The organism is Streptomyces cadmiisoli, assembly GCF_003261055.1.
GTDB lineage: Bacteria > Actinomycetota > Actinomycetes > Streptomycetales > Streptomycetaceae > Streptomyces > Streptomyces cadmiisoli.
Genome location: NZ_CP030073.1, coordinates 8,596,223 through 8,653,893 on the forward strand (window position 1 = coordinate 8,596,223; position 57,671 = coordinate 8,653,893).

Genomic DNA, 57,671 nt, shown 5'->3' on the forward strand with positions numbered 1-57,671 from the left:
CCCGAGCGGGCCTGCTGACCGCGCGGCTCAGCTCCGACTCCGGGGGACATGGATTCCCGCGCTCATGTGCCGGCGAGGATCGCCTCCTCGTCCGTCGAAGTCGAGCGCGAGCTGGGCCGTCCTCGCAGTGCCCAAGCCGCCCGGGTGGCACACGCGCGACATCGCACAGCACCTCCGCCACGTCACTGCTCGGCGCCGCTTCAGCAGCCTCACCGTTCAACTGGGCGGATGCTTCATGGGAGCAGCGTCACCCAGGAACCGTGGGGGGCGGTGCGGAGAACGGACGAGAGTCCGGCCTCATGGAAAGCCGACTCGACATCCGTGAGTCCCTCGGAGAAGTGGGTCCAGCCGTCGTAGTGCGCAGGGATCACGATCTCCGCGCCCAGGACAGCGGCCGCCGCCGCGGTCCTGCTGCCGTCCATGGACAGCGGCCGCCCGTCGAACTTGGCAGGCACGCGAGCCGCTCCGGCGTGGAGCACCGCGGCGCTGATACCCGGGACCCGGCGGGACACTTCCGCCACTGTGCGGATGGAGGCGTTGTCCCCGCTGATGTAGACGGTCGGCAGACCGCTCCCGGACAGGACGAACCCGGTGACCTCGCAGTTGACGTTGCCCTGGGCGTCCCGCGCGCCGTCCTCGGGGCCGTGCACGGCAGGCACCGCGAGGACTGTGAGATCACCGCCGCCGTCCCGGCGCGGGAGGCGATGGCTGGTCCAGGGAGGCAGGCCGACGGCCCGTCCTGCGAGTCGCGCCGCGGACAGCGGCCCGGTCAGGACCACGGGGGCGTCCTGCGCGAATGCCCGTCCGCGGTCATCGAGGTTGTCCGGGTGCTGGTCATGGCTGATCAGCGCGGCGTCGACCGATCCCAGGGCACTCTCGGGCACAGCCGGGCCCGACGTCTTCGTCAGATACCCGTGAGGGCCGGGCTCATCGAAGGTCGGATCAGTCACGAGGCGCAGACCACCAATGTCGATCACAGCCGTCGGGCCGCCCAGTACGGTGACCGCGCATTGCTGTCGCGCCGGCTCCGTGCTCGTCATTGTCATCCTCCCTGATCGTTGATCGGTCGGTACGCGTTCACGCTAATCGTGAGAGTTCGGCCGCAGCACGACGATCACCTGCGCCGCGAGCGCGACGGCCACCGGGACGAGCGCGAGCCCGGCGGGTGCGACCGCCCCGGAAGTATTCGACCGGCCAATCATTGCAATTGATTGCTTGACCAAGCAACAACTAGCATACTTGCTTGGTCAAGCAACGCGAGAGGACCCCCGGTGCCCGGCAGCAGACACACCCCCTACGGCTTCTGGTACCGGCTGGCGGCGGCCATCGCGAAACCGGTGCTCTTCGTCCTCGTCCGACACCGGTGGCGAGGGCAGGAGCACATCCCAGCGGAGGGCGGGTTCATCACAGCCGTGAATCACATCTCCTACTTCGACCCGCTCACCTATGGGCACTTCCAGTACGACAGCGGCCGACCGCCCCGGCTGCTCGCCAAGGCCTCGCTCTTCGGCATCCCCTTCGTCGGCAGGGTGCTGCGGAGGACCGCCCAGATCCCCGTCCACCGAGGGACCGCGGACGCCGCGCTCGCACTCCGCGAGGCGGTGGAAGCGGTTCGCAAGGGGGAGTGCGTCGCGATCTACCCGGAAGGCACCGTCACCCGGGATCCCGGGCTCTGGCCGATGACCGCCAAGACCGGCGCGGCCCGGATCGCCCTCATGACGGGCGCACCCGTCATCCCGGTGGCCCAGTGGGGCGCCCACCGGATCATGCCGCCCTACGCCCGCGGCGGCCGGGGCGACCGCCGCGTGCGGCTGGTGCCGCGCCAACGCGTGCAGGTGGTCGCCGGGCCGCCGGTCGACCTCAGCCGACACCAGGGCGTACCCCTCACACCGGAGGTGCTCAAGGAGGCCACGGAGGACATCATGTCCGCGATCACCGCGCTCCTCGCCGAGATACGTGACGAACCGCCACCCGTCGCACGTGCTGCCGTTCGCCGCGCAGTGCGTGACGTCACGCAGTGAGTGGTGTGCTCAGGTGCGCGAGCATCTGGGCGCTTGCCACGTGGCGTGAGGTTCGCGGCAGCGCGCGTCCGCAGCTGCCTGGCGCAGTGACATCGGGTGCAACCCGTATCTCATGACGGGCGGGCGGACACACGCACAACGCCCGCCCTCGCTCCGCACTTCGGATACGTCCGCGACGCCGTCACCAAGGCGCACCCTGCCGGCAGGTCTGGACGGCGACCCCCAGGCGCGATCCTCATACCGGTGTGGCCCATTGGGCCGAGCCCGTACGCCCCGCCACCGCGCCCTATCGCAACCCCCCGACGGGCCGCACCACGCCGCCCCGACTGACCCGCCCGCCGACCTCCGACGAAAAGGACACCCCGACATGACCGACAACCGAACAGCCACTGTGCGCAGAGCCGATCCGAACGGCCTCGACCGGGCGGGCGAGCCGCAGCTCGACGACGCCCGGGTCTCGGCCTACCTCGAGCGCATCGGCGCCGCGCGCCCCGACCGGCCGGACGCCGGTCACCTGCGTGACCTGCAGTTGCGGCACGTGCGTTCCGTGCCGTTCGAGAATCTGGACATCCACTCCGGGAAGCAGATCGACCTCGATGCGCACTCGCTCGTCGACAAGATCGCGCGGGATCGGCGCGGCGGCATCCGCTACGAGGCGAACGGCGCCTTCGCCGCCCTGCTGACCTCCCTGGGCTACCGCGTCAGCCTCCTGTCCGCACGCGTCTTCCTCGGCGACGGGTTCGGCCCGCCCTTCGACCACCTTGCCCTGCGCGTCGACGCGGACGAGGCATGGCTCGTGGACGTGGGGTTCGGACGTCAGATCGAGTTCCCGCTCCGCCTCGACGAGCGGGCTGACCAGCACGGCCCCGGCGGCGTCTACCGCATCGCGGACGCAGCCGACGGCGACCTCGATATCTACCGGACGGTGAACTGCAGTACCGCGTCGAGCTTCGCCCACGTGCGCTGGCGGACTTCGCGACGGCCTGCTGGTGGCACAGCAACGCCCCACAGGCACACTTCACGCAGAACCTCGTGTGCTCGCTGCCCACCGAGACGGGCCGCATCACACTCAGCGGGCGGAGGCTGGTCGTCACGGAGGCCGGGGCCAGCCGGAATACGGAACTGCCCGAGGGCGCCGTACTGAAGGCGTATCAGGAGCACTTCGGTATCGTCCTGGACCGCGTTCCGAACGTGCTGCCGGTGCCACGCCGCGAGGCGCCCGCCGCAACGGGCCGCGGCGAACGCTGAACACGCATCACCGTCCTGGCGCGGCCGCGGTAGCCCGGAGCGTAGTCCCGCGTGTCCGGCTGCCGGACCAGATCGAGGTGCACTCGACCGGGCATCCGCGGCCGTGTGACCCCCGTGCCGAAGAGGATCGAGCACTGTGAGCCGGGAGGCGTCAGGTGGACCACTCGCGCCGACCGGAGCCGTAGCCGCTCGACGTCGCTTTCCTGCTCCGTAGTGCCGAGTTGTTCGACGGGGCCCTGGGGTCGGCGACTTCAGGGCAATGCGCGCGGACGAGTTGGAAGTCCGCGGTTCGCTTCCCCTGGGTGAGCGGCGGCCTGATGCGCTGTCGGACGGCGTAAGGGCGCCGGCGCACATTCATTCTTGACTGGTCAAGTATTGTGCTTCGTGTCTATGGCAGCCGTGCCCCGGGCGCATGTGCTCGCACGCCCGGAGCCGGACCGGCGATGCGCGGATTCGACCAGGAACAAGAGGGTGCTGTGGGAGGTGTCATTGTCATCGGAGGCGGCCCGACCGGGCTGTGGACGGCTGCGGAACTCCGCCTGCGGGGGGTGGACGTCACCGTTGTCGAGCAGCTTCCCGAGCCCAGTCCGTACACCAAGGGTTTCACCATCCAGCCACGCACCATGGAAGTGTGGGCGTCGCGCGGCATCGCCGAGCGGTTCGTCGAGCAGGGCAGGCGCATCCCCAGCGGTCACTTCGGGCTGCTCGAACAGCGGATGGACTTCAGCGGGCTGGACACCCCATACCCCTACACCCTGATGCTGCCGCAGCCCAGGGTCGAGCAGTTGCTGGAGGAGTACGCGCTCCAACTGGGCGCGGACATCCGCCGTGGACACACGTTCACCGGCTTGGAGGAGAAGCCCCACTCGGTGGTTGCCCACGTCCGGGGACCGCAGGGCGCATACGCGTTGGAAGCCGACTTTCTCGTCGGCTGTGACGGAACGCGGAGCGCGGTGCGCGAGGGTGCGGGCATAGGCTTGTCCGGGACCGAGTCCACCTGGTACGGGTGGCTGGCCGACGTCGCGCTCGACGACCCGCCGGAGCAAGTGCCGTACTCGCACGTCAATGCCCGGGGCACCCTGATGGTCGTGCCGATGTCACCGGGTGTGTACCGCGTCGGTGGGCTCGACCTCGAAGATCGCAGCGCCGGGTGGGACGGGTACACGGTCGAGGAGCTCAGCGCCAGGACCGCCGCTGTCGCGGGGACCGACTTCGGGCTGCGCGACCCCTTGTGGGTGTCCCGCTCCGGCAACGCGGCGAAGCTCGCGGACCACTACCGCAAGGGCCGCGTCCTTCTCGCGGGGGACGCCGCGCACCGGCATCTCCCGGCGGGCGGTGTGGGACTGAACGTCGGGATCCAGGACGCGTGGAACCTGGGCTGGAAACTCGCCGCCACACTGCAGGGCCGGGCCCCCGCCGGACTTCTGGACACCTACGAGCGGGAGCGCCGCCCGGTGGGTGTGGAGCTGCTCGAAGTCACGAACGCCCAGAGCGTGCTGATGACCGCCTGGACTCCGGAGGGCAGGGACCTCCGTTCGGTCCTGGGCAACGCCGTCGCGAGGCAGCCCGCGTTCTCGCGGTACCTCGCTGAGACCGTGTCGGCGCTGTCGGTGGCCTACCCGCCGGACACCCCCGACGCCCATCCGCTCGTCGGGCACAGGGCGCCGGACCTGCGCTTCTCACAAGGCGCGAGCCTTTTCGCCCTGCTGCGGCCCGGGCAGCACGTCCTTCTCGACCTCACGGGCGGGAAAGTGGCGCAATCCATGGAACGGGCAACGCCCGGCAGGCACTTCGGCGTGTGGTACGCCGATTCCCTCGCCGAAGAGAGGGCGGACTGGAAGGATGTCCGCGCCGTCCTCGTGCGTCCGGACGGGCATGTGGCCTGGGCTTCCGGGGAGACGGGCGACGAGAGGCTTGCGGACGCGGCGGCCACGGCGCTCGCTGCGGCCGGACGGTAGCGGCTGGCCGGACCGGCCACCGGAAATGCCGAAGGCCGGTCCCGTGGCTCCGCCGTGAATCGCCACCTTCTCGCCGGAGACCCGGCAGAGGAAGGACGCCGCACAGCAGCAGGGCCGCGGCCGGGCGGCCGACTTCGAACTGCGCACCGGCCGGCACGCTCGCCGGCCCTCGGCCGTCCGTCCGGGGCGTCAGGGCGGCGACGGCCGCCTCTGACGACCCCTGCCCGACTTAGGAACGTCGGGGTGCCGTCTCGGGACGGCAAGCGCAGACTGGAAGAACCTGGCCCAGGGATGCGTCGCAGGGTGTGCGGAATTGGCTGCCGTCGCGCTCTCAGCGGCCTCGCCGGCGCGGGCGACACCTGATCGTGGCGGGGGCCGGTGGGCGACTCGACGTGCGGGGAGCGCATATGTCCAAGCAGACGAACATGGCGGCTCAGACCGCTTTCGCACGGGCCGTGGTCACCGGCGACCTCGACGCCTTGGAGCAAGTCGTGGCACCCGGTTCGATCGATCACGATCCCGCCACCGGCCAGGGGCCCGGACCGGAGGGCTACAAGGTCATGTTCGCCGAGCTCCGCTCCGCCTTCCCGGACCTGAACGTCGAAGTTGAACATCTCCTCGCCACGGATGACGAGTTGGCCTTCGCCTACACCATCAGCGGAACGCATCTCGGAGAGCTGATGGGACACCCTCCGACCGGCCGGACGGTGATGTATCGGGGCATGCAGATCAGCCGCTTCGACAGTGACGGCAAACTGGTCGAACGCTGGGGCAGCAGCGACGAACTGGGCATGCTCCGCCAGCTCGGCCTCGCCGAGACGCATTGACGGCGCCGCCGTTCCTCGCCTCCGAGCGGGCCTCGTACATCACCGGTGCCAACCTCGCCGTCGCTGGCGGCACCACTGACCGGTAGCACTGAGTTGCGGCGTTTTGCCTCCTCTCCCCCGGGCAGGAGCGCCATCCGTGGCGGCGCCGCGCACGACGCCGTGGCCCTCGCTGCGGCGCCGGCCTCAGGCCACCGCCCGTTCCTGCCAAGCCTGCTCCAGTGCGCGGGTGAACACGGCCGCCGGCTGGACGCCGTTCACGCCGTAACGGCGGTCGAGGACGAAGAAGGGGACTCCGCCGACGCCCAGGTCGGCTGCCATCTGCTCGTCGGCGCGGACCTCGGCGGCGAACGCGTCCGGATCGTCGAGCACGCCTCGGGTTTCCTCCGCGTCCAGTCCGGCCTCGATCGCGAGGGCGGACTGAGTCTCCCTGTCGTAGATCGAGCGCTCGTCCGCGAAGTTGACCTTGAAAGCGAGGTCCGTCAGCTCGGCCCGCCGGCCCTTCGTCGCGGCGAAATGGAGGAGGCGGTGGATGTCGAAGGTGTTCCCGAAGACCCGACCGCCGATGCGGTATCCCAGCCCCAGCTCCCGCGCCATGGCTGCCGCTCGCTCCTCCCGGGCGACCTGTTCGTCGCGCGTCCGCCCGTACTGCGCCGCGACGGCGTCGATGATCGGCACTGTGCCGTTCTGGGCCCGGGGGTTGAGTTCGAACGATCGGTGCACCACCTCCACCTCGTCCCGGTGGGCGAAGGCGGCGAGCCCTTGGTCGAACCGCGCCCGACCCACGTAGCACCAAGGGCAAGCGATATCGGTCCATATCTCGACACGCATGTGCAGCGCCTTTCTCATCTGTTCGCTCGCACTCCGCGACTCGTCGTCGTGGGGGAGCGAGCCCTCTGTCCGGCAATAGTAGACGACCGAACGTCTACTAGGTCCGGCCGTCTACGCGGGCTTCGCCAGGAGCGGCGCCGACGGTCAGCCGGAAGTCGTGAAGGGGGTGCGGCACCACGTCCGTCCTCTGCCTCATGCCGTCTGCCAGATCCGGGCGAGGGCCGTTGTGGTGAGGACCTGGTCGGGGCTGCCTTGCCCGACCAGTCTTCCGTTGCTGAGCAGCAGGCAGGAGTCCGCGGCGCGGGCGGCGTCCAGATCGTGGGTGGCCTGGATCACGGTCGTGCCGTCGGTGACCAGTTCCGTCAGCAGGGCCGCGATCCGTTCGCGGGACTCGGGGTCGAGCCCGGTGGTCGGCTCGTCCAGCAGCAGCAGGTCGGACTGCTGGGCCACGCCCTGGGCGATCAGGACGCGCTGGCGCTGACCGCCCGACAATTCCCCGAGCTGGCGGGCGGCGAGGTCGGCGACGGCCAGTCGTTCCATGGCGGTATCGACCACCGTTCGGTCCTGGCGGGTCAGTCGGCGCCAGGGTCCGCGCTCGCCCCAGCGTCCCATCTCCACTGTTTGCCGCACGGTGAGCGGCAGGGTGTCGCCGACGGCACCGCGTTGCGGTACGAACGCCGGTGGGTGGCCCTCGGCGTACCGCAGCTGTCCCGATGTGGCCTCGATCACGCCGGCGAGGACGCCGAGCAGGGTGGACTTACCGCTTCCGTTCGGTCCGACAAGAGCGGTCATGGTCAACGCCGTTATTCGCGCGGTCAGTTGGTGGAGGACGGGTCTGCCTGAGTAGCCGGCGTTCAGGCCGGTGAATCGGACGCGCAGGTTTCCTTCGGTGGGGCCGGGCTGTACGGGGCGGTCTTTGTTGAACATGATTGTCATTGTAAGGTCAACGCATGGAGTGGTTGACGGTCCCCTTCGAGGTGACCTTTGTGCAACGGGCCCTGTGGGCCGGGATTCTGGTGTCGGCGATCTGCGCCCTCGCGGGTACGTGGGTGGTGCTCAGGGGGATGGCTTTCCTGGGTGACGCCATGTCCCACGGCCTGTTGCCGGGCGTCGCGGTCGCCGCGCTGCTGGGAGGCAATCTGCTGGTGGGGGCAGTGGTGAGCGCCGTCGTCATGACGGCCGGTGTCACCGCTCTCGGGCGCACTCCGGGGCTGTCCCAGGACACCGCCATCGGCCTGCTCTTCGTCGGCATGCTGTCGCTCGGTGTCATCATCGTCTCGCGGTCGCAGTCGTTCGCGGTGGATCTCACCGGGTTCCTCTTCGGCGACGTCCTCGCCGTACGCGAGAGCGACCTGGCGCTCCTGGGGGCGGCGCTGCTGCTGGCGCTGGTCGTCTCGGTACTCGGTCACCGGGCCTTCCTGGCCCTGGCGTTCGACGCGCGCAAAGCGCGAACGCTCGGTCTGCGCCCCCGCCTTGCCCACGCCGTACTGCTCGGACTGCTGGCCCTGGCCATCGTCGCCTCCTTCCACATCGTGGGCACGCTGCTGGTGCTCGGATTGCTCATCGCCCCGCCGGCGGCGGTCCTCCCGTGGGTGCGCAGCGTGCGAGGCGTCATGTTCCTCGCGGCGGTCGTCGGCGCGACCGCCACGTTCGGTGGCCTGCTGCTCTCCTGGCATCTGAGCACCGCGGCCGGTGCGACCGTGTCGGCCCTCGCGGTCAGCCTCTTCTTCCTGTCCCGTCTGGCGTCCGGGCTCCGCCACCGACGCCGTGCGCACCTCGCGGACGCCTTCGCCCTCGGGCCCGCGATCACCGCGCATGCCTCCACGACCCGACCGAACGAATCCTGAGGCAATCTCCTTGTTCGTCCGAAGAATCGTCCTTGCTCCGGCGTCGACACTCCTGGCCGCGGTCCTGCTGGCCACGGGCTGCGCGGGCCAGGACGACACCGAGTCCCCTCCCTCCAACACCCCTCACGGCTACGTCGAAGGAGCCACGGAGTCAGCCGAGCAGCAGTCCCGGCTCCTGCTCGGCGACGCCGGCACCGGCGACACCCGGGTGCTCGACCTGATCACCGGCAAAGTGCACGGCACCGCACGCCGAACGGGGGTCACCGAACTCACCACGGACGGCCGCTTCGGCTACTTCCACGGCCCCGACAGCACCCACGTCGTCGACGGCGGCGCCTGGACGGTCGACCACGGAGACCACGTCCACTACTACCGCGCGAAGGTCCAGGACGTCGGCGACCTGCCGGGCGGCACCGGCACCCGGATCCGCAGCGACGCGGGCGTGACCGTGGTGACCGGAGCGGACGGCGCTGCGGACGTCTACACCCGCGCCGATCTGGAGACGAGCGCGATCGGTACCCCTGTCCGCCTTCCCGGCACCTACACCGGCGCCGTGGTGCCGTATGCGGAGCACCTGATCGCGCTGACTGACGTCGGGGACGGCCGCGCGAAGGCCGTCGTGCTCGATCGTGCGGGCAAGCGCGTCGCCACACCGGAGGCCGGTTGTCAGGATCCGCGCGGCGACGCCGTCACCCGGCGGGGGATCGTCCTCGGGTGCGCCGACGGAGCGTTGCTGATCCATGGGAACGACGGCACGTTCAACGCCGAGAAGATCCGTTACAGCGCGGACGTACCCACGGTGGAGCGGGCCACGGAGTTCCGGCACCGCGCGGGCAGCACCACGCTCACCGCACGCGCCGGGAAGAACGCCGTCTGGGTCCTGGACGTCATCGAGCGTGCCTGGACACGAGTGGAGACCGGCCCTGTCGTCGCCGCCAACGCAGCGGGTGAAGGCTCCCCACTGATCGTCCTGGAGACCGACGGAGCCCTCCACGGCTACGACATCGTCGACGGCAAGGAGACCGCGGTCACCCAACCACTGATCGAGCACATCCCCGAGGCCGCGACCGGCGAGACCGCGGCCCCGGTCATCGAGGTCGACCGGAGCCGGGCCTACCTCAACGATCCGGCGGGCAAGCGTGTGTACGAGATCGACTACAACGACAACCTGCGTATCTCCCGCACCTTCGACCTGGACGTCAGGCCGTCCCTGATGGTGGAGGCGGGACGATGAACGCGCGCGTGCGAACGGCGCGGGCACGCGCCCTGCTGCTCGCCCTGGTCAGTTTTGTCTGCGCAGGTACGGCAGCCGGCTGCGCGAGCGCTGAGGACCGCTTCTCGGTCGTGGTGACGACGAACATCCTCGGTGACATCACCCGCGAGATCGTCGGAGACGAGGCGGATGTCACTGTCCTGATGAAGCCCGACGCCGACCCGCACTCCTTCGGCCTGTCGGCCGTACAGGCCGCCGAGTTGGAGAACGCCGACCTGGTCGTCTGCAACGGGCTGGGCCTGGAGGAGAACGTACTGCGGCACGTGGCGGCCGCCCGCGAGTCCGGTGTGGCGACCTTCGCCGCGGGCGAGGCGGTGGACCCGCTCACCTTTCACGCAGGCGAGGACGGCGGTCCGGTCGAGGAGGCCGGCGAGCCCGACCCGCACTTCTGGACAGACCCGGACCGGGTGCGCAAGGCCGCCGGGCTGATCGCCGACCAAGTGGTCGAGCATGTCGACGGCGTGAGCGAGAAGGCCGTCCGGGACAACGCCGAACGCTATGACGGACAACTCGCCGAGCTCACCGCCTGGATGGAGAAGTCCTTCGCGGCCCTACCCGAGGACCGCCGCGCCCTGGTGACCGACCATCACGTCTTCGGGTACCTGGCCGACCGCTTCGACTTCCGCGTGATCGGCGCGGTCATCCCCAGTGGCACGACACTCGCCTCGCCCAGCTCCTCCGACCTGCGCTCCCTCACGCAGGCCATGGAGGAGGCCGGGGTGCGCACCGTGTTCGCCGACTCCTCCCAGCCCACCCGGCTGGCCGAGGTCCTGAGTCAGGAGATGGGCGGCGACGTGGACGTCGTCGAGCTGTATTCCGAGTCGCTCACCGAGAAGGGCAGGGGCGCCGGCACCTACCTGGAGCTGATGCGCGCCAATACCTCGGCCATGACCAAGAGCCTCACCCGCGACTGAACGAGTTTTCCATGCGGTCCGGCGGGCCGACCGCCGACCGCCCCACCCCCGAACACCACCCCATGAGGGCCTGAGAGGAAACTTACGATGGACAAGTCGAAACGCGTCAGAACATTCACGAGCACGGCGCTCGCCCTGACGGCGTCCGTGGCGCTGACCGCTTGCGGCGGCAACGACGACGCCTCCTCCGAGGCCAAGCCGAAGCAGTCGTCGCGCGGCGAGACGGCCGCGGTCAGGAACCCGCTGGTCGCCTCCTACGACGGGGGACTGTACGTCCTCGACGGCGAGACCCTGAAGCTGGCGAAGACGATCGAGCTGCCCGGTTTCAACCGCGTCAACCCCGCGGGCGACGAGGACCACGTCGTCATCTCCAGCGACAGCGGCTTCCGTGTACTGAACGCCGCCCGGCAGACCTTCACCGACGCCGAGTTCAAGGGTTCCAAGCCCGGTCACGTGGTGCAGCACGCCGGCAAGACGGTCCTGTTCACCGACGGAACCGGCGAGGTGAACGTCTTCGACCCCGCCGACCTCGCCGACGGCGGTAAGCCGCAGACCCGTAACTACACCTCCGCCGAGCCCCACCACGGCGTAGCCATCGAGCTGACCGACGGCGAACTCCTCAGCACCCTGGGCACCGAGGAGAAGCGCACCGGCGCCCTGGTCCTGGACAAGAACAACAAGGAGATCAAGCGCGCCGAGAACTGCCCCGGCGTGCACGGCGAGGCCGCCGCGAAGGGCGAGGCGATCGCCGTCGGCTGCGAGGACGGCGTACTCCTCTACAAGGACGGCAAGTTCACCAAGGTCGATGCGCCCGACGGCTATGGCCGCATCGGCAACCAGCGGGGCAGCGACCTTTCCCCCATCCTCCTGGGCGACTACAAGACCGACCCGGAAGCGGAGCTGGAGCGGCCCTCCCGCGTCTCGCTGATCGACACCGAGACGGCGACGCTGCGCCTGGTCGACCTCGGCACCAGCTACTCCTTCCGCTCACTTGCCCGCGGTCCGCACGGCGAGGCGCTCGTGCTCGGCACCAACGGCATCCTCCACGTCATCGACCCCGAGACGGGCACGGTGGAGAAGAAGATCGACGCGGTCGGCGACTGGACGGAGCCTTTGGACTGGCAGCAGCCCAGGCCCACGCTGTTCGTCCGCGACCACACCGCCTACGTCTCCGAACCTGCCAAGCGCCAACTGCACGCCTTCGACCTGGACACGGGCGAGAAGCTCACGTCCGTGACTCTTCCGAAGGGCACCAACGAACTGTCCGGCACCGTGGCCGGCCACTGACCGCTGTACCGGCGGCGGAACTCCGCCGCGCCTGCCCCTCGGCTCCGTGCCGGTGGGCAGGCGCGGCCACGGCGAACCGGCGAGGAGCGTGTTCCGAGTTGAGATCACGCAATCCGTCACTTTCGCCCTGCGAGTCAGCAACGGACCGGAAAGGCCCGGCGACCGCACGCCGTACGTCGACGCGGGCACGCGCGGCGCTGCCCGTCCCGCTTTGCCGTTCACCGTCAGCGGCAGCGCATCCAGCGGCACGAACACGGACGGGCACCATGAACTCCGGCAGCCATCGCGACCGCCTCGGCGGCGCGCTCCACAAACGCGAACGTGCTGCGTGCCCTGCGCGGACGAGGGTTCGGGACGGGCAGCGCCCGGACGGGGATCAGGGGTTGAGGATGCCGGCGGTGTCGAAGCGCCGCATCAAGGCGGGCTTGCCCCGGTGGCCGGCGCGCAGGTCTGCGACCCGTTGGTCGTAGTCGGCAAGGGTGCCGCTTCGGCTGTAGATCTCGCGGAGATCCTTGAGGAGGGTGGTTGCCGCGTCGTAGGTGGTGGGCTTCTTCTGAGCGATCAGATTCTCGACGTCCTGCCAGGCCTTGTCGAGGTTGCGGGCGAGGCGGTCGAGGTGCCGCTGGTAGGCCTGTGCTGCGGCGCGGGCGCGTTTCTCGGTGGCTTTGCGGTGGGCCTCGCGTTCGCGCCGGGCGCGTTCGGTGCGGCGGAGCTGGGCGGCATCGAGGAGTTCGGCGGCGCTGCGGCACGGGGTTGGCGGGGTGGCCGGGGCGGGGCGAGCGGCCTGGTAGCGGTTCAGGTCCCGGCTGTGGACCGGTGCCCAAGGCGGCAGCGAGGAGGAGATCGTCCTTGTCCTGGACCGGCAGCGCCGCGATGAACGCTGTGAGTTCGTGCCGCTGGGGGCCGTCGGGCGAGGGGCGGGGCTCGCTGACCTGGGCGGCGGCGGTGAGCAGGTCGGTATCGACCTCGAGGAAGTCGACCAGGGCGCGCTGGGGGCCGGTGAGTTGGGACAGTCCGTAGGGGATGGGCGGTTCCATCTCGCGGGCGTACTCCGCTCCCTCGTCGTCGTCCAGCTCCCGAACGCTGAGGGCGGCGAGCCAGGCGAGATAGAGGGGGCGCAGGTCGCCGGCGGCGAGTTCGGCGCGCAGGCCGATGAGGGAGGACAGTTCGGCGGAGGTCTCGAACTCCCACTCCTCGTCGTGCTCGCCGTCCCGGGAGAAGTCGAGCAGGGTGTGGCCGGAGCGGCTCCAGACCGTGAGCGCCTCGTTCCGGGCGTAGGCGGTGGCCTTCTTGGCGGGGAGGACGGTGGCGGGCAGGCGCAGGAGCAGGCGGCGGCTCCCCCAATTCGCGTAGTACAGATGGGCGTCGTAGAGCTGCTCGACGAGTTTGGTGCTGTCGCCTCGGAAGTCGCCCCAGTGGTACTCGTTGACGAAGCGCGTGGAGGAGATGCGGGCCCGGGTGGACAGCGCCCGGACCTGCTGCAATTGTTCGGCGTCGAGGGAGCGGTCGACGGCCAGGAACTCGTAGTACTGGTACTCGCTCACGGCCAGGAACTCGTAGTACTGGTACTCGCTCACGGCCAGGAACCTTACTCCCGGACAGGTGTGTGCGGGATGGGGTCGTGAACGGAGACGGATCTGGGCACGAAGCCGGCCGGCATGCGGCTGCCTCCCGCCCTCAGCTTGACTCCCGCCGCAAACAGCAGCGTCACGGCCGCCGCCCCGCTCGCCGGGACGCGAGCCGCCCGGTGGTTCAGCCTCGCCTGATCCCGACGACCGATGCGGACGCCTGATCCGTACGACTGATCCGGACGCCGTCAGACGCGGCGGGCCGCCCGGCGCGCGCGGACTGCCAGCCACAGGTCGAAACGGTCGTCCCCGTCGTCAAGGCGGCGACCGGTGATCTGCATGATCTTGTCGAGGCGGTTGCGCACGGTATGGCGGTGCAGGCCCATCTGGCGGGCCGTCTCGTCCCACGAGCTGCCGCTGTCAAGCCAGGTCGCCAGGGTCCTGGTGAGCGAGCCGGAGGGATCGGCCGTGTCGAGCGGCCCGAGCAGTGCGTCCGCATAGCCGGTCAGGGCGGACCGGTCACCCAGGTCGAGCAGCAGCCCGCTGGTGCGGTCCCTGCGGGCCCGCGCCGGTCGTCCGGTGCCCCGGCTGATCTCCACGAGACCCGCGGCTTCGCGCAGGGAGGAGCGCGCGGCACGGGGCGGGACGGGTGAGCCGATGCCGGCCGGGCAGCCCGGCGCGAAATGGGTGATGACGACGTCGACGTCGAGTCCCGCGCCGACGACCGCCTCGACGAAGGAGCCCCGGTTGCGGATGAGTCCGCCGGGTACCGCCAGTGCGAGGTCGGCGGCGATCTCGCGTGCGGCCTGCGGACCGTCGTCGGCGGGTACCTCGACGACGACTCCGCACACCGTGTCGGCGGCCAGTCCCGCGCCGGCGAGCACGTCGGCGGCCTGTTCGGCGGTGGTCGACTCGTCGAGCAGCTTGCCGAGCATGGCTGCCCTGTGGCGCCGCTCCGGCTCGTCGGCGAGGTGTCGCCGCTCCAGCTCCAGGGAGAGAAGCGAGACGAGCCCTGGGATGAGCATGCGGGCGTCGGCACCCATGTCTCCGGACAGGACGAGCATGCCGCGCAGTCGGCGGGCGCCGAGCGGCTGTACCTCGAGTCCCGGCGCCACCGCGCTGGAGCGGATGCCCGCCGCGGCGACCCGCCCGATCAGGTCGGCGCTGCTGCCGCCGGGTTCCTGCTCCCCGCTCCCGTCGGCCGCGATGACCCGGCCGAGCGGGTCCGTGACGTGGGCGCGGACACCGGTGGCCCTGGTCCAGGCGTCGAGCGTCGGGGTCAGGCCCCCGCCCGCGGCGGCGGCCGCCGTGAGGCGGCGCTGGGTCTCGAAAGCGCACTCGACCGCGGCGCGCTGCTCGGACGCCTGCGCGGCGAACACTGTCTTCGTCACCGCGATGAAAGGTACCTCCCGTCCGACTGTGAGCAGCGGCATCCCTGCTTCGGCAGCCGCCGCCACCAGGGGCCCAGGCGCCTGCTGGTACGGCAGCTCCGGTCCGAGCCCGAGCGCCAGGGCGTGCGCCCCGCCGGCGGCGGCGTCGTCGACGTAGGCGCGGCACGCGGCCACGTCCATGGGGAGAAGCAGGCCCATCGTCATCAGCAGCTCGCCGCCCTGCAGCCACGGGCCGGGACGGACCAGCTCCGAAGCGTGCGCGGCTAGCACCGGGCGGTCGAGGTGCTCGCCGCCCGCCACGACGGTCAGCTGCAGTTCAGGGTGGGCGACGAGGTCGGAGACGAGCAGAGCCATGTCTCCATTCTGTCTCCACGCCGCCCGGCCGGACTGTACATGGTGTCCATGCCCGCGGGCCGGTTTCGCCCTGTGGGCCATCGGCGAGGAGCGGGCGGAAGGCTAGGTTCCATCTGTCGCGGCTGCGCAATCCCGCGGCCCGCGTCCACCTGCCCCCGCGGTGACGGACCCGGCACACTGGCAGGAGGGGAGGAGCTGCGATGAGTGCTCCCACAGACGCACAGGCTGAGGGCCAGCGCGGCGGCGGTTCGCCGGGCGGCCTGATCGAGGTCCGGTCCATCGACTACGTGCCGGTGCGTGAACGCCACGGCAAGGTCTGGCACCAGGGCCCGTTCTGGTTCACCGGCAACTTCGTGCTCACCACGATGGTGACCGGGTTCATCGGTCCCTCTCTCGGGCTGAGTCTCGCGTGGTCGGTCGCGGCGGTCACGCTCGGTGCGTGTTTCGGCACCTTCTTCATGGCCTTCCACGCCAACCAGGGTCCCCGGATGGGCCTGCCGCAGATGATCCAGTCGCGGGCCCAGTTCGGCATCCGCGGCGCCGTCGTGCCCTTCGCGGCCGTGGTCTTCGTCTACGTCGGCTTCAACGTCTTCAATGTGGTCCTCGCCGCGCAAGGGCTGACCACCGTGCTGCCCGGCGGGCCGCGTACCTGGTACGCGATTCTCATCGGCATCGCGGTCGTCCTCGCCGTCGTCGGACACGACCTGCTGCACCTGGTGCAGCGCTGGCTCACCTACGTCCTCATCGTCGTCTTCGGCATCCTCACCGTCGGCGCGCTGGTCCAGCTCGAGCCCACGCAGGCGACCGGCTCCGGCAGCCACTCCCTGTCCGCATTCCTGATCGTCTTCTGCGCCGCCGCCGGCTACCAGATCTCCTACGCGGTCTACGTCTCGGACTACTCCCGCTACCTGCCGCGCGACGTCTCCGCCCGCAAGGTCATCTGGTGGACGTACGCCGGAGCCGCACTCTCCGCGGTGTGGCTCATGTCCCTGGGCGCGCTGCTCGCATCGTCGCTGCCCACGCCGGACGCCATCGGCAGCCTGCGCCAGGTCGGCAACGTCATCCTGCCCGGGTTCGGCACCTTCGCCGTCATCGTCTCCGCGCTCGCGCTGATCACCATCATGGCGGTCAACGCCTACGGCGCGATGCTCACCACCACCAGCGCCGTCGACGCCTTCCGGCCCGTGCGCCCCACGATCCGCTCGCGTGTCACCGGCATCGTGGTGATCGAGCTCCTCGTCCTGATCGTGGCGCTGCTGCTGCCCGAGGACTACCTCGGCAGCTTCAACAACTTCGTCCTGCTGATGCTGTACTTCCTCATCCCGTGGACGGCGGTCAACCTCGTCGACTTCTACTTCGTACGACGCGGCACCTACGCCATCCCCGCGATCTTCGACCAGAACGGCATCTACGGCCGCTGGTCCTGGCAGGGCCTGACCGCCTACGTAGTCGGTTTCGCGGCGATGGTCCCGTTCTTCACCACGTCCTTCTACACCGGCCCGATCGCCGAGGCCATCGGTGGCTTCGACGTCTCCTTCGCGGTCGGACTGATCGTGGGCGGCGCCCTCTACTACGTGCTCACCCGCGGCCTCGACCTAGAGGCGGAGCGCGTTGCCGCCGCGGCGGGCGAGGCCGAACTGGAGGGCAGCGACGCATGACGACGACCGTGGCCTGCGCGCAGGTCGCCCTCCGAGTGGGCGACGCGGCCGCCAACCTCGCCACCACCGAGCGGGCCGTGGATGCTGCGGCCGAGGCCGGCGCCCGCGTCGTCGTCCTGCCCGAGCTCGCCAACAGCGGCTATGTGTTCGCGGACGCCGGGGAGGCCGCCGCCCTCGCCGAACCCCTCGACGGGCCCGCCGTGACCGCCTGGTCCGCCGCGGCCCGCCGGCACGGGCTGACCCTTGTCGCCGGCCTCGCCGAACGCGGCGATGACGGGCGCCTGCACAACTCGGCGGTCCTGATCGACCCGGCCGGCGAGCTGCGCGCCGTCTACCGCAAGGCCCACCTCTTCGGCACTGAGAAGGACGTCTTCACCCCCGGCGACGCACCGCCCGCCGTCGTCGACATCCCTTCCGTCGGCCGGATCGGCGTCATGGTCTGCTACGACCTCGAATTCACCGAGTGGGTGCGCATGGCCGCCCTGGCCGGCACCGAACTGCTCTGCGCACCCGTCAACTGGCCCCTCTTTCCGCGACCCGAGGGCGAACGCCCCTCCGAGGTGGTACGCGTCCAGGCGAACGCCGCCGTGAACCGCATGTACGTCGCCGCCTGCGACCGGGTGGGCGACGAGCGGGGGGTCACCTGGACCGGCGGCTCCGTCATCACCGACCCGGACGGCTTCCCGCTGGCCGGCCACCGGCCCAGCGACGACCCGGAACTGCTGATCGCCACATGCGACCTCGCCGAGGCGCGCAACAAGCGCCTCGGCGCGCACAACGACGTCTTCACCGACCGGCGCACGGACCTGTACGGGGCCTGACCGGCCCGGCATCCGTGCGGCAGCGCCGCGGGTGCCGGTTCCAGATCCGGCCATCGCCCGCCCGGGTGGTGCGGCACGAGCAGCCGGAAGCGGTCCCAGCGGACGCTCTGTCGGCCCGTATCCGTGAGTGAGCGGTCAGACGTCGAAGAGGGTTTCCTCTTGTGGCGGGACTGGAGGGTCAAGGACGTCGCGAAGGCGGGCGATGTCCTGGCGCCACTTCGGGCCTCTTGCGGCCTCGGCCCAGAGCTCCGCGAGTTCAGACAGCTCGGAGACCACTTGGTCCAGAGCGTCGACGGCGAGCATTCGCAGTTCTGAGGGCAACTCCGGGAGCGGCTCTGACGGGCCGTAGCTCGAACACGCCGGCTCGCCGTGAGGGTGCTGGGCGACGACGAGGGCGGCCGAGGCCACTGCTCGCTCACCGTCGGACGTGTTCAGGTAGTCCGTCGGGTCGGCGGCGCGTTCGAGTGCCCTGCGGATCATGGACGCACGGTCGTCAAATGCTGCCTCGTCCAGGTCACCCCCGAAGTCGGCGGCGGTGTCGTTGTCGAAGGGGCCGATGTCCCAGGTGCCCATGTCTCTCCTTGCGTGACCGTCCGGAGATCGTCGCACTGGCCGCTGACAGCGACGTCAGGAAGCGAGCAGCACCCGCGCGCACAGGAGCGCCGGTCAGGCCGGCGAACAGGCGCCCGGCCGGCCAGGCCGAGGCGCCCGCGTCGGGGGCGCATGACCAGCGACTGTCTCCGGGCCGTCGCCGACCCGGCTAGACGTCGGGCTCCGGGTGGCGGGGGAGCGGCTTCAAGCTCCTACGGAGTCCGTGCGGAGCGGGCCTGGGGTCTTGACCCTGGACCGGGCTGGATCAGGGCAGGCTCCGGAGGTTGTGGGAAGCCCGTCCCGCCGCTTACTGTCGCCTTGACGATAAATGGGGGAAGGGGCTTTCAACATGACCACGACGACGGCGACCAAGCGCGCCGCGACCGGAGCGCTGATCGGGCTCGCACTCGGGGATGCCCTTGGATTTCCGACCGAGTTCAATGACGTGCCCTCGATCCTCGACAAGTGCGGTCCCTGGCGGGAGATGGAGCTGCCCAAGCGCGCCTTCGTCTCGGACGACACGCAGATGACCCTTGCCGTCGGTCGCGCACTCAGGACTGCTCAGGGTCGGGGCATGCTCGTCCCGAAGCGGCTGGAGCGGCCGCTGCGCGAGGAGTTCGTCGACTGGTACCAGTCACCGGAGAACAACCGGGCCCCGGGCAACACCTGCATGACCGCCTGCAATCTGCTGAAGGCGGATGGCCGGGTCTGGCAGGACGCCAGTCAGATCGGTTCCAAGGGCTGCGGCGCCAACATGCGTGTGGCGCCCGTCGGGCTCGCCCCGGGGCTCAATGATGAACAGCGCGCAGGGGCTGCCCAGTTGCAGGCCGCGCTCACCCACGGCCACCCGACGGCCCTGGCAGCCTCGGACCTCACCGCCCGCGCCGTGCACCTGCTGGCCCAGGGCGCTGACCCCGCCGAACTCGTCGACCGACTGCGGTCGTACGCCTACGACGACCGCACCCGCTACGACCACACCTGGCTCGGCGACCTCTGGACCCGTGCTCAGGACCCCACCCCAGAGCATTTCATCGCGCGCGGCTGGGACGAGTGCCTGGAGATCCTCGACAGGCTCGAGGAGGCCGTGCGCACCGCCTCACCGGAGACCGACCCGTGCCTGGCCACCGGTGCGGGCTGGATCGCCGAAGAGGCCTTCGCCACGGGCCTGCTGTGCTTCCTGCAGTTCCCCGACAAGCCCGTCACCGCCCTGCGCCGAGCCGCCTGCTCCTCCGGCGACTCGGACTCGATCGCCTGCCTCACCGGCGCCTTCGCGGGCGCCTGGCTGGGCGCGGAAGCCTGGCCGACTCCGTGGACGGACCGGATCGAGTACCGGGACGAACTGCTTGCCCTGGGAGCGCTCTGGGACGCGGAGCCGTAGCAGAGGTTCGATCCGGTGACCCGATCCGGTGACCGTGCCGGTCGACCAGTCCAATCGATCGGGTGCGTGCCGGAGGACGTCGAGCCGGCGGTGGGTGCGTTTCTCCGCCTTCTGAACCAGGGCCGCCTGCGCGATGTCCGGTTCTTACGACGGCGGAGGACCGGCGAGCGCGCCGTCGGCGATGCGGGCCGGCCCGGTGAAGTGGACGACGTACCTCCATCCGTCCGGGGTCCGGTACAGGGCAAGGCTGGTCGGCGTCCCGAGGGTGCGCCAGTACGGCCGCCGTCTGCTCGACATATGGCACGGTACTGCGGACTCACCGCCCATGCGGCGCGTCCGGCGTCACCGAGGACGTACGCGCCTCGACCGTCCGGATAAACGGATGGTCGGGGGCGAGCGTGGCGCGGCAGGATGCTCCGCATGACATTGCCCACCCCCGAACTGCACACCGCCCGCCTGCGGCTGCGGCCGTTCACCGACGCCGACGCGGCGCCGCTCTACGCGCTGCACAGCAGCGCCCACGTGCTGCGTTACTGGGACTCCCCGCCGTGGACCGAACCGGCCCGCGCCCGCCGCTTCATCGCGACCTGCCGGACGATCGAGGAGGAAGGCACGGGAGCACGGGTGGCCGTCGACCGCGTGCGCGACGGCGCGTTCATCGGCTGGTGCGGCCTGACCAATTGGAACCCGGACTTTCGCAGTGCGTCCCTGGGCTACGTCTTCGACGCCGCCGCGTGGGGCTGTGGCTATGCCACGGAGACCGCGCACGCCGTCCTGCGGTGGGCGTTCGACACCCTGAGCCTGAACCGCGTCCAGGCCGAGACCGACACCCGCAACGTGGCGTCCGCCCGAGTCCTTGAGAAGCTCGGCTTTGCCCGCGAAGGTACCCTCCGCGAGGACTGCGTCGTCAACGGCGACGTCTCCGACTCCTGGGTCTTCGGCCTCCTCCGCCGCGAGTGGCACCCGACAGCCACGCCGACCATCGGCCGCTAGGACCGAGACCTGCCTGCCTTTCGGTCCGCAACCCCACCGAGGTCACCGTGGTCCACCCCGGCGAGCTCAACGTAATCGCTTGCCCCACCGATCCCGACCATCCGCGCTACTGGAGGATCCAGTAGCTTGCAGGGTCCGCGTGGAGCGGCAACATGCTCGTCGGCGCGCGGGTGCTGTCGCTTCTCATGAACATCGAACATGCCGCGACCTGGCTGCCTCCCGAAGCGCTGAACAACTGCTGTCGAAACGGGTGGACAGAGCCACCCAGGCGATCTGCTCAGGTGTCCACGCCGTTCGTGGCCGGCAGGAGTGCCGCCAGTTCGGCGTCGTCCGGGCGGTGGGCCGCCTCGGCTGCCTTGCGCAGAACGGTGCGGTCTACTTCATCCGTGTCGGCGCTCAGCCGAATCACCACGCCGTTGTCGGGCACCGCGTATTCGTGGTGGTCATCTGTCTTGCGGTACCACGCGTCGCCATCTTGCTCACAGGTGACCCGCTCGACGGATCCCTCGACCATCGGCTGCTTGGGGCAGTTCTCCGCCGTCAGCGTTTTGCGATCTACGAAGAGGCCGAACTCGGCGGCACCCTTCTCGGACCGATACGCGACGACGAACTCGTCGTCCCCGTACACGCCGACCGACTCCTGGAACACGGTGAAGCCGGAGACCTTGGTGACATAGACGAGTTCCGGCGCGACGCCCCAGGAGCGCGCGGCGGCGTCGAGGTCGGCGCTGTCGGCGGCCGTTCCTTCCGCCCGGTTCTTGTTGTCCGCGGCGCATCCTGTGAGGAGCACTGGTATCAGGAGGAGGGGGGGTAGCGCACGCGCGGTTCGCATCATGCGCACATCCTGTCGCAGAGATATGCCACAGGCGCACCCGGTTTCTGGATGCCCCGCGTTCGGCAGGCCGCTCCTGGTCGATTCCATCGTTCTGCGGGCCACAGGCGCCGGGAGAGCAAGAGACCGTACAGGGCGAGCAGCGCCGTGAAGGCAAAGTGTCCGGCTAGCGCTGCGCGGGTGGTGCAGTCGGACTGGTTGGCGATGGCCAGTGCAGCGCCGCCGAGGCCGGCGACCACGGCGGTGGAGAGGGTCAGGGCGAGCTGGAGCGCACCGCTCGTCTGCCCCTGTCGCTCTGCCGGTGTCTGTTCCAGTGTGGTCGAGGTAATCCTCGCCGGTGTGGCCACGCCGCAGTGGCGTACTCGGCATGGGCAGGTGTGCAGGGAGTGAGGTGGGTACCTAGCCGGTGAGCAATAGGAGCTCGCGTTGATCGGCGTGATTGGGCCACCGTTTGTGCCGAATGAGGTAGTCGCGGATTGTGGCGGCGGGCTGTCAGGTAGGCGGCAGCAGGACGAGTGCCTGGATCCGGGAGGTTGCGAAGTCGCTGCCGCACCCGGGGCACCCGTTGATCAGTCGGTGTGATGCGAGATGGCGGCCGAAGAATGGGATGCCAGGGTCTGGGTACAGGCCCTGGAAACGCACGGTGCAGACATGGCAGGTCAGGGCATGGATCTGTGCGAGGACAACGTCTCGCAGGTCCTCCAGCGCCCGTTCCGTGTTCCCAGGGTGCTGGGGGAGTGGTCGGTCCGCAGGCCAGACTGCTGCGTAGGCGCCCTCCGGCCCGAGACGGGTCCGGAGCAAGGCCGGACGGAAGCGGTCCTCGAGATGAGCGAGGACCGTGGCAGTGGGTTGCAGTGTCGCAGGGACGGGGCCGCGTGTGAACACGTCGAGTTCGGCCCAGGGCAGGGCGAATTGCCACGTCGGCTGTGGGGTCCTGTTGTCCATGGTGCCCGCCATTGTGACCGACGCCGCTTGTGGCTTCGGCCCTGCGGTCGCGGACATTGCGAGGGCCGAGCATGCCATCGGTGCGATCACCGGGCAGTGCGGATGAGGCTGCGGACAGTGATGATCGTGTCCGCCCGGTCGAAGAGGGCGAAGATTACGGCGGCTCAGTGTTCGTAGCAGCCGGCGAGGCGGTAGAAGGTGCTCTGCCAGGCATGCGTGCGTTCGTACGACGCTCCAGCGTCGGCTGACCTGGATGGCTGCCTTCTCGCCCTTGTACGCCATCTGGCCTCGGCGTTTGAGCTTCCCGTGATGACCGTTCCCGATGTCCGGCTCAAAGCGGGTGCCGGAAATCGCTCGCGAGAACCGACAGCGCAGCGTTGCGAGCGGCGCGCACATCAACGCGGTGACGCAGGGCCCTTGACTGCGTTTCACGCGGCGGCGTCAACGGTCGCCGAGATCGTCGGTGCCGGCGGTCCCACCGGCACACCACGGAACTCGCTCTCACCTCGTGCCCGGATCCGGGTACGCCCGCCCGGTTTCGTCGGTCTGTGCCGGGGTCCCGTCGCCGAAGCGGTTGTGGGCCGCACCCGGACCTGCAACGCGGTTGCGGCTTCCGCGTACGTATGTGCCGCCGTTGGGTTCGGGATCTGCGGGGTCGCCTGCGGGCCCCGTCGACGGAGGGGCCGCCGGAGGTGCAGTGCTCCCGGGCCGAACATGGTCGCCGAAGTCGTTGGCTTGAGCTGCGGCCCCAGCGACACGGTTGTCGTCGCCCAGAACAGTTGTGGCTCCGACTGCCTCTGTCCGGTCTCTGCGATGGACTACGGTCGCCATGGTCGTCGCCACGACACTGGAGAAGGCCGCGCACAGTGTCCAGCGGTTACCGCCCGGCTTCGGGTACCCGAGCCATGCGCACACGGCCCAGGCAATGGCGGTGGTGATCAGGAAAGTCACCGCCGTGATGCCGATGGTGCGCCAATTGCTCCACGGTCGATCGGCCATGCAGTCCTCTTTGCTCTGGGGCGATTGCCTTACCGCTCACCAGTGTGCTCGATCTCGGCGCCCATATGCAGAGAAGTCGGTAAAGAGCCCATATTCAGTCAATAGTTGTCGTTGCCTCTAAGTTTTGGACAAGTCGCTTTAGGCTGCCGGAAATCGACTCGGATCAGGGTCGCGCAGTCTGGGCCCTATGGAAGGCGAGCCAGTTGACCAACACGCTGGAGCCGGACGGCGACGGCGTGCGCGTGAACGGCGACGACAACAAAGTGGCGGGAGCCGGAGCGCACCACAACGCGCTGGGTGAGGGCTCGTCGGTAAATCACTACGAGATCAATGTCGTGACGCCCGCAGCCGGCCGTGCTGGGGACCCGATCTCGAGGCTCCTCATCCTGATTGTCGTGCTGCTGTCGCTCTGCCTCCTCGTCATGGCACGCTGGGGTTCCGCCCGAATGAGCGTGCTGATCGTGGGCGGCGGGGTACTCGTGGGGGCGACCACGGTTGCTCTGCGGCGTAGGAAGGCCGAAGCGGGCGAGGAGCTGACCGTGCTCCATGCGGACAAGCAAGCGAGGGCACGCCGCTACTTGCTGGATGTCACCGACCGGCTGTGGGTGCGGGATGCGCTGGAGGACTCACTGGAATCGGCTGTGCAACTGGAGGTCGGCCTCGGTGAACAGCGCGGCGCCGTCGTGGACCCCTACGGTTCGCCGACTCCCTTGGCCCTGGCCGATGGCCCACGACTGCCGACGGGCACTCGACTGCGTGACCTCGTGCGAGACCGCCCGGGCCACCGGATGCTGGTACTCGGCGACCCCGGGGCCGGCAAGACCACGCATCTGCTCGGCCTCGCGGCCGACCAGATTGACGCCGCCCGCGCGGACGAGCACGCCCCCGTACCGATCGTTCTTCTCCTGTCCACTTGGGCAGACGGCCCCGACGGGCTGGCCGGCTGGGTCGCCGCCGAGGCGCGTCAGCGCTACATGATGGACACGTCTCAGACCACGACCTGGCTCGCCGCGGGTTCGGTCATGCTTCTCCTGGACGGGCTCGACGAAGTCGACGAAACCCTGCGAGATCGCTGCCTCGCAGCCATCGAGGAGTTCTGCACCGATCCGCGCTACCGCGAGTGCTCCCTGGTCCTGACCAGCCGCACACAGGAATTCCGGGAACTCCAACGCAAACTGCCGGTGTCCAGAGCCGTACGCGTACTGCCGTTGAGCGAGGAACAGATAGCCCGCACTCTCGCGGAGGGCGGTCCTCGCCTGACTTCGTTGCGCCAGGCAGTGCACACGGAACCAGCACTGGCCGGCATGCTGACGACACCGCTCATGCTTGGCGTAGCCGTTCTGGCCTTTGCCCGCCTGGAACCAGGGACGGCTCTGCCCGACGGAGACCACCGCCGAGCGCTGTTCGGGCTGTACGTCTACCAGATGCTTCACCGCGTACGGGCACTTCGGGCTTCCGCCGACGGGTCCGGCACGACAGCCGCCCTTGAGCCTGCCACGACCTACCGCCACCTTGTCTGGCTCGCGCGCCTGATGTCACGTCAAGGGCAGACCATCTTCTACCCAGACCTGATGACCCCTGCCTGGCTGCCCGACCGAAACCCTCCCTGGCCCCTTGCTCCACGGCGCGGCCTGCGTGGTCGGCTCGCCCGTCGGCTCGGCTGGGACCACACCAGCACGGGGCTTGTCGGCGGTCAACTGGCCACACTGGCCGGTGCCTGGTCGGCGGCGCCGCTCGGTGCCCTGGTGCAGGGCGTGAGCGGTGCACTACTCGCGGCTTGCGGCGGCGCCCTGATCCTGGGCGGTGCGGTGGGCCTGGCATTCGGAGTCGTCTTCCAGTCACGCCGCGCCGAGCGGGTGTCCTCACCTGTGGTCGGCAAGGACGCCTACAACATCTACGCCGCGACGGGCTGGACCTGGTCCGCGGTATCGGCACTGCGTGGGCTGGTCACCTGGGTGATCTTCGGCGCCTTGGTCTGCGGAGCCCTGGTGCTGGCCGGTGGGACGATCGTCGAATCGTCCGCTGTGGGAGTTGTTCTCGGCTGCGGTGGCATCCTTGCCGCAGGCAACGCTCCCGATCACGAGAGGCCGCCTGCGGTTCGAGGAGGTGCGCTGGCCGCCTCGCTGCGGCGGCTGGCCAGGCTCCTGCTCATCCTGACCGTCACAGTGCTCGCCGCAGCGGTGCTCGTGATGGCGATGGGCGGTCCCTGGACGGCGCTCCTCGCTGCGATGCCCGCCACGCTGGCCTTCATGATGACCGCCGGGCCAGGGCGCGCCTGGCTGCGGCACCGAGCCGCCCACTACGGCGCAAAGGCTTCCGGGCTGCTGCCCGCCGACCTGGAACGACTGCTGCGCTCCGGCGAAGATCGCGTGCTGCTCCGGCGGGTGGGCGGCGGATACATGTTTCTCCACCGCGACCTCCAGGAGTACCTGGGAGGCTGCCCGCCGGACGACCCCATCGCATCCCTGCTGTCAGAACGCCAGTAGTGCACGGCCCGGGTGGATGCCTGGAGGGGTCCACCTCGGCCAAGTGGGTGAAAGCTGCTTCGGAGCGTATCCGGGTGAGGTTGTGGCCTGCTCAAGCGAGGGAGCTGACCTGCGGCTTCCGGGTCGATACCCAGACAGTTCCAGCAGCGTGGGTGCTGTCGGCTTCACCGGATTCCCCACCGGAAACCGCGCCGCCCAGCGGCCCAGCAACCGGGGGAGAAGGCCAGAATCCACGTCCTTCAGGGCGAGGAGCATGTCAGTCGACGTCCTTGACCGAGGTCGGTCCCAACTGCTTGGCGCTGGCGTACTCCGGCATCGTCATGGGCTTGTCGAACAGGAAGAACGACTGGTTCGTACCGACCGTGAACTCCATGTACGCGCCAGTCGTGGCGTCGAAACCGTAGTAGGCGTTGCAGGTGGAGCCCGACGAGTATGTACCGTCCATGCCGGGTTGCGCGAGGACCGCGATGCCGTTGGAGGAGGACTCCACCTTCTCCGTCGGAGTGAGCATCTTGCAGCGCGGCACCGGCAGGCCCTTCATGATGAAGTACCCGTACTCGCCTTTGGCGTTCTGGATGTAGACGTACGAGAGTTTGCCCCGCTGCCCCCACGTCTTGATCCACTGGTTGATCGATTCGCGGGTCGGCGAGTACTCCATGCGGCCCGCCGGTTGCTGGGCTACGAGGTGGTCGTAGTTTGCCTGCTTGGCCTTGTTCTCTTTGTCCTGGCTGGAGTCGTCGGTGCAGGACGTCACGGCGAGGCCCACAACGAGCGCGACGGCGGTGGCCAGGGCCATGCGTGCGAACTTCTTCATGCGGTGCTGCCCTCTTCCCGGGGTGCGATGGGGTTCAGTTGGTGCACGTCGTGCGCTCCGCGCCGGCATCCAGCCGGTACGGCAGATCCTTGTCTCGGAAGGGCGCGCGATGCTCTTGGGCGGCCTTCGAGTTGTAGGCGTTGACCGACTCGATCCGCGTGGCCTTCAGCGCGGTGATCGACTGATCGATCTGCGTCGTGCGAGTCTCCGAAGCGGTCTTCCGCTCCTCCTGCAGCGCCTGGATCGTCCCTTCGGCGTTCTGTACGGCCTCGCACAGATCGAAAAACTCCTCGTACGTGTTCTGCCGGAACTCGCCCGAGCCGACGGTGTTCTCACGCTTGTCCACTTCAGCGCGGAACGGCGCGGTGATCCATGCCGCGCTGCCGAAGGCGAACGCTCCGATCACGTACAACACCGCCAGGCCGATGACCCCGGCGACGGCCCAAGCCCCTAGTCGTGCCCCCTCGCGAATTTGCCCCATGGCCATCCCCCTTCACAGGTGGTACCGCGGCGTGGAACCACCTCCTGCGAGGGAGGACACGGTGCCGGGTGAAACGGTTCCGCCGACACGAGTGTCAGGAAGGGGCTGCAGGGGCGGTCGAGCCACTGCCGGCACCCGGCCCTGTGGGTGCGCGTACTGCCTGGCATTGACCCAGAGCCGCGCCGCTCAGATCCGACGACAGACCCGCGCGCGCTGCGAGTTGTGGTGGCCGGCGGTCAGGAAGGGTCAGCCGTCACGGGCCTCGGCCGGTACGCGGCGGTCTGCAAGACCCGGTCCACCAGCCGCAGGCTCCAGCGCCGCCGCTCGCGGACCGGATCCGCTCTTTCGCGCCGGAGCGCTGTGACGGGTGTGCCGAACTGACGCCGGCTCAGCCCGGCGACCAAAACTGTCCGGGAAAGCTCGGAACGTCGTGATCGCACTCAGCAGCAGCGTTCGATACCTCCTCGGGGGTGTCTCTGACCGCAGCGGTCTAGACAGCGGCCATGCGCGAGTCCGCGTTGGAGGCGGCGCAGCGGTGCGTGCGGTTGGATGAGCGGCGCTGGCCACGCTGAGTCCGACCCCTGGGGGATGGGCGCGCGCGGTGTGTCTCGCTTCGCCTCACCCCCCGATGGGCGGTGCAGAAGGCTATCGAAGTATCCCGGCACGGTGCCGGTCGGCGTGCCGATGAGCATGGCTCGGTCGAGGAAGCTGTTGTTGGTTTCGCAACTGGTCTCGGGCAGCAGGACGCAGGCGTGGCAGGCGGCGAGGTTGACGTTGTCGACGACGGCAGCCTCGGACTCCATGCACAGTGGGTCGTGGGTCGTTGGAGCACCAAGCGGTGCGGGCGAGGGCCGATTGAAGGGTGTGGGCCAGCCGGTCGGGCTCGCCTTGGGCGACGATGCCGCCGAGGCTGCCTGCCGAGTCGCTGGTGGCGGTGTAGAGCAGCAGGCCTGCTATGTCGTCGTCGCAGTAGAGGCGGGGATCCACCCGTGACTCACGAGCGTCCCCCTGTTCAACGGCTGCGAGGAGGCACGCATGCAAGGTGGTTCAGACCGGCGCACGAGTATACGGCCGGCACGGCGGCGAACTCCTGTACCCCCGGCGTCAGCTCAGCGGCCGATCAAGCAATGGTGGCAACGCGACGACTGGGCACAGATCGGGACTGTCGCAGCAGTTCTGGTCGGTGCCGGCACGCTGCTGCTCACGGCCATCGCCACGTTCTACCAGGCGCGGGTGTCACAGGATCAGCTCGATCAATCCCGCCGGATCTCTGAGAAGGATGCGAGAGGGCAGGCAGTGCTCGTCTCCCACTGGAACAGCGACCGCGAGTCGAGCTTGCACGTCATGAACCGAAGCCTGGACCCGATCAACGAGGTGTCGGTGGCATTCCAGGCACGGACAGCGCAGCTCAACGGCCAGCAGCCGCCACGTGGTCTGGTGCTCTTCGTGATCAAGCTGGGCAGCCTCCCCCCGTGCTCGGAGGTCGTTTTCTCCGAGAAGACCGTCGGTCTCCGCTGGAAAGTCGCAGACGTCAACAAGATCGACGTTCAGCACGGTGTCCGCCCAGGCATCCCGCGCGGGAACGGCACATGGCGGCCACTGAACGCGTTGCAGCGACTCGAGATATTGGGACTGTTCTTTACTGACAAGGACGGTGCCCAGTGGGTCAGGGACGAGAAGAGCCACCTGGAAGCCCAGTCGGACATCATCAGCTACCCAGGCGAAGGACCGGCGAACTCGCCGGGGCGAATCGTCCGGGCTCCCCAAGTCAAGCCACTGGACTCCTGCGGGGAGGGTTGAGCCGCTCGGGCATGGGTGGCGCTGTCACGGGGTTTGAGTGGAATCCGTGCACCGTCTCCCAGCCGACCGGATCTTGGCGCGACAGCAGGAGCCGTCAACAGCCCTTGCAGGTCAACTTGTTGGGGTTCAGGAACCTACCGAGAAGGGCGGCCGCCACCGGCTGTGCCACGGCTCCCTCGTATCAGAGCGGCACCTCACCGACTGACGGCCCGTCGACCGCTGTACGGCGTCTGTCGGTCCGCTCGTCCGGTGGGGGCGGGACCCGTGCAGGCAATCGGCCGGCCAAGGCGACCCTAGGAGAGCGCCGGCGCATAGGGTGATCGCATGTCTGCCTCTTTGAGCCCTGCGAGAACTCGTGCCGCACTCCGTTCCTCGGCGCGCATATCGGCGGAGCTGCTGCTGGTCCTCGTCGGGACTGCGGTGGTGCTCTGGCTTCTCGGCCGGATGTGGCCGATCGTCTGGCCCCTTGTCATCGGCCTGCTCCTGACTACGCTGACCTGGCCCGTCGCCAGGTTCCTGCGCCGTCACGGCTGGCCGCCGGCCCTGGCCGCGTCGGTGGTGACCGTGCTCTTCCTCGCGGTCGCCGCCGGAGCAGTGGCGCTCATCGCCGTCCCGGTCGCCTCGCAGTCCGGTGAGCTGACCGACGGAGTTGTCGCGGGCATCGAACGCGTACGGGAGTGGGCGGCGGGCCCGCCTCTGAACATCGGCGACGATCAGATCACCACCGCCCTGGACTCCGCGACCGACCGTCTCCAGAGCAGCGTCGGCAGCCTGGTCACCACCCTCGCCACCGGCGTGGGCACTGTCGTGAACGGGGTGGTGACAGCTGTCCTGTCCCTCTTCCTGATGTTCTTCTTCCTCAAGGACGGGCCGCGGTTCCTGCCCTGGCTCGCACGCCAGCTCCCCGGGCGCCTCGCTGTCGACGTCCCGGCCGTCGCGGAGCGCGGCTGGGACACCCTCGGGGCCTTCGTCCGCTCCCAGGCGGCGGTCGGTCTGCTGGATGCCGTCCTCATCGGCATCGGCCTCTGGGTCCTGGACGTCCCGCTGGTTCTCCCGCTGGCCGTGCTCACCTTCGTGTGCGCGTTCGTGCCGATCATCGGCGCCCTGTTCGCGGGGTTTGTCGCCGTGCTCATCGCTCTGGTGTCGAACGGGCTGACGGACGCCCTGATAGTGCTGGCCATCATCGTCGTCGTCCAGCAGTTGGAGGGCAACGTCTTCCAGCCCATGATCCAGAGCCGAGGGCTCGGCCTGCACGCGGCGGTCGTCCTGCTCGCGGTGACTCTGGGCGGTAGCCTGGCAGGCATCGTGGGCAGCCTGCTCGCCGTCCCGGCCGCTGCGCTGATCGCCGTGGTCTGGAACTACGTACGCGAACAGCTTTCCGAGCCGCCGCACGACCCGGTGGGCGTCCCGGGCCCCGGACACGGCACCGACCCGGAACCCGCTGCCGCGCCGCTCGCCACCTGACCGGCCTCGTCCGCCCGCCCGGTGAGCGGGCGGACGACGACTGGTAATGCCTGTGCCCGTCGAAGATCAGCAGAGGCAGCGTGGTCGACTACATCGTCATCCACACGCGGTCGGCATATCACGGCCGGGGGTCAGCGGCGGGGTCCGCTCCTGGCGTGGTAGCCGAGTTCGAAGTAGCGGGTGCACGTGCTCCAGGAACCGAGGTCGGGTGTGTTGACCAGCACGTCGTGCCAGGGCTGGTCGCCGGGAGGGGTGGCTTCATCGGAAGCCGCTGCAACGGCAGGCTCCGCCTCGTCGTGCGCGGGCAGCGGGTAGTCGGGGCGCCTGGCCCAGAGCCGCACCCCCGACCGCGCCTCGGACTCGGGGACCGGCTCCCAGAAGCCCACCGAGAACATGCCGGCGAGCTGGTGCATGGCGATGAAGCTGGCCACGCCGTCCTCGGGGTCCGTGCGGTCGGGGCGCTCGGTGAGGGCGTGCCACAGGATGTACATGTTCGGTAGCCGCACGTCGGGCTGGAAGCGGTACACGAGCCGCTCCAGCCGTATCGAGCCGATGCGTGGCAGCTGTATCCGGGTGAGGGGGACGATCTCGCGCGCGCCGCCGGTCCAGGCCAGCGTCTCGTTGCGGCCGAGGTAACCGGGCTCGCTGAAGACGGTGATGTGGAGACGTTCCCTGCGGTCGGGTCGGCGGTTGTGCAGCAGGCCCGCGCCGGCGACGGCGCTGCCCACGGAGGCCAAGCCCGCCAGCAGGATTCTGGTCTTGCGCTTCATCGGAACGCGGCACCTCGCTTCTGACGGGACGGGCGCCTCCATCATGCGCCAGCGGCGTCCTGTTGAACTACCGTCAGGCCCGGTGCCGAGGGTCACCGGCGATCTACCGCCACCACAGAGCGCCGAATTCGCGATCGTTCCCGGGCAGGCACGACGGTGGGGCACACTGACGCATGCACGGCGAACCGGTCACCCAGAATAGGGGGGCGTTCGACTTCCGAGGGAAGACGGTGGGCCTTTCGGCACATCGTTGTTGCCCCTGGGAGCCACCCGCCCATGCGAACCGGTCGCACAAACTGAACACCGTCCAGGAGGCAGACGGATGGCACGCCCCGCACGAAAACAACTCGCGCAACTGCTCGACGACACGGAGCCCGCCGGGTCCTACAGTGCCGAACTCCTCGCTCCGGCACACTCCCTGCGAATCGAAGTGGCCGACCTCGGCCCCGTACCCCTTCCCTTGCGAGCGCCGCAGGCGCGGAAGCTGATTTCGGTGGCGCGGCCCGCCATGTTCGGGCGGGGAGAGGAAACACTGAGCGACAGCACCGTGCGTGACACGTGGGAGATCACCCCCGACCAGCTCACGCTCGGCGGAACCGACTGGTCGTCGATACTGGGGGAGGCGCTGGACGAGCTACGGCAGAAGCTCGGTCTTCCCCCGGCCATGTCCCTGCGCGCCGAGCCGCACTCCCTGCTGGTGTACGGGAAGGGCCAGTTCTTCCTGCCCCACCAGGACTCGGAGAAGGACGACGCGATGCTGGGCACCCTGGTGGTGTCGCTGCCGTCGGCTCACACCGGCGGAGAACTCGTGATCCACCACGGAGGTGACCGCCGCACCCACCACGCTTCGAGGACAGAGCTGAGTCTCGTGGCGTTCTACGCCGACTGCCGCCACGAGGTCACCCCCGTCCGGTCCGGCTACCGGGTGACGCTCACCTTCAACCTGCTCGCCCACGGCCCGCCTTCGACGAACGGATCCGGCCCCGTTGCGGACCTGACGCGTTGTCTGACCGAACACTTCACCACCCCAGCCACCTCTCAGTACGAATCCCGGCCCCTCGATCCGCCGAACCGGCTTGTCTACCTGCTCGACCACGACTACACCCAGCGCGGGCTGTGTTGGGACCGGCTCAAGGGGCCCGACCGCAACCGGGCGGCGCTGCTGCGCGCCGCCGCCGAACAGGCCGGATGCGAGGCTGTCCTGGCACTCGCCGATGTGCAGGAGACGTGGGGCGCGTACCCGGTCGGCGACGCCGCTTGGGACGACGACCACTGGTACGACGAGGAGGATGAAGAGGGCGAGCCCGATGAAGACGGCGGCGGGACCGATGCCGACGGCGACTACGAACTCAGCGAACTGATCGACGACGACATCACCCTGACCTGGTTGACCCGCCCGGATGGCACGCAGGGCGATGTGATCTCGCTGCACGTGCCGGAATACGAAGTGTCCGCCACAACGCCGAACGCCCACCTCGAACCCTACGAGGCCTCATACGAGGGCTACATGGGCAACTACGGCAACACCCTCGACCGCTGGTACCACCGCGGCGCGGTCGTCCTGTGGCCACAACAGCGGGACCGGGCCTTCGCGGCACGCGCCGAAGCCCGGCCGCGCCACGCCCTCGACGAACTCCGCGCCCTGATAGAGGCCGACGACACGACCCGGGCCGGCGCCGCCGCGAAATCACTCGCACCGTTCTGGCGCACAGCCGTGGCAGGGGACACCGAGACCCAGGCCGACCTGCTGGAATCCGCGCTCGCAGTGGCGGCCGGCCTGGACAGCGCCGCCACCGCCGCGATGCTGCTCGCCCCGTTCCGGCTGGAGACGCTCGCACCGTGCCACGCTGACGGGCTCGCAGCCGCGGCCCACCGGCACGGCGACACCTGGGCACAGAGCCTCATCGCCGCGTGGTTCGGGCCCGAGCGCCCCGGCAAGACCGACTGGACGTGCACGCTGCCGGAACTGTGCCGTGCGCTGCGTGCCGCCGGTGCCGCTTCGGCCGCCCGAGCCCTGCTCGACGGGGCCTGGAGCCTCGTGCGTGCCGATCTGCATGACGGGGTCGAGCTGCCACGGGCCGAGATCCGCCGTCCACGGCTGCGCAAGTTGGGCTCGCCGCTGACGTGGCTCTTCCAGGCGGTCGACGACGCCCTGCGCCAGATCATCCAACGCACCCTGCGCGAATGCGGGGACAACGTTCTCGAATGCCTGATGCCGGCCCTGCGTTCACCCGACGCCCAGCGGACAGCGGGTTTCGGCGTGATTGCGCGAGACTGCGCGGAGCGACTTGCCGCCATCGTCGCACGGACCCCTCGTGACCCGGACGACTGGTCGATTACCTGGTCCGGATGCGGGTGCGACCTGTGCGACGTCCTGGGCGCGTTCCTCACTTCCCGGTCACGGCGGATCCATGAATGGCCGCTGGCAAAGGCGGGACGCCGACACGTACACACCCGGATCGACACCGCCGCACTGCCGGTACGGCACGAGACCCGTCGCCAGGGACGCCCGTACACCCTCGTCCTGACAAAGACCAGTGAACTGTTCACACGCGAACAGGACATCCAAAGCACCGCGCAGTCCGACCTCACCTGGCTGAAGAGCGCATGGCGCACTTCCTGAGCAGGCGCGGTCGCACCGGGGGCGCGGTGACGATATTGCGGCCCTTCGGTGACTCCACACACCGGCCACGGTCGCCGCACGCAAAGTCGTGGCACCCGGTCAGCGAACGGACCCTACGGGCCATGGGCCTCGGGGAAAGTGTCCGGTGGCCCTCCCTGTTCGGGAGGGCCACCGGATTGTTGTGAACGCGTTCGCTCTTCAGACCAGGACGAATCTGGTCAGGATCAGAGGTCGGCGAGCACCGCGAACGGATCGTCCGCGCCCCCGTTGTGGACCGCGGCGATCCTGCGGCGCAGGGTGAATGCGGCCCCGGGGTCGAGTGTGACCTGGCGCTGGCTCATCACCCAGATCCCGCACGCGTACGCGGTGAAGCCGGGCTCGTCATAGAGCAGACCGTACGTCTGCCCGTCAGACCCGGTCATGCCGATCCACGGCGCGGTCGGAGTGAAGTCGACTGGTGCCGAGGCGGTCACGGTACCGTGGCCGGCGACGCCGCTGCGCTGGCCTGCGCCGTCGTGGTCCAGCACATCGCCCACCCAGAAGGTGCGGGCAGCGGTGCCGCGGTTGGTGAACGTGCTCGCAGCGGTGACCCAAGGCTCGTCCCGGGTCACCGAGTAGGTGGTGACCACCTCGAGGTCCGCAACTTGGGTGCTCACCCCAGTTGCCCGGGCCGAGGCGACCGGGCCTGCGCCGGAGAGCACCTCCAAAGAGGCGGAGCGTACGGTCTGCTGCTGCCAGGCGTTGGAGCCCCGGGGCTGCGCCACCGACGCGTACGGCAGGTTCATCCAGTCCAACTGGTCCAGATGGCCGATGGCCGCGAGATCCAGCGGCTTGCCCAAGGTCGCTGCGCCCAACTGGGGGTCCTGGGAGCCGGCCGAGACAGCCAGCGACAGCAGGTTGTTGGAGAGCACCACGTCCGAGGCCGTCGCCTGGGACTGCGGGCCGGGCACCGAGTGGCCGGTGCCCGCGCGGACCGCAGCGCGTGCCAGAGCCACGTCACCCCGGGTCTGGACACCCTCCCGCACCGTTGCAACGGCTGTGACCGGCTCGTAGCCGACACCGTTGACGGCAACCGTGTACTCGCCGGGCGGGGCGAACGCGAGGTACTCGCCGGTCGTGTCGGTGGTACTGGTGGCGAACCGGGTGCCGTCCGCCGCCGTGACCGTGACCTGGACATTGGCCAGGGAGGCGCCAGTGACCCGGTCGGTGATCCGGCCGACCAGTCCGTCGCCGGCATCGATCCGCTTGGCGCCGGGGATACCGTCACGCACCTCGAAGGCGGCGAGTGTGAAGGCCGGAGAGGCCGCCTCCCCGCCCTTGAGGACGATCCGCAGGTCGGCGCGCCACCGGTCGGGAGTCACTTCGCACATCACATAGCCGCGGTAGCTGCCGTTGTAGAACTTCACATGCGGATTGGCGACCAGGCCCGCCCGGACATCCGCGTCCCAGCCCGCGCCGGAGGATATCGAGGTACCCACGAACTCGGTCGCGACGACTGGGGAGTTCGGATCGTCGAAGTCGGTCTTGAGGTCGTTGACCCAGTGGGTGTGCCAGTCGCCGCTGAGCACCACGGGGTTGGAGACCTCGCGGTCGGCGACGAAGTCGAGGATGCGGGCCCGCGCCCCCGCGTATCCGTCCCATTGGTCCAGGTTGACGATCTTCCCGGGGCCGAGGTCGTAGTCGAAGGCAGCCATGATGGTCTGCTGGGCGATGACGTTCCAGCGAGCCTTTGAGTGGTCCAGCCCGTCCAGGAGCCACTTCTCCTGCTCGAACCCGGTCATGGTGCGGGTGGGGTTCCAGACCTCGGGCCCAGGTTCCTTGCGCCCGTCGCCGTATGCCTGGTCGGTGCGGTACTGGCGGGTGTCGAGCACGCTGAACTCGGCGAGCTTGCCGAAGCGGAGGCGGCGGTAGATCGGCATGTCCGGGCCTTCGGGGCGGTGCTCGGGGCGGAGCGGCAGATGCTCGTAGTAGGCCTGGTAGCCGTTGCCGCGACGCTCCAGGAACGGACGTCCGTCTCCGGCGCCGCCGGGTACGTCGGCCGCGTAGTTGTTCTGGACCTCGTGGTCGTCCCAGGTGACGATGAACGGGAAACGGGCGTGAGCGGCGCGCAGGTCGGGGGAGGTTTTGTACAAGGCGTGCAAGCGGCGAAACTCGGTGAGGCCGCCGTTCGACGTCTCGTAGATGTAGTCGCCGAGGTGGAGCACGAAGTCGAGGTCCTGGCCGGCCAGATCGCGGTAGGCGGGGTAGGCGCCTCCCGTCCAGGACTGGCAAGAGACGAACGCGAACCGCATGCTGTCGGCCTTCGTCCCGGGCGACGGCATGGTCCGGGTCCGGCCGGTGCGGCTGTGGACCCCGTCGTAGCGGAAGCGGTACCAGTACCAGCGGTTGGGTGCCAGATCGTCGACGACCACGTGGACGGTGTGGGCGGACTCGGGCAGCGCGGTCACAGAGCCGCGGCCGACCACCTTTTGAAACGTTTCGTCGCGCGCCACTTCCCACTGGACCTCGACGGGCGTCGCGGGCATGCCCCCGGTCTCGGCGTTCAGGGGGTCCGGCACGAGGCGGGTCCACAGGACGACGCTGTGATGGTCGGGGTCACCGGAGGCGACGCCGAGCGTGAAGGGGGCCGGGTCGAGTTCCGCGGCTCGCGCCGAGAGCGCCTCGGAAAGCTGGCCTGCGGCGAGGACGCCCAGGGTGCCGCCCGCCAGGGCAAGAAACCTGCGGCGGTCAAGGGTGCGCAAAGGGTTGCTGGTTGTCACGTCCGTCGACCCTGCAACACCCGCATTGCCGGGTGGGTGATGCTTCCGCGAACAACGGGTGTCAAAGGTATGTCGGACAGGTCTGTGAAGGGTGGGTGCGCTTCGGCTGCGGGACAGATTCGTCCCGGGAACCGCTGGTGCGTCAATTCGAGCCCCTTCAGGCGGGTGCAGGTGAGCAGCGGCGGCCTTGGGGACGGGTGGCTGGTTGTGCTCTGCCGGACGGTGGCACTGGCACAGAACGGGCCACTGTTCCAACCGACCCCGCGTGATGCCCCCCTGAGGGAAGCTCGCAAAACCATCCGTCGGGCCTCTGACCAGCCAGAATCACTGTCAGCTCACGATGCCTCAGCTCATCCGGCGACGGGAGCAGATGAGTACCGTCGCCATAACTCCGAGGGCCAGGTAGTGCTCGGTCCGGTGCTTCGGGTGAGCCCGGTTCTGATCTTGGTCAGCATCTGGTCGACGAGGTGGAGGGCTCGTGCCCGCGTCGGCACTCCGCGTGCTGTGCCCGTCCAGTAGGCGTCGGTGAGTTCCTCGGTTGCTCTGAGGGTGCGGTCGTCGGCCTGGGCGGCGAGCACCAGCACGAATCGTACGTAGTCGCCTACGTCGGTGCCTTGCGGGTGCTGGTCGGCGAAGCCCGCCAGGCGCGGGGTCAGGGCGGGCAGGGTGCGGTCTGTCGGGAAGACGATGGCGAGGCTGGCGAGAACCAGCCGGACCGCCGCGCATTCGGCTGACCATCGGGCCAGCAGGTCCGGGGTACAGGATTGGACGGCAACCCGAGTCCGGACCTCGCTGGTGGGATCGGCATGCTGCGGGGCGGCCGGCCAGGTTGCGGCGAGGTGGCGTTCGGAAACGGTGGCGGCGCTGAACAGGAGCTGCACTGCCTCGAACCGTTGACGGGGCGGCACCCGGTCGTCGACAGCCAGCGCCGCGAGCAGAGCGATGCCGTCGGCGGTGGCCGACTGGCACGTGTCCTGGTGGAGGATCTCGTTGTAGAAGTCCGAGAGGAAGCTCCGGTCATTCCAGGAGGGATCGACCTCGAGGTCAAACAGCATTGCTGCCTGAGGCGGCCTCTGACCCGGCAGGCGGTCGGTAATGACGTCCCGGAAGAGTTGCCGGATCGGCGGACCGGAGACGATCGCTTCACGTGAAGGAACGTGCCAGGTCGGCTCGGGTTCGGCGTGCGTGTCCATGACGAGCGCAGCCTACGTCAGCACCTCGGGCCGACAGCCCGCCGCCTGGGCGAAGAGACCGGTCGAGGATCGCTGCCCACCATCAGGGACCCACCAAGCTGGTCACCTTCCCCATCACCAGACGCGGTCTCGCCACTCCTCAGTGGGAATGCAACCTTCGGTGACATCACAGCAGCGCTCGGCCCAGATGGGAGCGACCAACACGGGCCTGCTCAGGACGACGTCGCCGGCGCGTTGAGCGCGCAGGACGACTCCGAGAGTCTCAGAACCTGGATCCGCGTGCTGCGAGTACCGTAGATCGTGGCCGTTCGTGGACGTGTACTCGGTGAAGGCGTCTTCGAGTATGGACGGGACACGGCCGACGAGCCGTAGCCCGTCCAAAGTGATCTGTGGACCGCGAAGTGCGTTCACTGCCACGCAAGCCAGGCTGCCGGCTTCGTAGTAAGTCGTCACAGCCGGCGCGACCGATGTACCGACAAGAGAGAATTCCGAACTCGCCGCAGGGCTGCCATAGCCGCCACGAGTGGAGACAGGGCTCAATACGTCTGCGACTGACGCGGCCGCTTCGTCGTGCGACATCCCGAAACGCAGCGGTCCAACGCCCTCACCAGCGAGCATCTCCCATTGAACTCGGTCCGCTTCATCGACAACCGTCCAGACGCCCAACTTGCGCACCGCCTCAGTCTTGATCACAAAGCCGCATACCAGGCTGCACAGGTTATCGATCTTTCCGCGCTCAGATGCCTTCGGCTTTTCACCAGGCTCCGCCGGGGCGCGCGGACCGCTTGAAGGCCGCTTCACTCGGGACGGGTGAGCGTTTCCTGGGAACCGGATCAGTCCCACCAGAAGTCCCAGTGGTGGGCGCCGGTGATCCGTTCGGCGTACGCGGTCAGTGCGCAGGGTCTGCTGCCCTGCCAGGTGTTGTCCGGGCAGATGGCGAAGTGCTCGGCCGCGATCAGTAGAGCCTCGTGCTCGTTGCCGATGGCACGGCGACGCTGAGGCGCAGCGTGGCAAAGCCGACCGCGACGACACGGGATCCGAACCGGTGCTCCTCGTCGCGAACGACTGCGGCGAGCTGCGCGGTGTCGTTGCCGTAGTTGCAGGGCCCGGCCCAGCCCACGGCAGTCAACGCCTCGGCGCCGGACGCTGTGGCGACCGGCCCCAGGTGTGTCTGTGGGCGGTCGGCGAGGAAAGCCTGCGCGAACTCGGAGGCCAGTTGCTCGGGGTTCGTTGCCGTTCGCCGCCGGGGCGCGAGGCCGGGCCAGATCTGTCCGAAGGGAGCCGTGACGGTGAGGCGCCTTTCGGTATCGAGCATGTCGTCGTCTTCGTCGACGGCGGTGTAGGTAGCCCACCACCGTGCGAGGAGGCCGGCAGGATCGTGGCTTGCCGGGGAGGGCTCTCCCATCACCACAAGACGTCGGCTTCTGTCCGGCGATCACCGCGTGCCTTACGACTACTCTCAACTGCGTGAGGCCACTTGAGGAGCGGGCGATGGACAACGAGATTCAGCTGATCAGTGACGGTGATGGACTGGCGGTCATCGGGAATGCAACGGATGTCGAACGCTTCCTCGTCTCGGAGGGACTGTCGTCGAGAGACCTTGGACTGCAACGGCTCAAGACCGTCTTCGATACCGGGGCTGCACTTGCTCAGGCCGGTTCGGAGATTTCCGCCAACTCCGGTCGCTGGGTCAAGCTGACTCCGAAGTCTGCCCTGCTCGTCAAGAAGTACGGGCTGAGGGAAAGCTCGAAGACGGGACTCAGCACAGGTATCGTGAAGGGGCACAAGGGCCAGATCAGGGGATTCGTCGAATTCGCGAAAGCGCCTCGATCGCTTCTGACCAACCCGGCGATTCTCGCCAATGCCGGGAGGATCATGGCGCAGGTTGCGATGCAACAGACCATGGACGAGATCACCGACTATCTCGCCGTGATCGACAAGAAGGTCGACGACGTGCTGCGCGCCCAGAAGGACGCTGTGTTGGCCCGCATGATCGGAGTCGGCTTCGTCATCGAGGAGGCCATGACCATCCGGGAGAAGAGGAGCAGGGTCGACGAGGTCACGTGGTCGAAGGTTCAGACCGCACCGGCTACGATCGCCGAAACCCAGGCGTACGCATTGCGTCAACTCGACGCAGTAGCCGATGAGATGGAGAGCAAGACCAAGATTGGTGATCTCGCCGCAACGGCCAAGGAAGCTGAAGACCGCGTTCGGGAGTGGCTCGCTGTACTGGCTCGCTGTTTCCAACTGCAGGACGCGATCGCCGTGCTCGAACTCGACCGGGTGCTGGATGTGTCTCCGGAGCAGCTGAACGGGCATCGCCTCGGCCTGAAGGCTGCCCGGGCGGACCGGTTGGAACACATCTTGCGGAGCACCGAGCGTCTGGTGGCAAGGATGAATGTGGCTGCTGGGACGGCCAACGCGAGGGTGCTGCTGCACCCGACCAAGTCCCCGGCGGTGGTCCAGGCCAGTAACCATGTCGCGACCGGCGTCCATGACTTCCATGGGCGGCTCGGGCTTGAGTCCGGTAGCCGGTCGCCGGAGGCGAGACGATGGGTGGACGCGGCAGCGGAGGCGAGGGACAAGGCGCTTGAGACAGGAGCAAAGGGCGTCGATGTGGCCAAGAGCCTTGGCATTGAGACCCTCGACCGGGCCAGCTTGGTAAAGGGCAAGCTCTCCGGCGGGATCGCCGAGCGAGCGCGCCGTCGCCGCGGGGACGAGAGGGAACGCGACGAGGAAGGCTGAGCGAGCGCCGGCCGTCAGCCATGTACGCAGTCCGACTACACCCTCAACTGCAAAGGGCCTGGCAAAGCCTCTCTGGTGTGATCGTGGCTCAGCCGCAATGCTTCCAGGCCGAGCTCATCTGCTCCGCGTGCGCTTTTGCTTGCGGTACCGGTCCAGGACGTCTTGACGGAGCAGGAAACCGAAGCCGGCGGACTCCAGGCGCAGGCCCAGTTGGGCCTCATGGATGCCGAGATCGGCTGCAGTGTCCGCGATGTGCCAGTCGTTGGCGGCAAGCCTGCTGAGAAGGTGACCGCGACGGACCTGACTCTCCGACAGACGGAATGTCTTGAGGTAGGCGATCCTGCCCCTGCCGTCAGTGATGGCCTCACCGATGTGACTGTCCTGCTTGGGACGGAACTCCGGCAGGAAGCGGGAGAGTGTGAAGCCTCCCATCTGGTAGACCGACTGCCAGGTGTACGCGTGATCCAGCAGACCGCCCGCCATGGTCGTGTCGTGAAAATGCCCCCAGGCGCGCTCCTGTTCCGCAACAGCCGTGCGCAGGTGGGCCAGGGAGCGGATGTGCGTGTCAGCGATGCGGGCACGGAAGTCCTGCACCGGCGCCATCAGCGTGGCGTAGTGATGGATGAGTTCGCCGTACAGGTCCTGCAGGAGTGTCGGGTGGAGCGCACGGTAGTCGTCGGGATGCGGGACCGCGAAGGCGGCCGCGAGCGCGTCGGCGACGTAGACCATCACGCCGCATTGGTTGGGGTGGATCTCGAAGACGCGTAGCGCGTCGGCGAGTCCGCGTACTTCGGCGCCCACGTAGGCTTCCTCGACCCGCGGGGAGAGGCCCTGGCGGATCGCACGCTGCGACCACTCTTCCCAGGCGAGTGAGGGACCGCCGAAGTGCAGGGCCAGATAGCCTTCCAGCGCCAGGTGCATGGGGAGGAACCGCAGCCTGTCCTTGGCCTGGCGGCGGGCCATTCTGCGATGGAAGCGCAGGCTCATTGTGGCGCGGGGAGGCGAGTTGCCGTCGGCCGAAAGCTGGGTGCCGTAGGCGGCTGCCGGCGTGCCGTCCCCGGTCCACGTGGCGACGAACCCGTGCGGGATGTAGGAGACATAGGCATGTCGCGGGTCGACCTCTACCAGGCCGACCGCATCGTCGTAGAGCTGCGGGTGCAGACGGAGATCGTTGACAGGTTCGTCACGCACGAGTGGCACGAGACGGACGGCACCCCAGACTTGTGAGGGGCGGGTGGCGAGACCGGTCAGGTCCAGAGTGGTCATCGCGCCCGCTCCTGGTGGTGTCCGCTGTTCATTCGGGCGGCACGGGTGTCCATGTAGGTGATCAGTTCGGCCAGTCCGGTCCGTCCTTCCGCGAACTGGGCAAGTTCCACCAGCGCGGGAAGGTCCTCGGCGTCACGGATACCCGCGGTGGGCACGGCCGCGGACAGCCGACGCACGTCGAAATCTGCTGCGTCGTAGACAGGGTTGAGATGCACGATGCTGGTGTGACGCTCGGGGTCGAGCCGGGTCCGCCAGATGCGCAGCACCTCGGCGGCCAGGCCGGGAGGTGCGTTGTCCCATCCATCGGAGACGATCACCAGCCTGGACGGTGTGGTGTCCAGCGCGTCGAGGATCCGCCGACCCACCGGCGTCGGCCCGTACGGATAGGTCAGCAGCGCGTCAGTCCGACCGGATGTCCACAGCCCGGTGTAGTTGTCGGCGAGGGCCCCGAGCAGATAGTGGCACGCCAGGGAAACGGCCAGCGGTCGATGACGCTTGTGAACCGAACCGAAGGAGGAAAAGCTGTCGTCCAGGACGGCGGTGACCTTGCCCCAACTGCCACGGTGGGATCCAGCCACCCGGCCGGCGGCCGATTCCAGGGCGTGGGTCAGCTCGGCGCGTCGGTGCAGGCGGTCCTGGACCGGCAGTGAAAGCACATAGGTCGCCAACCGCGTCAGCGGCATCCTGGCCAAGTCCGCCTGTATCCCCGTGGTCCCGATCTTGTGCGCGGAATCCTGGAGCCGCAAGGTCTCCAGGCGGGTCATGCGTGGAGCTATACGCTCCAGGAACACATTCCGGGGGATGCCGTGTTTGGCGGCGAAGCCCTCGGCAGCTGTATAGGGCAACTCGTAGAGTGCGGCCTGCTCGTAGTGCGCGCGGCGCCATGTCTCCAATAGCGGTGTCGCATAATGCTTGCGGGTCAGCGGCACGAACAGGAAAGTTCCCAGCTCTTCGGTGGCGGGGGAAAGGTGTGCGTGGCGGAGGGCTCGCTTGAGACCGCTGCGGTACTTCACGGCATCGAACGCCAGGTCCGGTCGGGCGGACAGCCAGTCACGGATGATGGCGCGGGTGCGGCGGTTGTTCACCCCGGCCCGGCGCAGGGCATCGAAGAGCCCGTAGACGCGTTGCGGCGGCAGCGTTGCCAGACGGCTCGCAATGAGTCGGCCCTCGCTGCGACGCTGGTCGGCAGTGGCGTCACCGGTAGTCTCCAGCAGCCGTCGGATGATGAGCGCTGCGTTGTGGTCGTTGATGTCGAGGGCAAGGACCCCGGCGTACAGGTCTCGGTAGTTCCCCAGCATGTAGGCATGGAGAAAGTCCAAGGACAGCCGCTGCTCGCCCGCGTCGCTGTGGAATTCACGCTGGCCAGTGGAGGTGATCGCCGCGTTGACGAAGAGCAGCACATCGTCGGCTGCGATGAGGTCCCCGTACGAATCCATCCGATTCTTCCCCCCACAGGTGCGGATGCCGGCCGGGGAATAGGGGCACGAGCTGCGAATCATTGCTTCAGAGGCAGGTTCCGGAAGTCGCACCGGAGTCCCGCGGCCGGCCACAGGACCGTAACAGAGCAAGCCACAAGCCCTCTACTGACTTCTGTCGCCGTAGATTCCGCCGCGCAGGCCTGCCGGCGATGGAGTTGCAGGCGAAGATCGCGCGCACTGCCCGGCCGAGTCCTTGCGGGGCCTGGTAGGTGGGGTGCCTGGGGCCACCGCGAGTGAAACGCCGCAGCCCTGTCCGCCTCCGCGGTGCCCAGCCGGAGAGCGATGGCGTACTTGACCGTCCGGTCGCGCTGCTCGGCGATCAGGTCCCAACGGATCGCCCGGGACAGCGAGGCGCCCAGCAGCGGCCGGCTGAGCGGAGTGTCGTCTGCGAAGGACAGGCGGATGCTGCCGATGCAGGAGAGCCGTGGCAGCGGACGGAAGCTCAGCAGTTCGGTGAACACGAAGCTCACGACCTACGCGGCGCGGCATATGCGATCGCTGACTTGCCCGCGACGGCAGCCGGTCGTCGCGGCATTGAGGGCCGGTAAGATCCGCGGGTCGTCTTACCGGGGAGGGGCCATGGCCGAGGGCCGCGAAATCACCAACAACAGTGCGGACAGCGCCGCCGATGTCGTGGGCGAGGCGGCGGTGCAACTCGTGTACCACCCGCAGCCCGCCGACACATTGGTCGGTCTACGGGTCCGGCAGCGGATCAAGCGGTGGGGGCTGCTGCTGCGCGGCGTGTTCCTCACACTGTGGGTAGGGCAGTGGCTGTTGGGCACCGTCAACCGGGGCAGCGTCGACGTGGTCTCTACCGTTCTGTTCCTGTTCGTTGTCCTGCTGGTGGCCGGCTATCCGCGGCTGCACGCCGCCCAGGTTCAGCGGATCGTCGCATGGCAGGGGGAGTACCGCACCACTGTGTCCCCGGCCGGAATCGCCACCAGCAGCGACCACTGCACGCTCATTCAGAAGTGGTCGGTCCTCCAGGGCTACCGGGAGACACGCGGCCACTTCGTGCTGCTCAGCCGGGACCCCAACATCATGTGCATCGAGGTTCTCCCCAAGCGTGGACTGACAACGGCCGACGACGTCGACCGGCTGCGTGCCCTCCTGGACCGATACTCCAACCGGGTCTGACGTAGGCGGGTACACGGAAAGGGCTCGAACCGACATCTGGGCGCGGCGGGCCTGCCGCGGGGCGACTGAGATTCCCGTACCGGGCCGGTGACCTGCTGTTGGCCGTGGTGTGCTCTGGTGGGGTGGGAGATGCCGCATTGTGTGCGTCTGCGGCAATGACCTTCCCGCCCGTGTGGAAATCCAACCTGCTCGCCCTGCAAGGAGCCGATTCGTCGCGCTGCCGGAGTGCTGGCTGGCCGTAGGCAACTGCTGGGACCTGAGAGAGGTCTGGGGGAGGCTGGCAGGCGGTGGCGCGTGATCCTGGCGGAAGTTCGTCGCCGGCCGCTCCCGCGATGCTCTGCCAGGCAGTGCTACGCGAGAGTCGTCCTATGGAGCGGTTTGAGCTGCTGGTCGGTACTCGGGTGCCGCTGCCTGGCGAAGTTTCCGGTGTTGATGTCAGTGGCGTACTTGACGGTCTGGTCGCGCTGCTCGGCGATCAATGTCGATCTTGACCAGGCGTTTCAGCCTTGCGTGGGCCTCTGTGATGTCGTTCGACAGTAGTTCGTGGTCAAGGGCTTGGACGACATCGCGGGCTTTCAGCGGGCCGGTGGATTGCTTGAAGGTGGCGAGGCTGCGGGCGTAGTCCGCGTGATCGCCAAATGCTCGCGATTCGGTCTCCGCCTCCCTCCCGTAGACGCGGCCCTGTAGTTTGCCGATCCGGGTTGGCGTGCATGGGACGCGATCTGTCCGGCCACAGCTGGTGCCCCTCGCGTCCATCGAAGCCCTTCACCTGGCGAGCGACGCACATGCCAGAGAGGGACGATGTGGGGCCGAGCTCGTTACCGCAGCTGCTGGCGCGCTTACCGGCTGTTTACGTGCTGTGCAGGCACGATGGAGCGCTGACCACGTCGGGAAGGGCGCGCATCCATCGGAGATTTGACGACCAGTGAGAAGTTGAACCCTTCTGTCTTCGTCGCCCGGCCGAGCGATCTCGGTAGACCTCTCGCTTCCACCAGTGTGGCAGTACCGAGGGGATGGGCGGGCGCCAACCGCCCAGTGGCACTACACATGGATACGTGTTTGAGAGATGGCTGAAATGAAAGAGACACCCACTCAGCCGCCGCGTCCGGGATATGAGCCTGGACCAATACCGATCGAGGCTCCCGAACGGCCTTGGCACCGGCCTGAGATTCCTAGGAACCCATCACAGCTTCGCCCAACGATCCGGATACGGCTGACGCTGCTGTACGGTGGCATGTTCCTGATCGCGGGAATACTTCTCCTGGGGATCATTTACCTCCTGACGGCCCGTGCCCTCGATGACAGCAATGCCGGGTTTCGAATCCTCGAGGGCTACGACATGAGGCTGCAGAGTGATGTCTGCCCTCAAGTCGGCCAGGCTCAAAACATCAGCGAGTTCAACAGCATTCTCGATCTCTGCTTGGCAGATCGGCGAACTGCAGCGCTCAACACACTCCTCCACCGGTCCCTCGGTGCCCTGGTGGCCCTGGCGGTCTTGGCGTTCGCCTTCGGGTATGTGATGGCGGGCCGTGTGCTGTCGCCGCTGGGCCGCATCACGCGCACCGCGCGCCGTGTGGCCGGCACGGACCTGTCCCGCCGCATCGAACTGGACGGACCCGACGACGAACTGAAGGAGCTGTCCGACACCTTCGACGAGATGCTCGACCGCCTCGAACGGGCCTTCACGGCCCAGCAGCGCTTCGTGGGCAACGCGTCGCACGAGCTGCGCACCCCTCTCGCGATCAACCGCACCCTCTTGGAGGTTCATCTTTCCGACCCCGGCGCCCCCGTGGAACTTCAGCAACTCGGCAAGACCCTCCTTGCGACCAACGAGCGCAGCGAGCAGCTTGTCGAGGGCCTGCTGCTGCTTGCCCGCAGCGACAACCAGATCGTGGAGCGCAAGCCCGTGGACCTGGCGGAGGTCGCCTCGCAGGCGATCGACCAGGCACGGTCCGAGGCAAACGACAAGGGTGTGGAGATCCGTGGCGAGCGCAAGGAGGCAGTGGTCCAGGGCAACGGTGTGCTGCTGGAGCGCATCGCGCTGAACCTGGTGCAGAACGCCATCCGATACAACGTCCCAGCGGACGGCTGGATCCAGGTAGACACCGAGGCCCAGCACGGCCAGGCGGTCCTGGTCGTGGCCAATACCGGCCCGGTGGTCCCCGCCTACGAGGTCGACAACCTCTTCGAGCCGTTCCGCCGGCTGCGCACCGAGCGCACCGGGAGTGACAAGGGGGTGGGTCTCGGGCTGTCCATCGTCCGGTCAGTTGCACGAGCTCACGGCGGAACGGTGTTTGCCGTGCCACGTGAAGGTGGCGGGCTGACGATTCGAGTGCAACTGCCGCAATAGCAACACGGGCTTGATCTGTACGCAGGGTGGCGACGGCTACGGTTTCGGCATCGCCCGAGGCGTACCAAGCGCGGGCGCATCTCCACTGGGAGGGGAGGTAGCCTCCCCATGGGGACGGTGATCGGAACCGAGCCGGAGCCGATGCGCCCATGCCGGAGCAGTCTTGACCCTGTCCCGGATATGGGTGAAGGGACTTCCCTCCCATCCTCCACACCGATATCCACCAACTTCTCAAGGTGCCACCGCCGCCCGATGCCGGTGGACACGCTGGCGACTGGGCGGATGCCCGGCGGACGACCGGAGTACGTGCACGGCGTGCTGGTCACCGACGTCTACCTGCAACCGGTGATGGCGGGCAAAGCAAGACCCCGCCATGGCCATGCATAAACTGCTCGTCGCGGGCCAGATCGAGTCCTTCGTTGTACTCGGACGGCCCGACAGCTGGATCATGTTCCAGACGGCCATGATCGACCCGGACCGGCTACGAGCCCGAGGAGCAGTGGTGACCGACTTCAAGACCGCCGACGCCGCCGCCGTGCACGCGACGCTGACCGTCGTCCGCGACTGGCAATGGGCCTGGTCGGGCGACGAGGTCCCCGTGCTCATGGCGCACCTCGGCTGGACCACCGTCGAATCGGTCCCCGACGGCCCGATCGTCGCCCGGGCGACGTGGGACCTCGGGAAACTGCTGCAGATGATCAACATCTCCCACGGGCAGGTCCGCAACCTCGATATCCGGTTCTCGGGCATCAGCCACTGGCCGGCCGTCGACGAGGACGCCGCCCCGATCAACGACAGCTTCGTCGAGGTGCTTGCCGCAGCCGAGTCGGTGTTGGGCCCCGCGGACGAGTCGCACCCGGGCAAGACGCCCTCGCAGGTATGGCACCTGACTGACTGCGTCGTGCGGATCACCCGCACCACCGCGGGGGTCACCGCCGACTGGACCGAGCGCAAGTACTTCGAAGAGCGGCGCGACCTGGACTTGAGCGCTCTGAAAGACTGGAGCGACTTCTTCGGCCGGCTGCGCCGCGACCTGGCGGACCTCGCCGATGAAGACATCGTGATCCTGCTGTACGGCGACCGCGGTGTGCAGTTCGCGCAGACCCCGCGGATGCTGCTGACCGAGGCGATCATCAGCCCGGGCCCGCTCCTCGCGCAGCCGTTGCCGGAACAGGAGCACGCGGAGCTGGTCGCGCTCGGCTGGAGCCCGCCTGACGTGCCCCACTTCACGAACTGGCACCTCGAGTTGCCTTGGCCCGCCACTACGGCGCAGTACGACGCCACGACGTCCAGGTTGGTGAAGACGCTGCGCGACGTGCTGGGAGTGCCGAGCCCGTCGGATCTGACGATCAAAGCGTGGAGCGACAAGACCCACGAGCCGTTGAGCCTCTTCATCGTAGCTTGAGCGGTTCTCGGTGGCAGGCGTCAGCGCTGAGTGGCGGTTCGTCGCCTGTGACCGCGCGCCTCCGCCGGGTGCCGTTACATCGAGCGAACGACGGATCGGCCGACCGCAGGACTTGACTTGGCCAAGCCATTGCAGACGCGGCCTCGCGGAGCTACAGGATCAGCGAGGCAAGGCGGAGTCCGGCCTGGTAGCGGTCCGCGAGCTTGTTGAACCGGGTCGCGACGGTGCGGAACTGCTTGTGCTGATCGAAGCACCTCTCGACAGCGTTGCGGTGCTTTGTACGCTTCCGCGTCGAAGTCGGCTGGCCGACCGCTCCGGGAGCCCCGCCGGATGCGGATGGCGACCTGGTCAGAGCGTTGAGGGATCGTAACGGCCATGCCATATCGCCTGCACCAGCCGCGGATCGCCCGGGACGAACGGGCCTTGACCGCCGGGACCCGGTCCGGGCCGGTACGTGGCCCACGCCCCGGCGCGCGGTACGCGAACAGCGTCAAGTAGCGTCTCAGACATGGTGGTCGAGCCTGCCCACCCCGGGCGGCGCGACTCAGCCGTTGGATCCCAGCGCATGACGAGTCCCGCGCTGGAAGTCACCTCAGGCAGCCTCGTGCAGCACCAACATGGCGCCACGAACCTGGTCGACACTGCACGTTCGAACCACGACCCTCAACCAGTTGGCACCCGGCACCCGGTTTCGCGGCCGGATGGCGGCAGGATCCGTCGAGGACGCTGGAGGTATCAGGCTGTCCCCACCTCACCGAGCCACCCTCATAATGCGGTGCGATCGGTTTGGCCACGGGAGACACTCGCGCAATGGCGGATCAGGTTCAGGAGATCGTGGGGCTGGTCGGGAAGGTGCTGGGGCCAGAGGCCATCGGCTCCTACCTCCATGGGTCCTCCGTGCTCGGCGGCCTCAAGCCGGCGAGCGACGTGGACGTACTGGTCGTCTCCCGGCGAGGGTTGGACGAGCGGGAGCGGCGGGCGCTTCTGGCAGGGCTGCTCGGGATCTCCGGCTCCCGGAACGGGGCCCGCCCGGTCGAACTAACCGTGGTCGTCCAGGCTGAGCTCCGACCGTGGCGGTATGGGCCGACCTGCAACTTCCTGTACGGGGAATGGTTGCGCGCCGAGTACGAGGCCGGGGAGGTTCCTCGGCCGGAGCCGACGCCTGATCTGGCCCTGCTGATCACCATGGTACTGGCCGGAAACCACCCCCTCACTGGCCCTCCGCCTGCTGAGGTTTTGGATCGCGTCCCGCAGGCCGACGTCGTCCGCGCGAGCGTGGCGGGCGTACCCGGCCTGCTCGGTGATCTGGATGGCGACACCCGAAACGTCCTACTGACCTTGGCGCGCGTCTGGACCACGCTCGCTACCGGCCAGATCAGGTCGAAGGATGCCGCTGCCGACTGGGCCCTCGCCCGGCTCCCGCCCGAACACCGCCCCGTCCTCGAACATGCCAGGCAGCTGTATCTCAACTGGCGTTACTGCGATGAGACCTGGAGCGACGAGCTGAGAGCTCAGGTGCGTCCGCATGTGGACAGGGTGCGGGTGGAGATCGACCGTAACCGGGACTCCTGCCGAAGGCCTCGACGTTCACGCCGGGGATGAGTGCATCTCAGGAGTGCTCTGACGTGCACCTTGGAGCGGAGGTTTCTGCTGCTCGATGTACTGACGGACGGTCGTCAACGGTGCTCCGCCGCACGACGCGGAGAGGATCGACTCGCAGCGGGAGAACGAGTTGAAGTGAACTCAACGAGACAGGGGCTAACTCGGGCATGCCCATGTCAGAATGCCGATGCGCGTCGCTCACTTGCGAGCCCGCACCACGACCCAGGGGGCAAGAACAGATCATGAAGCTGATCACTCGTCTCGGGACCTTCATAGGTGCTGCCACGCTACTCACGGGTGTCCTGTCCGGCACCGCGAAGGCAGCACCCACGTCCGAGGTCACCCCCATGGGGGGCTGCACCTTCGGCATGATCTGCGGAGTCGTCTACAACTACCTGCCCAGCAACTACACCGTGAAGATCGCCGACTTCGCGGGCGGCTCTTCTACGTGTTCTACGTGGAATGCCGGGTCACTTGCATGCACCCACTGGTGGCTCCCCGGTAACAAGAGCAGCAAGGACATCCGGGGCACGTGGTCCGACACTGACGGCTTCATGGTGGAGTCGACCTATTGGGTGCATGACCACGGAGACGGGGGAGACGATCCGAAGAAGGTCAACGCCTTCGTCTGGACCAAGATCTCCAACCATGAGCTCGCGCGGTGTGAGGAGCGGCCGGGGTACGGGGTGTTCTGCGAGATTGATGTGATCTAGCTTCACGCTTTCGTGACGGTCCGTCGGGTTCTTCGGGCGGACCGTCACGGTCGGTCGGCAACGACAAGTCGTGGGGCCGTGCCCCCTTCGGACAGGCCCCGTGAAGGCGACCGGTTCACACTCCGACGAAGACGGCGTCGAAGAGTGAGCCGAGTGTCCGGGTTCGTTAGGTCAGCTGTTCCTTGCAGGTCTGAGCCCGGCGTGGTGGGCGGGCATCGCAAGTATCAACGCCGAGTCCGCGTGGAGCGTCATACGTATCGGTGTGAAGGTGGTGGCGTCCACGGGCGACCCTCCGTTGCCGGGATTGCGGGCGTAGCGCGGATGGGCGCCTCCGCTGATCTGCCAGCGCAGGCGGTGACCGACGGTGAAGCGGTGGGCGGTGGAACTCATCGGCACGGTGATCCGCGACGGCTCCTGCCCGTCCGTCCGCAGCCGGCCCAGTCCGTCGCATATGTTGACGGAGCGGCCTTGTGGGTCCACGTCGCACAGGCGGGTGAAGACGTCGGCATGACCGGTGTCCGCGGAGATACTCAACCGCGCGGAGACACGGCCGAGGACGTCCAAGGGCTCTGTGAGCGGGGGGCCGGTGAACGTCAGTACATCGTCGCGGGCCTCCAGGCTGCCGTTGTCGCGAGGACCGGCGGTCCGGGAGAGCAAAGGGCCCCCGACGGACGGGGTGGGGTTCCCCGGGTCGTAGCGGAACGATGTCAGTGGTGCGGAGTCCGTGGGTGGCTGTTGGGTGAGGTGTCCCTGCGCCGTGGGAAACCAAGAGCTGACGGATGTGGCCTGCGGCCAGTCGTCGAGGTTCCGCCATACGTTCTCGCCGCCGATGTGCACGCGCACTCTGGTGGGACGAAGGGCGGAGGGGTCGGCATGGAGGTGGGTGCGCAGCCAGGCGAGGCTCTCGGCGAACACCTCGGGCCATCCCTGCTGCAGCGCGGAGGTGTGGGTCCAGGGGCCGACGAGCAGGGCGGTCTCGCAACCCGCCCGACGCAGCCGGTCGTACTGCTCGAAGGTCTGGTCGACCAGGGCGTCGTGCCATCCGCTGATCAGAATCGTGGGCACGCTGAGTCGCTCCGCCGCTTGTGCCAACGAGGCGCCGCGCCAGTACGGGTCCTTGGCGTCCGTGTGTGTCATCACGTCGTCCAGCCATGGCACCTTGCCCCCGAGGGCCGACGTGTGGGCCCCGCGCAGGGGCTGCGCGGTGGTGACATCGTGCAGGCGGCGTCGCAGGCGCAGTGTCGCTCTCACGAACGGGGCCATGCCCTGGTGCTGGTAGGTCATACCTACGCCGACGGCGAGCGCATTTTCCAGGCGTAGCGCGCCGGCCGCGTGGAAGAGCGCGTGGGGATCGTGCAGGCCCACCTGTATCGCCATCGCCTTGAGTTCCGGCGGTGGGTCCAGGGCGAGGGCCCACTGCACGTATCCCAGGTAACTGGGGCCGACGGTTCCCAGCATTCCGTTGAACCAGGGCTGCTCGCGCAGCCAGGACACTGTGGCCTGGCCGTCGGCGGCCTCATTGCGCCATAAGTCGAACGCGCCCCCCGAACCGCCGGTGCCGCGGCAGCTCTGCAGGACCACGTGAAAGCCGTGTTCCGCGAAGAGCAGGCCGTACATGGGGGACCACGGCAGGGCCCTGCCGTACGGCGAGCGCACCAGGAGGGTGGGGAAGTCGCCTTCTGCGCGCGGGAAGTAGTGGTCTGTGATCAGCGGGCTGCCATCGGCGGCGGGCACCATCAGCCCCGGCTCCCACCCGGCATCGTGCTGTTTGGCCGGGAGACGTCGCCACGTCGCCCTCAGCATCCGTGAGGCCAGTGGGGGTTTCCCGGAGGGCGGTTTCCGGGCCGGCCTCGGCGCAGGTCCGTGCATGCGTGATGTCATCGTCCCCTCCCTGATTTCCGTACAGTGTACGAGAATAGAGCATGCTTGACTGAGGCCCGCATCGCCGCCGCGATCAAGGAAAGGAGCGTGGAGCGTGCCGCGTGACGGAGGGGCCGGCGCCCAGGGCGTGGACCCGGAGCAGCTCTGGCTGAGCTCTGCCGAGCCCCGCAGGGGCCGCAAGCCCGCCTACAGCCGAGAGGCGATCACCGCGGCGGCCGTCGCCTTGGCGGACGCAGCGGGGCTCGAAGCCGTCACCATGCGGAAAGTCGCCGCGCAGGTCGGAGCCGGAGTCATGTCGCTCTACAGCTACGCCCCCGACAAGGAGACGTTGCTGAACCTGATGGTCGACCACGTCAGCGGCGAACTGCCCACCGGGCACACGCTCTCCGGTGACTGGCGCGCCGACCTGAAAGCTATCGCCCACCTCCAGCGCGCCCTGATGCTGCGACACCCCTGGCTGCCCGCCGCGCTGTCCAGCCGCCGTGTCCCGGGACCCAACACCCTGGACTTTCTGGAACGCGTGCTCGCCGCCCTGCGGCCCTCCGGGCTGGACGGGACGGCGAAGCTGGAGATCTTCGCGCAACTCACGGCATTCGTGGCCGGGCATGTCGCCCATGAGATTGCGCAGGCAGCCGGCTCGCAGTCCCCCGACCGAGTCGAGGCCGAGGCCCGCTACCTTGCCGCTGTCGCCGCGGACGGCCACCACCCGGAACTTGCCGAAGCCCTCTCCGCCCCCGGACGCCTTCTCACCCCCGAAGCCACCTTCACCCGGTTCCTGAACCGCCTGATCGACGGCCTCGACACCAGTTGATCTCGGTCCGCCTCGCTCTGTGCGCGGTCTCGCAGACAAACGGATGTGCCGTCATTCGCCCGACCGAGCGATGGCCCCGAGCCGGACATTTGCCGACGGCTGCGGCCTCTGCGGCGACCCGGCTGGGCCGGAGGGCTACGAGTGGGCAATGATCCGCAGAAGGCCCCACGAGTCCGGCGGGTTGGCCACATGCATCGTCGGCCCGACGCGGAGCTCCAAGGGCCGCAGCCGGCACCACCCCGCTGATACGACGTCCGTATCAGCACCTGGTGTCGGTGCCTGGCCGAGGGGGTCGTGTCGTGGGTCAGGGAGACGGGCGGGGCGGTGGTTCGGCGGAGGTGAGTTTGTCGGCTCGTGCGGCGTCGGCCAGGGCCTCGGCGGCAGCTTCCGCTGCCTGGGCCGTGTCGCTGGCAGCCTGGGCGGCCATGTCGTTGCTCGACGGCTTCTCGCGGGTGGCCGACGACGGGGGCAGCACTTCGGTGAAGGCTCGGGAAACTCCGTGGAGGGCAGAGGTGATCTCGCTGGGGATCACCCAGAAGTTGTTGCCGCTGCCCTGCGCGAGCTGGGGCAGCGCTTGGAGGTACTGGTAGGCGAGGAGCTTGGGGTCGGGATCATTGCGGTGGACGGCCTGGAACACCTCGTCGATCGCCCGGGACTGGCCCTCGGCCTGGAGGATCGCGGCGGTACGGTTGCCCTCCGCACGCAGGACGGCGGCCTGTTTGTCACCCTCTGCGGTGAGGATCTGGGACTGACGCTGTCCTTCGGCACCGAGAATCGCTGCGCGCTTGTCCCGTTCGGCGCGCATCTGCTTCTGCATCGCGTCCTTGATGGACTGCGGCGGGTCGATGGCCTTGATCTCCACTCGGTTGACCCGGAGTCCCCATTTGCCGGTGGCCTCGTCCAGCACTCCGCGGAGCTGGCTGTTGATGGTGTCCCGTGAGGTGAGCGTCTTCTCCAGGTCCATGGAACCCACGACGTTGCGCAAAGTGGTGACGGTGAGCTGTTCGACGGCCTGGAGGAAGTTGGCGATCTCGTAGAACGCCGCTCTCGGGTCGGTGACCTGAAAGTACAGGACGGTGTCGATCTCGACGACGAGGTTGTCCTCGGTGATGACCGGTTGGGGTTTGAAGGAGACGACCTGCTCCCTCAGGTCGATCAACGGGTGGACCCGGTCGACGTAGGGGATGATGAGATTGAGGCCCGGATTGAGTGTCCGGTGGTAGCGGCCGAGTCGCTCGACATTGCGGGCCCTCGCCTGTGGCACGATGCGGACAGCCCGCACAACGGTGAAGATCGCGATGACGGCGACGATCAGGCCGGCGATGAGAGACGCTGACACATCCATGGCTTCAGTCCCGGGGGTAGACGAACGCGATGGCACCACTGATCTTTATGACGTCGACGGTTGCTCCGGACGGGATCACCAGCGTGTCGTCATAGGCGCGGGCCGACCACTCCTCGCCGTCGATGCGCACCCTACCCTCGGAGCCCGTCACCTCTGAGACGACGTATGCGGCCTTGCCGACCAGCGCGTCTATGCCAAAACGTGCTGCCTGGGGCTTCCGGATATGACGCAGTGCAACAGGCCGTACAAACAGCACACTGATGGCGGCGACGATGCCGAACAACACGAACTGGAAGGCCGGGGGCAATCCGATCGCGGCGAATCCCGAGGTGACCAGAGCAGCGGCGCTCAGCATTCCGAGCGCGGCAGTGAGTGTGAAAATCTCCGCCGCGGCCAGAACAGCCGCAATGATCAACCAGATCAGCCATGGATCCATGATGCTCTTCTTTTCCCAGGAGGATGCGATGGCCTAATGAATTCCCTTTACACTCCGACCTGGATTCAGATGATTCTTTGTCCCAATTTTACCGGATCAGGGTGAGGCTCGACTTGCTCGTAGAACTAGGCGTCGCGGCCCGCCTGCGATTCGCGGGCATGGGTCCAGATCGAGACGGACGAGCACTCAGTCCGTCGCATCTTTACAGGTCCGCCTCGCCCATAAATGGGTGCCAGCCCTCATGGTGGCCATCATTGGCGGCGGATGATGCTCAAGTATCGCAACGTCGTGGAACAGTACGTCAGACGCTCCAGGCGAAGGCGCGGCATCACCCTTTGCTACGACAATGCGCCTCGTCCTACGAGGCCGCGGGCGCCCTCGTATCTCAGCGAATGCGGGCGCGACGCTGGGTAGTCACGACCTAGCAGTGATATCCATCAGGACACTCGGCGAGGAGTACTCCGAAGATCCAGAAGAAGAGGACCGGCACGCTGGACACCGCTCCCATGATCGCGAAGCGCCGGCGATCCCGCCGTCGACGCTGGACGAGCGCCACTGTGAATCCCATGACCGGTGCGACCACCGCGCCAATCAGGGCGGCCAGGCCGAATATCCTGCCGAACTCATCTCGTATCCCGGGAAACCCCATCGCCAGGGCGATCGCGGGAGTCAGCAGGATGAAGGGGGTGGCCATCCACCACCACGACAACCCTCTGATGACTCGATCAACCCCCCGTGACGTCTGGCCATCGGACAGCACGCGTCCGGGACGCCGGTTCGGAGCACCACTGGGAGATGGCATGCCGAAATCATAGGTGGCCGCAGCCCACCATCGGCCTCAGCCCTCGCTCCGTCGCCTACCAGGGCAGCGACGGTCACGCGAACGCCGGTTCGGTCTGGGGCAGTTCAATGTGACATGCCGTCCGACCGTCATCCACCGTCTCCAGCATCGTGACCGGGTCGGCTTTCAGGCGCTTGAGATGACGACGGCGGGTGCCGTCCTGTCCCGGCACCCGCCATCACTGCTTGTTCGACGCCTCCGTGGAGTTTCAGGGGAGGCGTTCGCTCACGTGCCGAGCAAGTAGGCCCGTTCCACGGTCTGCCGGACCGAGTTGCCTGCCTTGTCGGTGGCTGTGACCCGCAGGGTCACATATTCGCCGTGCCGCTGGTCGCCCGGCCGCTCGATCGTGGCGGTGAACCGGTTGTGGCCGCGGTCCTCGATGCTGACCTGCCCCTTCCAGGTCTTGCCGTCATCGAAGGAAGCCTCGACCTTGAGCTTGACCCCGGTGGGGGCGGCAAGCCCGTCCTGGTGCCTGACGGTCAGGTCGATGTCGTGCCGCTTGCCGCCGCGGACGGTGTTCGACAGATCGGCGCGGACGCCGTAGTCGACCTGGAGGAGCGGCAGCAGCGTTTCCTTGGCTGCGGTGTCGGAGCGGAAGACCCAGGACGTGGAGGTCCTGGTGCCGGTCCGCCAGTATTCGGTCGCGCGCTCGGTCGTCAGATCCAGTCGATAGTCGGCCGCGCCGGCGGGAACGGAGAAGCTCCTCCAAGCGTCAGCGGCATCGCTCACCTTCTTGCCGTTGCGGTAGAGAACCGCCGCCACCGTGTCGCCCTTGACGTAGGACGGGTCGTCCGGCATCCCGGGAGTTCCGGTCCTTGCGCCGACGCCTCCGTCGGTGGGGGGAACCTGCTTGCGGCCCCAATGGCCGTTTGCCGCGTCGGTGTACTCCGGGATCGACAGGCTGAGGGTGTCACCGTCGCGGACGGCAGGACGGCTCCAGCCCCGTGGGATGGAGGGCCGTACCACGGCGTTGTACCAGTCCTCAGTGGCCTTCTCGCCTGTCTTGAAGGTGCGGGGGGTGTCCGACAGTCCCGACCGCAGCGCCCCGCCGTTGTACTGCTCGGGCCCGGTCATGAACTCGACGGTGTGCATCCACTGGGTGTCGCCGGAAGTGACGTACTCGGTGCGGGGCTTGCCCGTCGGCGCCCAGCGCGAGGTTTCCAAGGCGATCCCGGCGTAGGGGCGCCAGCTGAAGCGCTGCTCGCTGGTCCAGGGCAGTGGGCCGTTGTTGGCGTACGACGCCTTGACCTGCGCGGTGTTGCGGTCCGAGACGGTGTACGTCACGTCCTTCGGGATGTACTGCTGCCAGTTCGCCGTGATGTCGTACAGGTACGGGCTCTCGACCGTCCCCGTCACCTTGACGACGGCCGTGTGCTTCTTCATGTGGTTCAGCAGCTTGGCACCGTCGGCCGCGGTCATCCTTATTGCGGGCACGGCGGTGCGGATGTTCATCGGCTTCCAGCGGGTCCAGGCGAGCATCCCCTCGGGCAGGACGATCGCAATGCCCTTGGCGCCCGCCTTCGCGGCGGCCTCCGCGA

The 57,671-nt window shown here is 68.3% G+C and carries 46 protein-coding genes and 4 pseudogenes (1 of these 50 cut by a window edge); 25 read left to right on the forward strand and 25 right to left on the reverse strand.

Features of this window, described 5'->3' with window-relative positions; all coding sequences use genetic code 11:
• Positions 1–233: 233 nt before the first annotated feature.
• Entirely contained in the window at positions 234–1,040 is an 807-nt protein-coding gene (locus DN051_RS37815) for an MBL fold metallo-hydrolase (protein ID WP_112441335.1), read from the reverse strand.
• A gap of 231 nt (positions 1,041–1,271) precedes the next feature.
• Here DN051_RS37815 and DN051_RS37820 point away from each other — a divergent pair, with 231 nt between their 5' ends.
• The 5 genes and pseudogenes from DN051_RS37820 to DN051_RS37840 all read left to right on the forward strand — a co-directional run bounded on the left by DN051_RS37820 (position 1,272) and on the right by DN051_RS37840 (position 6,054).
• The gene (locus tag DN051_RS37820; protein ID WP_112441337.1) at positions 1,272–2,021 is read left to right on the forward strand and encodes a lysophospholipid acyltransferase family protein; all 750 of its coding nucleotides are present in this window, start codon (positions 1,272–1,274) and stop codon (positions 2,019–2,021) included.
• Between the two features lie 367 nt (positions 2,022–2,388).
• Positions 2,389–2,865 (forward strand): annotated as a pseudogene (locus tag DN051_RS47590) (arylamine N-acetyltransferase family protein); the annotation flags it as partial.
• Between the two features lie 119 nt (positions 2,866–2,984).
• Positions 2,985–3,269: an arylamine N-acetyltransferase gene (locus DN051_RS47595; RefSeq protein ID WP_342781587.1), complete on the forward strand. Its 285-nt coding sequence runs from the start codon at positions 2,985–2,987 to the stop codon at positions 3,267–3,269.
• Between the two features lie 476 nt (positions 3,270–3,745).
• Entirely contained in the window at positions 3,746–5,227 is a 1,482-nt protein-coding gene (locus tag DN051_RS37835; RefSeq protein WP_246040749.1) for an FAD-dependent oxidoreductase, read from the forward strand.
• Between the two features lie 407 nt (positions 5,228–5,634).
• On the forward strand, positions 5,635–6,054 hold the full coding sequence (locus DN051_RS37840; RefSeq protein ID WP_112441341.1) for an ester cyclase: 420 nt from the start codon (positions 5,635–5,637) through the stop codon (positions 6,052–6,054).
• A 183-nt stretch (positions 6,055–6,237) separates the two neighbouring features.
• On the opposite strand, the gene DN051_RS37845 is transcribed toward DN051_RS37840, so the two are convergent.
• Together DN051_RS37845 and aztA are read right to left on the reverse strand one after the other, a co-directional pair.
• Positions 6,238–6,882: a DsbA family oxidoreductase gene (locus DN051_RS37845; protein WP_112441343.1), complete on the reverse strand. Its 645-nt coding sequence runs from the start codon at positions 6,880–6,882 to the stop codon at positions 6,238–6,240.
• 192 nt (positions 6,883–7,074) lie between these two features.
• Entirely contained in the window at positions 7,075–7,818 is a 744-nt protein-coding gene (gene aztA / locus DN051_RS37850; protein ID WP_112441345.1) for a zinc ABC transporter ATP-binding protein AztA, read from the reverse strand.
• Positions 7,819–7,832: 14 nt separating this feature from the next.
• On the opposite strand from aztA, the gene aztB reads away from it, so the two are divergent.
• The 4 genes from aztB to aztD all read left to right on the forward strand — a co-directional run bounded on the left by aztB (position 7,833) and on the right by aztD (position 12,203).
• The gene (gene aztB / locus DN051_RS37855; protein WP_112441347.1) at positions 7,833–8,729 is read left to right on the forward strand and encodes a zinc ABC transporter permease AztB; all 897 of its coding nucleotides are present in this window, start codon (positions 7,833–7,835) and stop codon (positions 8,727–8,729) included.
• Positions 8,730–8,739: 10 nt separating this feature from the next.
• Positions 8,740–9,963, forward strand: coding sequence for a hypothetical protein (locus DN051_RS37860; protein ID WP_162625063.1), 1,224 nt, complete (start codon positions 8,740–8,742; stop codon positions 9,961–9,963).
• A complete protein-coding gene (aztC, locus tag DN051_RS37865; RefSeq protein WP_112441349.1) occupies positions 9,960–10,916 on the forward strand; it encodes a zinc ABC transporter substrate-binding protein AztC in 957 nt (318 codons plus the stop codon). Before DN051_RS37860 ends, aztC begins: the two co-directional genes overlap by 4 nt.
• A gap of 87 nt (positions 10,917–11,003) precedes the next feature.
• Entirely contained in the window at positions 11,004–12,203 is a 1,200-nt protein-coding gene (gene aztD, locus DN051_RS37870) for a zinc metallochaperone AztD (protein ID WP_112441351.1), read from the forward strand.
• Between the two features lie 224 nt (positions 12,204–12,427).
• Here aztD and DN051_RS45300 read toward each other — a convergent pair whose 3' ends face one another.
• Positions 12,428–13,780 carry a hypothetical protein gene (locus DN051_RS45300; protein ID WP_162625064.1) on the reverse strand — a complete coding sequence of 451 codons (1,353 nt, stop codon included), beginning with the start codon at positions 13,778–13,780 and terminating at the stop codon, positions 12,428–12,430.
• Positions 13,781–14,019: 239 nt separating this feature from the next.
• Positions 14,020–15,516 (reverse strand): PucR family transcriptional regulator, encoded by a 1,497-nt coding sequence (locus DN051_RS37880; RefSeq protein ID WP_112441355.1) that lies wholly within the window; start codon positions 15,514–15,516, stop codon positions 14,020–14,022.
• A gap of 200 nt (positions 15,517–15,716) precedes the next feature.
• Here DN051_RS37880 and DN051_RS37885 point away from each other — a divergent pair, with 200 nt between their 5' ends.
• Positions 15,717–17,174 carry a purine-cytosine permease family protein gene (locus tag DN051_RS37885; protein WP_112441357.1) on the forward strand — a complete coding sequence of 486 codons (1,458 nt, stop codon included), beginning with the start codon at positions 15,717–15,719 and terminating at the stop codon, positions 17,172–17,174.
• Positions 17,171–17,995, forward strand: a complete 825-nt coding sequence (locus DN051_RS37890) for a nitrilase-related carbon-nitrogen hydrolase (protein ID WP_112441359.1) — start codon at positions 17,171–17,173, stop codon at positions 17,993–17,995. Before DN051_RS37885 ends, DN051_RS37890 begins: the two co-directional genes overlap by 4 nt.
• A 135-nt stretch (positions 17,996–18,130) precedes the next feature.
• Here DN051_RS37890 and DN051_RS37895 read toward each other — a convergent pair whose 3' ends face one another.
• The gene (locus tag DN051_RS37895; protein WP_112441361.1) at positions 18,131–18,568 is read right to left on the reverse strand and encodes a DUF4259 domain-containing protein; all 438 of its coding nucleotides are present in this window, start codon (positions 18,566–18,568) and stop codon (positions 18,131–18,133) included.
• Positions 18,569–18,935: 367 nt separating this feature from the next.
• Between DN051_RS37895 and DN051_RS37900 the strand changes: the two genes are divergently transcribed.
• Positions 18,936–19,964, forward strand: coding sequence for an ADP-ribosylglycohydrolase family protein (locus DN051_RS37900; protein WP_112441363.1), 1,029 nt, complete (start codon positions 18,936–18,938; stop codon positions 19,962–19,964).
• A 144-nt stretch (positions 19,965–20,108) separates the two neighbouring features.
• Here DN051_RS37900 and DN051_RS45305 read toward each other — a convergent pair whose 3' ends face one another.
• Positions 20,109–20,261 carry a hypothetical protein gene (locus DN051_RS45305; protein ID WP_162625065.1) on the reverse strand — a complete coding sequence of 51 codons (153 nt, stop codon included), beginning with the start codon at positions 20,259–20,261 and terminating at the stop codon, positions 20,109–20,111.
• Between the two features lie 123 nt (positions 20,262–20,384).
• Between DN051_RS45305 and DN051_RS37905 the strand changes: the two genes are divergently transcribed.
• A complete protein-coding gene (locus DN051_RS37905) occupies positions 20,385–20,957 on the forward strand; it encodes a GNAT family N-acetyltransferase (RefSeq protein WP_112441365.1) in 573 nt (190 codons plus the stop codon).
• A 277-nt stretch (positions 20,958–21,234) separates the two neighbouring features.
• Here the strand turns inward: DN051_RS37905 and DN051_RS37910 are convergent, their stop codons facing one another.
• Positions 21,235–21,747, reverse strand: a complete 513-nt coding sequence (locus DN051_RS37910) for a hypothetical protein (RefSeq protein ID WP_246040751.1) — start codon at positions 21,745–21,747, stop codon at positions 21,235–21,237.
• A gap of 2,189 nt (positions 21,748–23,936) precedes the next feature.
• Between DN051_RS37910 and DN051_RS37925 the strand changes: the two genes are divergently transcribed.
• Positions 23,937–26,219 (forward strand): NACHT domain-containing protein, encoded by a 2,283-nt coding sequence (locus tag DN051_RS37925; RefSeq protein WP_112441371.1) that lies wholly within the window; start codon positions 23,937–23,939, stop codon positions 26,217–26,219.
• A 256-nt stretch (positions 26,220–26,475) separates the two neighbouring features.
• On the opposite strand, the gene DN051_RS37930 is transcribed toward DN051_RS37925, so the two are convergent.
• From DN051_RS37930 to DN051_RS46770, 3 genes and pseudogenes are all read right to left on the reverse strand, one after another.
• Positions 26,476–27,033: a hypothetical protein gene (locus tag DN051_RS37930; protein WP_053763436.1), complete on the reverse strand. Its 558-nt coding sequence runs from the start codon at positions 27,031–27,033 to the stop codon at positions 26,476–26,478.
• Between the two features lie 34 nt (positions 27,034–27,067).
• Positions 27,068–27,520, reverse strand: a complete 453-nt coding sequence (locus DN051_RS37935) for a hypothetical protein (RefSeq protein WP_112441373.1) — start codon at positions 27,518–27,520, stop codon at positions 27,068–27,070.
• Positions 27,521–28,152: 632 nt separating this feature from the next.
• A pseudogene (locus DN051_RS46770) lies at positions 28,153–28,492 on the reverse strand (DUF1998 domain-containing protein); the annotation flags it as partial.
• Positions 28,493–28,549: 57 nt separating this feature from the next.
• Here DN051_RS46770 and DN051_RS37950 point away from each other — a divergent pair.
• Complete coding sequence (locus DN051_RS37950; RefSeq protein ID WP_162625066.1) at positions 28,550–29,314, forward strand: hypothetical protein; 765 nt, start codon at positions 28,550–28,552, stop codon at positions 29,312–29,314.
• Between the two features lie 324 nt (positions 29,315–29,638).
• A complete protein-coding gene (locus tag DN051_RS37955; RefSeq protein WP_112441377.1) occupies positions 29,639–30,778 on the forward strand; it encodes an AI-2E family transporter in 1,140 nt (379 codons plus the stop codon).
• 131 nt (positions 30,779–30,909) lie between these two features.
• Here DN051_RS37955 and DN051_RS37960 read toward each other — a convergent pair whose 3' ends face one another.
• Positions 30,910–31,548, reverse strand: coding sequence for a hypothetical protein (locus DN051_RS37960; RefSeq protein WP_112441379.1), 639 nt, complete (start codon positions 31,546–31,548; stop codon positions 30,910–30,912).
• Between the two features lie 322 nt (positions 31,549–31,870).
• Between DN051_RS37960 and DN051_RS37965 the strand changes: the two genes are divergently transcribed.
• A complete protein-coding gene (locus DN051_RS37965; RefSeq protein WP_112441381.1) occupies positions 31,871–34,171 on the forward strand; it encodes a 2OG-Fe(II) oxygenase in 2,301 nt (766 codons plus the stop codon).
• A 224-nt stretch (positions 34,172–34,395) separates the two neighbouring features.
• Here the strand turns inward: DN051_RS37965 and DN051_RS37970 are convergent, their stop codons facing one another.
• From DN051_RS37970 to DN051_RS37985, 4 genes and pseudogenes are all read right to left on the reverse strand, one after another.
• A complete protein-coding gene (locus DN051_RS37970) occupies positions 34,396–36,930 on the reverse strand; it encodes an alkaline phosphatase D family protein (protein ID WP_112441383.1) in 2,535 nt (844 codons plus the stop codon).
• Between the two features lie 350 nt (positions 36,931–37,280).
• Positions 37,281–38,123 (reverse strand): hypothetical protein, encoded by an 843-nt coding sequence (locus tag DN051_RS37975; RefSeq protein ID WP_112441385.1) that lies wholly within the window; start codon positions 38,121–38,123, stop codon positions 37,281–37,283.
• A gap of 114 nt (positions 38,124–38,237) precedes the next feature.
• The gene (locus DN051_RS46775) at positions 38,238–38,816 is read right to left on the reverse strand and encodes a hypothetical protein (RefSeq protein ID WP_246040752.1); all 579 of its coding nucleotides are present in this window, start codon (positions 38,814–38,816) and stop codon (positions 38,238–38,240) included.
• A gap of 140 nt (positions 38,817–38,956) precedes the next feature.
• A pseudogene (locus tag DN051_RS37985) lies at positions 38,957–39,528 on the reverse strand (DUF4253 domain-containing protein).
• An 86-nt stretch (positions 39,529–39,614) separates the two neighbouring features.
• Between DN051_RS37985 and DN051_RS37990 the strand changes: the two are divergent.
• Positions 39,615–40,868, forward strand: a complete 1,254-nt coding sequence (locus tag DN051_RS37990; RefSeq protein WP_112441387.1) for a hypothetical protein — start codon at positions 39,615–39,617, stop codon at positions 40,866–40,868.
• A gap of 114 nt (positions 40,869–40,982) precedes the next feature.
• Here the strand turns inward: DN051_RS37990 and DN051_RS37995 are convergent, their stop codons facing one another.
• Genes DN051_RS37995 through DN051_RS47600 form a run of 3 tightly spaced genes read right to left on the reverse strand, consistent with a single transcriptional unit; the run spans position 40,983 to position 44,082 of the window.
• Positions 40,983–42,134: an ARPP-2 domain-containing protein gene (locus DN051_RS37995; RefSeq protein ID WP_112441389.1), complete on the reverse strand. Its 1,152-nt coding sequence runs from the start codon at positions 42,132–42,134 to the stop codon at positions 40,983–40,985.
• Positions 42,131–43,570 carry a hypothetical protein gene (locus tag DN051_RS38000; protein ID WP_112441391.1) on the reverse strand — a complete coding sequence of 480 codons (1,440 nt, stop codon included), beginning with the start codon at positions 43,568–43,570 and terminating at the stop codon, positions 42,131–42,133. The genes DN051_RS37995 and DN051_RS38000 overlap by 4 nt, the downstream gene beginning before the upstream one ends.
• A gap of 59 nt (positions 43,571–43,629) precedes the next feature.
• Positions 43,630–44,082 carry a Tn3 family transposase gene (locus tag DN051_RS47600; RefSeq protein WP_199314784.1) on the reverse strand — a complete coding sequence of 151 codons (453 nt, stop codon included), beginning with the start codon at positions 44,080–44,082 and terminating at the stop codon, positions 43,630–43,632.
• Between DN051_RS47600 and DN051_RS38010 the strand changes: the two genes are divergently transcribed.
• From DN051_RS38010 to DN051_RS38020, 4 genes are all read left to right on the forward strand, one after another.
• Entirely contained in the window at positions 44,015–44,749 is a 735-nt protein-coding gene (locus tag DN051_RS38010) for a YcxB family protein (protein ID WP_246040754.1), read from the forward strand. The genes DN051_RS47600 and DN051_RS38010 overlap by 68 nt on opposite strands.
• Positions 44,750–45,117: 368 nt before the next feature.
• On the forward strand, positions 45,118–45,240 hold the full coding sequence (locus DN051_RS47360; RefSeq protein WP_281289046.1) for a hypothetical protein: 123 nt from the start codon (positions 45,118–45,120) through the stop codon (positions 45,238–45,240).
• Positions 45,241–45,815: 575 nt separating this feature from the next.
• Entirely contained in the window at positions 45,816–47,099 is a 1,284-nt protein-coding gene (locus DN051_RS38015) for a sensor histidine kinase (protein WP_425471700.1), read from the forward strand.
• 373 nt (positions 47,100–47,472) lie between these two features.
• The gene (locus DN051_RS38020) at positions 47,473–48,504 is read left to right on the forward strand and encodes a DUF6301 family protein (RefSeq protein WP_112441396.1); all 1,032 of its coding nucleotides are present in this window, start codon (positions 47,473–47,475) and stop codon (positions 48,502–48,504) included.
• A 151-nt stretch (positions 48,505–48,655) separates the two neighbouring features.
• Here DN051_RS38020 and DN051_RS46785 read toward each other — a convergent pair.
• Positions 48,656–48,996, reverse strand: a pseudogene (locus DN051_RS46785) (transposase family protein); the annotation flags it as partial.
• Positions 48,997–49,314: 318 nt separating this feature from the next.
• Between DN051_RS46785 and DN051_RS38030 the strand changes: the two are divergent.
• Both DN051_RS38030 and DN051_RS38035 read left to right on the forward strand, forming a co-directional pair.
• Entirely contained in the window at positions 49,315–50,106 is a 792-nt protein-coding gene (locus DN051_RS38030; protein WP_112441399.1) for an aminoglycoside adenylyltransferase family protein, read from the forward strand.
• Positions 50,107–50,348: 242 nt separating this feature from the next.
• The gene (locus DN051_RS38035) at positions 50,349–50,819 is read left to right on the forward strand and encodes a hypothetical protein (protein WP_053763422.1); all 471 of its coding nucleotides are present in this window, start codon (positions 50,349–50,351) and stop codon (positions 50,817–50,819) included.
• A gap of 171 nt (positions 50,820–50,990) precedes the next feature.
• Here DN051_RS38035 and DN051_RS38040 read toward each other — a convergent pair whose 3' ends face one another.
• Positions 50,991–52,700 carry a CocE/NonD family hydrolase gene (locus DN051_RS38040; RefSeq protein WP_112441401.1) on the reverse strand — a complete coding sequence of 570 codons (1,710 nt, stop codon included), beginning with the start codon at positions 52,698–52,700 and terminating at the stop codon, positions 50,991–50,993.
• A 94-nt stretch (positions 52,701–52,794) separates the two neighbouring features.
• On the opposite strand from DN051_RS38040, the gene DN051_RS38045 reads away from it, so the two are divergent.
• Positions 52,795–53,511 (forward strand): TetR/AcrR family transcriptional regulator C-terminal domain-containing protein, encoded by a 717-nt coding sequence (locus tag DN051_RS38045; protein WP_112441404.1) that lies wholly within the window; start codon positions 52,795–52,797, stop codon positions 53,509–53,511.
• A 304-nt stretch (positions 53,512–53,815) separates the two neighbouring features.
• Here DN051_RS38045 and DN051_RS38050 read toward each other — a convergent pair whose 3' ends face one another.
• The 4 genes from DN051_RS38050 to DN051_RS38065 all read right to left on the reverse strand — a co-directional run.
• Entirely contained in the window at positions 53,816–54,856 is a 1,041-nt protein-coding gene (locus DN051_RS38050; RefSeq protein ID WP_112441406.1) for an SPFH domain-containing protein, read from the reverse strand.
• Positions 54,857–54,860: 4 nt separating this feature from the next.
• Positions 54,861–55,292: an NfeD family protein gene (locus tag DN051_RS38055; protein WP_112441408.1), complete on the reverse strand. Its 432-nt coding sequence runs from the start codon at positions 55,290–55,292 to the stop codon at positions 54,861–54,863.
• A gap of 421 nt (positions 55,293–55,713) precedes the next feature.
• The gene (locus DN051_RS38060) at positions 55,714–55,986 is read right to left on the reverse strand and encodes a hypothetical protein (RefSeq protein ID WP_112441410.1); all 273 of its coding nucleotides are present in this window, start codon (positions 55,984–55,986) and stop codon (positions 55,714–55,716) included.
• A 372-nt stretch (positions 55,987–56,358) separates the two neighbouring features.
• On the reverse strand, positions 56,359–57,671 hold the end of the coding sequence (locus DN051_RS38065) for a S8 family serine peptidase (protein ID WP_199314788.1). Its footprint extends 2,518 nt past the window's final position; 1,313 of the gene's 3,831 nt are visible here — the last part of the coding sequence; its start codon lies beyond the right edge, outside the window; its stop codon occupies positions 56,359–56,361.

Bases quoted from the DNA above. Each gene is read 5' to 3' on its own strand.
- DN051_RS37815 (WP_112441335.1), bottom strand. From the start codon at position 1,040: ATGACGAGCACGGAGCCGGCGCGACAGCAATGCGCGGTCACCGTACTG.
- DN051_RS37840 (WP_112441341.1), top strand. From the start codon at position 5,635: ATGTCCAAGCAGACGAACATGGCGGCTCAGACCGCTTTCGCACGGGCC.
- DN051_RS37845 (WP_112441343.1), bottom strand. From the start codon at position 6,882: ATGCGTGTCGAGATATGGACCGATATCGCTTGCCCTTGGTGCTACGTG.
- aztA (WP_112441345.1), bottom strand. From the start codon at position 7,818: ATGACAATCATGTTCAACAAAGACCGCCCCGTACAGCCCGGCCCCACC.
- aztB (WP_112441347.1), top strand. From the start codon at position 7,833: ATGGAGTGGTTGACGGTCCCCTTCGAGGTGACCTTTGTGCAACGGGCC.
- aztC (WP_112441349.1), top strand. From the start codon at position 9,960: ATGAACGCGCGCGTGCGAACGGCGCGGGCACGCGCCCTGCTGCTCGCC.
- aztD (WP_112441351.1), top strand. From the start codon at position 11,004: ATGGACAAGTCGAAACGCGTCAGAACATTCACGAGCACGGCGCTCGCC.
- DN051_RS37880 (WP_112441355.1), bottom strand. From the start codon at position 15,516: ATGGCTCTGCTCGTCTCCGACCTCGTCGCCCACCCTGAACTGCAGCTG.
- DN051_RS37885 (WP_112441357.1), top strand. From the start codon at position 15,717: ATGAGTGCTCCCACAGACGCACAGGCTGAGGGCCAGCGCGGCGGCGGT.
- DN051_RS37890 (WP_112441359.1), top strand. From the start codon at position 17,171: ATGACGACGACCGTGGCCTGCGCGCAGGTCGCCCTCCGAGTGGGCGAC.
- DN051_RS37895 (WP_112441361.1), bottom strand. From the start codon at position 18,568: ATGGGCACCTGGGACATCGGCCCCTTCGACAACGACACCGCCGCCGAC.
- DN051_RS37900 (WP_112441363.1), top strand. From the start codon at position 18,936: ATGACCACGACGACGGCGACCAAGCGCGCCGCGACCGGAGCGCTGATC.
- DN051_RS45305 (WP_162625065.1), bottom strand. From the start codon at position 20,261: ATGTCGAGCAGACGGCGGCCGTACTGGCGCACCCTCGGGACGCCGACC.
- DN051_RS37905 (WP_112441365.1), top strand. From the start codon at position 20,385: ATGACATTGCCCACCCCCGAACTGCACACCGCCCGCCTGCGGCTGCGG.
- DN051_RS37930 (WP_053763436.1), bottom strand. From the start codon at position 27,033: ATGAAGAAGTTCGCACGCATGGCCCTGGCCACCGCCGTCGCGCTCGTT.
- DN051_RS37935 (WP_112441373.1), bottom strand. From the start codon at position 27,520: ATGGCCATGGGGCAAATTCGCGAGGGGGCACGACTAGGGGCTTGGGCC.
- DN051_RS37950 (WP_162625066.1), top strand. From the start codon at position 28,550: ATGCAAGGTGGTTCAGACCGGCGCACGAGTATACGGCCGGCACGGCGG.
- DN051_RS37955 (WP_112441377.1), top strand. From the start codon at position 29,639: ATGTCTGCCTCTTTGAGCCCTGCGAGAACTCGTGCCGCACTCCGTTCC.
- DN051_RS37960 (WP_112441379.1), bottom strand. From the start codon at position 31,548: ATGAAGCGCAAGACCAGAATCCTGCTGGCGGGCTTGGCCTCCGTGGGC.
- DN051_RS37965 (WP_112441381.1), top strand. From the start codon at position 31,871: ATGGCACGCCCCGCACGAAAACAACTCGCGCAACTGCTCGACGACACG.
- DN051_RS37975 (WP_112441385.1), bottom strand. From the start codon at position 38,123: ATGGACACGCACGCCGAACCCGAGCCGACCTGGCACGTTCCTTCACGT.
- DN051_RS37990 (WP_112441387.1), top strand. From the start codon at position 39,615: ATGGACAACGAGATTCAGCTGATCAGTGACGGTGATGGACTGGCGGTC.
- DN051_RS37995 (WP_112441389.1), bottom strand. From the start codon at position 42,134: ATGACCACTCTGGACCTGACCGGTCTCGCCACCCGCCCCTCACAAGTC.
- DN051_RS38000 (WP_112441391.1), bottom strand. From the start codon at position 43,570: ATGGATTCGTACGGGGACCTCATCGCAGCCGACGATGTGCTGCTCTTC.
- DN051_RS38010 (WP_246040754.1), top strand. From the start codon at position 44,015: ATGCTGCCGATGCAGGAGAGCCGTGGCAGCGGACGGAAGCTCAGCAGT.
- DN051_RS47360 (WP_281289046.1), top strand. From the start codon at position 45,118: ATGGAGCGGTTTGAGCTGCTGGTCGGTACTCGGGTGCCGCTGCCTGGC.
- DN051_RS38015 (WP_425471700.1), top strand. From the start codon at position 45,816: ATGGCTGAAATGAAAGAGACACCCACTCAGCCGCCGCGTCCGGGATAT.
- DN051_RS38020 (WP_112441396.1), top strand. From the start codon at position 47,473: ATGGCCATGCATAAACTGCTCGTCGCGGGCCAGATCGAGTCCTTCGTT.
- DN051_RS38030 (WP_112441399.1), top strand. From the start codon at position 49,315: ATGGCGGATCAGGTTCAGGAGATCGTGGGGCTGGTCGGGAAGGTGCTG.
- DN051_RS38035 (WP_053763422.1), top strand. From the start codon at position 50,349: ATGAAGCTGATCACTCGTCTCGGGACCTTCATAGGTGCTGCCACGCTA.
- DN051_RS38040 (WP_112441401.1), bottom strand. From the start codon at position 52,700: ATGACATCACGCATGCACGGACCTGCGCCGAGGCCGGCCCGGAAACCG.
- DN051_RS38050 (WP_112441406.1), bottom strand. From the start codon at position 54,856: ATGGATGTGTCAGCGTCTCTCATCGCCGGCCTGATCGTCGCCGTCATC.
- DN051_RS38055 (WP_112441408.1), bottom strand. From the start codon at position 55,292: ATGGATCCATGGCTGATCTGGTTGATCATTGCGGCTGTTCTGGCCGCG.
- DN051_RS38060 (WP_112441410.1), bottom strand. From the start codon at position 55,986: ATGGCCACCCCCTTCATCCTGCTGACTCCCGCGATCGCCCTGGCGATG.